At 38.7% G+C, this 54017-nt stretch carries 50 protein-coding genes; 26 read left to right on the top strand and 24 right to left on the bottom strand.

Features of this window, described 5'->3' with window-relative positions:
* Together ACKPEB_RS18930 and ACKPEB_RS18925 are read left to right on the top strand one after the other, a co-directional pair.
* A partial coding sequence (locus ACKPEB_RS18930) for a hypothetical protein (protein WP_408966528.1) occupies positions 1–567 on the top strand: 567 nt, incomplete at its 5' end.
* Between the two features lie 398 nt (positions 568–965).
* On the top strand, positions 966–1391 hold the full coding sequence (locus ACKPEB_RS18925) for a DUF4359 domain-containing protein (RefSeq protein ID WP_408966527.1): 426 nt from the start codon (positions 966–968) through the stop codon (positions 1389–1391).
* On the opposite strand, the gene ACKPEB_RS18920 is transcribed toward ACKPEB_RS18925, so the two are convergent.
* Complete coding sequence (locus tag ACKPEB_RS18920) at positions 1373–2800, bottom strand: GTP-binding protein (RefSeq protein WP_408966526.1); 1428 nt, start codon at positions 2798–2800, stop codon at positions 1373–1375. The two genes, ACKPEB_RS18925 and ACKPEB_RS18920, sit on opposite strands and share 19 nt — an antisense overlap.
* Positions 2801–2962: 162 nt before the next feature.
* Positions 2963–3889, bottom strand: coding sequence for a TIGR01777 family oxidoreductase (locus ACKPEB_RS18915; protein ID WP_408966525.1), 927 nt, complete (start codon positions 3887–3889; stop codon positions 2963–2965).
* 227 nt (positions 3890–4116) lie between these two features.
* Between ACKPEB_RS18915 and ACKPEB_RS18910 the strand changes: the two genes are divergently transcribed.
* From ACKPEB_RS18910 to rsfS, 3 genes are all read left to right on the top strand, one after another.
* On the top strand, positions 4117–5760 hold the full coding sequence (locus ACKPEB_RS18910) for a DUF3352 domain-containing protein (RefSeq protein ID WP_408966524.1): 1644 nt from the start codon (positions 4117–4119) through the stop codon (positions 5758–5760).
* 159 nt (positions 5761–5919) lie between these two features.
* Positions 5920–7182 (top strand): WcaI family glycosyltransferase, encoded by a 1263-nt coding sequence (locus tag ACKPEB_RS18905; RefSeq protein WP_408966523.1) that lies wholly within the window; start codon positions 5920–5922, stop codon positions 7180–7182.
* A gap of 206 nt (positions 7183–7388) precedes the next feature.
* On the top strand, positions 7389–7826 hold the full coding sequence (gene rsfS / locus ACKPEB_RS18900) for a ribosome silencing factor (RefSeq protein ID WP_408966522.1): 438 nt from the start codon (positions 7389–7391) through the stop codon (positions 7824–7826).
* 148 nt (positions 7827–7974) lie between these two features.
* On the opposite strand, the gene ACKPEB_RS18895 is transcribed toward rsfS, so the two are convergent.
* The gene (locus ACKPEB_RS18895; RefSeq protein WP_408966521.1) at positions 7975–10782 is read right to left on the bottom strand and encodes a PAS domain-containing protein; all 2808 of its coding nucleotides are present in this window, start codon (positions 10780–10782) and stop codon (positions 7975–7977) included.
* Between the two features lie 105 nt (positions 10783–10887).
* Positions 10888–11295, bottom strand: coding sequence for a PleD family two-component system response regulator (locus ACKPEB_RS18890; protein WP_408966520.1), 408 nt, complete (start codon positions 11293–11295; stop codon positions 10888–10890).
* A 273-nt stretch (positions 11296–11568) separates the two neighbouring features.
* On the opposite strand from ACKPEB_RS18890, the gene ACKPEB_RS18885 reads away from it, so the two are divergent.
* On the top strand, positions 11569–13113 hold the full coding sequence (locus ACKPEB_RS18885; protein WP_408966519.1) for an efflux RND transporter periplasmic adaptor subunit: 1545 nt from the start codon (positions 11569–11571) through the stop codon (positions 13111–13113).
* A 16-nt stretch (positions 13114–13129) separates the two neighbouring features.
* Here the strand turns inward: ACKPEB_RS18885 and tatC are convergent, their stop codons facing one another.
* The gene (gene tatC, locus ACKPEB_RS18880) at positions 13130–13924 is read right to left on the bottom strand and encodes a twin-arginine translocase subunit TatC (protein ID WP_408966530.1); all 795 of its coding nucleotides are present in this window, start codon (positions 13922–13924) and stop codon (positions 13130–13132) included.
* A gap of 525 nt (positions 13925–14449) precedes the next feature.
* Between tatC and ACKPEB_RS18875 the strand changes: the two genes are divergently transcribed.
* Positions 14450–15934, top strand: coding sequence for a CHAT domain-containing protein (locus ACKPEB_RS18875; protein ID WP_408966518.1), 1485 nt, complete (start codon positions 14450–14452; stop codon positions 15932–15934).
* Between the two features lie 34 nt (positions 15935–15968).
* Entirely contained in the window at positions 15969–16610 is a 642-nt protein-coding gene (locus tag ACKPEB_RS18870; protein WP_408966517.1) for a histidine phosphatase family protein, read from the top strand.
* Between the two features lie 140 nt (positions 16611–16750).
* Here the strand turns inward: ACKPEB_RS18870 and ACKPEB_RS18865 are convergent, their stop codons facing one another.
* Entirely contained in the window at positions 16751–17638 is an 888-nt protein-coding gene (locus tag ACKPEB_RS18865; RefSeq protein ID WP_408966516.1) for an SDR family oxidoreductase, read from the bottom strand.
* A 208-nt stretch (positions 17639–17846) separates the two neighbouring features.
* On the opposite strand from ACKPEB_RS18865, the gene ACKPEB_RS18860 reads away from it, so the two are divergent.
* From ACKPEB_RS18860 to ACKPEB_RS18845, 4 genes are all read left to right on the top strand, one after another.
* Complete coding sequence (locus tag ACKPEB_RS18860; RefSeq protein ID WP_408966515.1) at positions 17847–18383, top strand: FHA domain-containing protein; 537 nt, start codon at positions 17847–17849, stop codon at positions 18381–18383.
* Between the two features lie 32 nt (positions 18384–18415).
* Positions 18416–20401 (top strand): FHA domain-containing protein, encoded by a 1986-nt coding sequence (locus ACKPEB_RS18855; RefSeq protein WP_408966514.1) that lies wholly within the window; start codon positions 18416–18418, stop codon positions 20399–20401.
* 249 nt (positions 20402–20650) lie between these two features.
* Entirely contained in the window at positions 20651–20869 is a 219-nt protein-coding gene (locus ACKPEB_RS18850) for a hypothetical protein (protein ID WP_408966513.1), read from the top strand.
* Positions 20870–21009: 140 nt separating this feature from the next.
* The gene (locus tag ACKPEB_RS18845; RefSeq protein WP_408966512.1) at positions 21010–21894 is read left to right on the top strand and encodes an alpha/beta fold hydrolase; all 885 of its coding nucleotides are present in this window, start codon (positions 21010–21012) and stop codon (positions 21892–21894) included.
* 129 nt (positions 21895–22023) lie between these two features.
* Here the strand turns inward: ACKPEB_RS18845 and ACKPEB_RS18840 are convergent, their stop codons facing one another.
* The 3 genes from ACKPEB_RS18840 to ACKPEB_RS18830 all read right to left on the bottom strand — a co-directional run bounded on the left by ACKPEB_RS18840 (position 22024) and on the right by ACKPEB_RS18830 (position 25412).
* On the bottom strand, positions 22024–23208 hold the full coding sequence (locus tag ACKPEB_RS18840; protein WP_408966511.1) for a photosynthetic/respiratory NAD(P)H-quinone oxidoreductase subunit H: 1185 nt from the start codon (positions 23206–23208) through the stop codon (positions 22024–22026).
* A 193-nt stretch (positions 23209–23401) separates the two neighbouring features.
* Positions 23402–24454: a Fe(3+) ABC transporter substrate-binding protein gene (locus ACKPEB_RS18835; protein ID WP_408966510.1), complete on the bottom strand. Its 1053-nt coding sequence runs from the start codon at positions 24452–24454 to the stop codon at positions 23402–23404.
* A gap of 454 nt (positions 24455–24908) precedes the next feature.
* Positions 24909–25412 (bottom strand): pentapeptide repeat-containing protein, encoded by a 504-nt coding sequence (locus tag ACKPEB_RS18830; RefSeq protein ID WP_408966509.1) that lies wholly within the window; start codon positions 25410–25412, stop codon positions 24909–24911.
* A 92-nt stretch (positions 25413–25504) separates the two neighbouring features.
* On the opposite strand from ACKPEB_RS18830, the gene ACKPEB_RS18825 reads away from it, so the two are divergent.
* A complete protein-coding gene (locus tag ACKPEB_RS18825; RefSeq protein ID WP_408966508.1) occupies positions 25505–25969 on the top strand; it encodes a YraN family protein in 465 nt (154 codons plus the stop codon).
* A gap of 10 nt (positions 25970–25979) precedes the next feature.
* Here ACKPEB_RS18825 and ACKPEB_RS18820 read toward each other — a convergent pair whose 3' ends face one another.
* Positions 25980–26369 (bottom strand): hypothetical protein, encoded by a 390-nt coding sequence (locus ACKPEB_RS18820; protein ID WP_408966507.1) that lies wholly within the window; start codon positions 26367–26369, stop codon positions 25980–25982.
* 392 nt (positions 26370–26761) lie between these two features.
* Between ACKPEB_RS18820 and queA the strand changes: the two genes are divergently transcribed.
* Positions 26762–27910 (top strand): tRNA preQ1(34) S-adenosylmethionine ribosyltransferase-isomerase QueA, encoded by a 1149-nt coding sequence (gene queA / locus ACKPEB_RS18815; RefSeq protein WP_408966506.1) that lies wholly within the window; start codon positions 26762–26764, stop codon positions 27908–27910.
* A 217-nt stretch (positions 27911–28127) separates the two neighbouring features.
* Here the strand turns inward: queA and ACKPEB_RS18810 are convergent, their stop codons facing one another.
* Positions 28128–28886, bottom strand: coding sequence for a response regulator transcription factor (locus ACKPEB_RS18810; RefSeq protein WP_408966505.1), 759 nt, complete (start codon positions 28884–28886; stop codon positions 28128–28130).
* A gap of 317 nt (positions 28887–29203) precedes the next feature.
* Here ACKPEB_RS18810 and ACKPEB_RS18805 point away from each other — a divergent pair, with 317 nt between their 5' ends.
* Positions 29204–29452: a DUF6761 family protein gene (locus ACKPEB_RS18805; RefSeq protein ID WP_408966504.1), complete on the top strand. Its 249-nt coding sequence runs from the start codon at positions 29204–29206 to the stop codon at positions 29450–29452.
* 144 nt (positions 29453–29596) lie between these two features.
* Here ACKPEB_RS18805 and grxD read toward each other — a convergent pair whose 3' ends face one another.
* From grxD to ACKPEB_RS18790, 3 genes are all read right to left on the bottom strand, one after another.
* On the bottom strand, positions 29597–29929 hold the full coding sequence (gene grxD / locus ACKPEB_RS18800) for a Grx4 family monothiol glutaredoxin (protein WP_408966503.1): 333 nt from the start codon (positions 29927–29929) through the stop codon (positions 29597–29599).
* Positions 29930–30071: 142 nt separating this feature from the next.
* Positions 30072–30329: a BolA family protein gene (locus ACKPEB_RS18795; protein ID WP_408966502.1), complete on the bottom strand. Its 258-nt coding sequence runs from the start codon at positions 30327–30329 to the stop codon at positions 30072–30074.
* An 88-nt stretch (positions 30330–30417) separates the two neighbouring features.
* On the bottom strand, positions 30418–31086 hold the full coding sequence (locus ACKPEB_RS18790) for a hypothetical protein (RefSeq protein ID WP_408966501.1): 669 nt from the start codon (positions 31084–31086) through the stop codon (positions 30418–30420).
* 145 nt (positions 31087–31231) lie between these two features.
* On the opposite strand from ACKPEB_RS18790, the gene tnpB reads away from it, so the two are divergent.
* On the top strand, positions 31232–32416 hold the full coding sequence (tnpB, locus tag ACKPEB_RS18785; protein WP_408966529.1) for an IS200/IS605 family element RNA-guided endonuclease TnpB: 1185 nt from the start codon (positions 31232–31234) through the stop codon (positions 32414–32416).
* Between the two features lie 198 nt (positions 32417–32614).
* The gene (locus tag ACKPEB_RS18780; RefSeq protein WP_408966500.1) at positions 32615–34735 is read left to right on the top strand and encodes a S8 family serine peptidase; all 2121 of its coding nucleotides are present in this window, start codon (positions 32615–32617) and stop codon (positions 34733–34735) included.
* 490 nt (positions 34736–35225) lie between these two features.
* Here the strand turns inward: ACKPEB_RS18780 and ACKPEB_RS18775 are convergent, their stop codons facing one another.
* Complete coding sequence (locus ACKPEB_RS18775; RefSeq protein WP_408966499.1) at positions 35226–36101, bottom strand: NAD(P)-dependent oxidoreductase; 876 nt, start codon at positions 36099–36101, stop codon at positions 35226–35228.
* 265 nt (positions 36102–36366) lie between these two features.
* On the opposite strand from ACKPEB_RS18775, the gene ACKPEB_RS18770 reads away from it, so the two are divergent.
* The 3 genes from ACKPEB_RS18770 (at position 36367) to ACKPEB_RS18760 (ending at position 38163) form a co-directional block, all read left to right on the top strand.
* Positions 36367–37275 (top strand): pentapeptide repeat-containing protein, encoded by a 909-nt coding sequence (locus ACKPEB_RS18770; RefSeq protein WP_408966498.1) that lies wholly within the window; start codon positions 36367–36369, stop codon positions 37273–37275.
* A 28-nt stretch (positions 37276–37303) separates the two neighbouring features.
* Entirely contained in the window at positions 37304–37627 is a 324-nt protein-coding gene (gene cutA, locus ACKPEB_RS18765; RefSeq protein WP_408966497.1) for a divalent-cation tolerance protein CutA, read from the top strand.
* A gap of 179 nt (positions 37628–37806) precedes the next feature.
* On the top strand, positions 37807–38163 hold the full coding sequence (locus tag ACKPEB_RS18760; protein WP_408966496.1) for a hypothetical protein: 357 nt from the start codon (positions 37807–37809) through the stop codon (positions 38161–38163).
* A gap of 351 nt (positions 38164–38514) precedes the next feature.
* Here the strand turns inward: ACKPEB_RS18760 and ACKPEB_RS18755 are convergent, their stop codons facing one another.
* The 4 genes from ACKPEB_RS18755 to ACKPEB_RS18740 all read right to left on the bottom strand — a co-directional run bounded on the left by ACKPEB_RS18755 (position 38515) and on the right by ACKPEB_RS18740 (position 42576).
* Positions 38515–39714 carry a hypothetical protein gene (locus ACKPEB_RS18755; protein WP_408966495.1) on the bottom strand — a complete coding sequence of 400 codons (1200 nt, stop codon included), beginning with the start codon at positions 39712–39714 and terminating at the stop codon, positions 38515–38517.
* 3 nt (positions 39715–39717) lie between these two features.
* Complete coding sequence (locus ACKPEB_RS18750; protein ID WP_408966494.1) at positions 39718–41070, bottom strand: APC family permease; 1353 nt, start codon at positions 41068–41070, stop codon at positions 39718–39720.
* A gap of 74 nt (positions 41071–41144) precedes the next feature.
* Positions 41145–42077, bottom strand: coding sequence for a cysteine synthase A (gene cysK, locus ACKPEB_RS18745; RefSeq protein WP_408966493.1), 933 nt, complete (start codon positions 42075–42077; stop codon positions 41145–41147).
* A 61-nt stretch (positions 42078–42138) separates the two neighbouring features.
* Positions 42139–42576 (bottom strand): RrF2 family transcriptional regulator, encoded by a 438-nt coding sequence (locus tag ACKPEB_RS18740; protein ID WP_408966492.1) that lies wholly within the window; start codon positions 42574–42576, stop codon positions 42139–42141.
* Between the two features lie 632 nt (positions 42577–43208).
* Between ACKPEB_RS18740 and ACKPEB_RS18735 the strand changes: the two genes are divergently transcribed.
* The 3 genes from ACKPEB_RS18735 to ACKPEB_RS18725 all read left to right on the top strand — a co-directional run bounded on the left by ACKPEB_RS18735 (position 43209) and on the right by ACKPEB_RS18725 (position 46396).
* Positions 43209–45239: a SpoIIE family protein phosphatase gene (locus tag ACKPEB_RS18735; RefSeq protein WP_408966491.1), complete on the top strand. Its 2031-nt coding sequence runs from the start codon at positions 43209–43211 to the stop codon at positions 45237–45239.
* Positions 45240–45410: 171 nt separating this feature from the next.
* Positions 45411–46004, top strand: a complete 594-nt coding sequence (locus ACKPEB_RS18730; RefSeq protein WP_408966490.1) for a DUF6272 family protein — start codon at positions 45411–45413, stop codon at positions 46002–46004.
* Between the two features lie 38 nt (positions 46005–46042).
* Positions 46043–46396 carry a slr1659 superfamily regulator gene (locus tag ACKPEB_RS18725; protein ID WP_408966489.1) on the top strand — a complete coding sequence of 118 codons (354 nt, stop codon included), beginning with the start codon at positions 46043–46045 and terminating at the stop codon, positions 46394–46396.
* A gap of 3 nt (positions 46397–46399) precedes the next feature.
* Here ACKPEB_RS18725 and ACKPEB_RS18720 read toward each other — a convergent pair whose 3' ends face one another.
* Positions 46400–47014: a LysE family translocator gene (locus tag ACKPEB_RS18720; RefSeq protein WP_408966488.1), complete on the bottom strand. Its 615-nt coding sequence runs from the start codon at positions 47012–47014 to the stop codon at positions 46400–46402.
* 223 nt (positions 47015–47237) lie between these two features.
* Here ACKPEB_RS18720 and ACKPEB_RS18715 point away from each other — a divergent pair, with 223 nt between their 5' ends.
* Both ACKPEB_RS18715 and ACKPEB_RS18710 read left to right on the top strand, forming a co-directional pair.
* Positions 47238–47975 carry an HAD-IIB family hydrolase gene (locus tag ACKPEB_RS18715; RefSeq protein WP_408966487.1) on the top strand — a complete coding sequence of 246 codons (738 nt, stop codon included), beginning with the start codon at positions 47238–47240 and terminating at the stop codon, positions 47973–47975.
* 580 nt (positions 47976–48555) lie between these two features.
* Entirely contained in the window at positions 48556–49317 is a 762-nt protein-coding gene (locus ACKPEB_RS18710) for a phycobilisome rod-core linker polypeptide (RefSeq protein ID WP_408966486.1), read from the top strand.
* Positions 49318–49593: 276 nt separating this feature from the next.
* On the opposite strand, the gene ACKPEB_RS18705 is transcribed toward ACKPEB_RS18710, so the two are convergent.
* The 3 genes from ACKPEB_RS18705 to ACKPEB_RS18695 all read right to left on the bottom strand — a co-directional run bounded on the left by ACKPEB_RS18705 (position 49594) and on the right by ACKPEB_RS18695 (position 51958).
* A complete protein-coding gene (locus tag ACKPEB_RS18705) occupies positions 49594–50499 on the bottom strand; it encodes a DnaJ domain-containing protein (RefSeq protein ID WP_408966485.1) in 906 nt (301 codons plus the stop codon).
* A gap of 453 nt (positions 50500–50952) precedes the next feature.
* Positions 50953–51096: a hypothetical protein gene (locus ACKPEB_RS18700; protein WP_408966484.1), complete on the bottom strand. Its 144-nt coding sequence runs from the start codon at positions 51094–51096 to the stop codon at positions 50953–50955.
* 70 nt (positions 51097–51166) lie between these two features.
* Positions 51167–51958 (bottom strand): mechanosensitive ion channel family protein, encoded by a 792-nt coding sequence (locus ACKPEB_RS18695; RefSeq protein ID WP_408966483.1) that lies wholly within the window; start codon positions 51956–51958, stop codon positions 51167–51169.
* 114 nt (positions 51959–52072) lie between these two features.
* On the opposite strand from ACKPEB_RS18695, the gene ACKPEB_RS18690 reads away from it, so the two are divergent.
* Entirely contained in the window at positions 52073–52636 is a 564-nt protein-coding gene (locus ACKPEB_RS18690; RefSeq protein WP_408966482.1) for a GAF domain-containing protein, read from the top strand.
* Positions 52637–52675: 39 nt separating this feature from the next.
* Here ACKPEB_RS18690 and ACKPEB_RS18685 read toward each other — a convergent pair.
* On the bottom strand, positions 52676–54017 hold a 1342-nt coding region (locus ACKPEB_RS18685), incomplete at its 5' end, for a metallophosphoesterase family protein (protein WP_408966481.1).

The following is a 54017-nucleotide window of genomic DNA, read 5'->3' as shown; positions in this document are numbered from 1 at the left end:
GAAGTTTGGCGCAGTTTGAAGGGTTATGTTCCCGATGACGATATCTATGATTGTTTCATGGGATTAGCGTATGTAGGAGATTTAATGGATCAACCTACTCAAAAAACTAGGAGCCCGATGTCTGACATTAATGTGGCAACTGTACCACCGGGTCGAGATGTCGAATTTTTGGATAATTGTTTGTATTCCAAAGAAGACAAGTTGGAGAACAAGTTATTATCCGACTTTGTTCCAGAGCTTCTGGTTCAGCCAGCCCAAAAAATTGGTTGTCAAACTAATGTGACCGATTTTAACAGACAGGAAGGAGTTTCCATCAAAGAAATTATCAAAACACTGTGTTCCTATGATCTCGAAAAAACTGCTGAAATTAATAGCAAAGTTATTGCTCGAATCCACAATGTGGATCAAGAGGAGAATTATTTGTGGGGTGGGCTGACGATATATTATGATCCAGGTGTAAACTGGGCGACAAATAAATATATGTGTTATCTACTAGAAGAATTACAAGAGAATTATCCTGACCTATTCGGACAGTTAATCTCTCAGTTTCCCAAGTTAGAAAACTAACCTAAATGTTAGGATTAACTGTTTGATGTAATAGTTTCCGTAGGGTGTGTAAGCACAGCGCACGCACCCTATTTATTTTAATCAATAAAAAGTTGGTGCGTGTGGTTTAACCTTACACACCTTACGAATTTGTTTGAGCAATAGCTGAAAGTAAAGAACGTAAAGCATGATTAACCGCTTCAGATGTTTTAAAAACTTCAGCAACATCAGGATCTAAGGTGAGATCTTGCAAAAATTTAAGAAACCGGGTTTCTCCTTCAGAGTTAATGATATCAAATCAAGGTTAATTCAGAAACCCGGTTTCTGGTTGGGTTCAGAAATCCTGAATCGACACAGGAACCCTTGAAAGATACAATAAAGATATTCTAGTATGGGTTATAACTCAATCAGTAACTAACATGATGAAACTGGATCACGTTCAAGCTAAACCATCTTCGGGTTATATCGGAAAAGGGGTAATCCTACTGAGCATTTTAGCGGGAACCATGATATTTACAAATCCTAAGCGGGAAGAATATCTCAATTATGCTTCCGATGAATTATCCACAGAAATTAAAAAATCTATTTGTCAAGAATCTCAAGTCCCTGAATTTTTAAAAGGACTTTCTAATACATTAGTCAATACTTGTAATACCTTAGTTGCGACTCAACGAGACTTAATTAAAGATACGATTAATAAATCCACAACCCAACAAAATGCTATTTTATTTAGTGTTTATACAACCGAAATATTAGGATATAAATATCAAACATTAGGAGGATTTGGTAACTTTGTAACCTTTCCCACAAAAGATGCAAAAACTTCTCAATCTGCTTCTAAATAATGGGATTGAGAACTGCCTTCAATGTCTTGTTTTAATCGAGTAATAAAACTATCTCGATTGACTTGATTTAAAATCTCTTGAATAGCGGTATCAATTCCATTTTCACCCCAAGTACAACCCTTTTCTAAATACACTTGCGCCGCCTGACCAACGGTATAAGTTAAATAGGCAGAAATTGACGCTTGAGTAATGGCAATACCCGCATAATTAGCGAGATCCGTTGCTAACCCAGCGGCACTTTTACCAAATCCTAAGATCCAACCGCTTCCCATTTCTGCTAACAGTAATCCTCCTGAACTTAATAGAATTTTTTTCCATAATTTTCCCGCTTCATAACTGGTCATCGGTAAACCATATAAACGAGCTAAAGAACGAATTAAAATTAAATCACTGATTGTTGCACCCAATACATCTAAAATAGCAATAGGATTTAACGCCACAGCTAAAGCTTTATAACGGGTAAATTTCCAAATTAATTCTTCGGCTTCTGACGCTTGTAATTCAACACTTTGACGGGCAATAATTCGTTCTGCTTCTCTGGCTTGAACTAACGCATTTAACGCTAAAAGCGATCGCCCTTCTCGATTTAATAATTTTACAATAATTTGTTTTAACTCATCAATTTGAGGCGGTGGAGACTCCCATTCATGGGTAATTTTACCATCTAGCCATTCAATTCTTAATTGGATGGGGGCGGGTTCAGCCGATACCTTAACAATTTCAAACGGGGCTGATTTTTGCGAAATGTCAACGAAATCAGCAGCATAAAAATTATCTCCTTCTAAGGTTTTAGTCTTGATTAATTGTTGTAAATTATGATAGATTTTATCTTGTTCTGATTCTGTATATAAATCAATTTTATTAAAAACAATAATTAAAGGTTTATGGGCATTTTGTAATTCTGCAAGTGCATCATATTCTGTTCGAGTTAAATCCCCCGATACCACAAATAAAATTAAATCCGCTTGGCGAGTTACATCCTTTGCCATTTCTCCCCGCACTTGTCCCGCTACTTCATCTAATCCAGGGGTATCAATTAATTCAACTTGAATCGAATTTTGTTCCTCAATATTATCAATGCGGTTAGGTTCTTCAATTTGGGGTAAAGATACGCTCCAACGCACAGAACGAGGCCATTGAGTCACCCCATTTAACGGCCCGGTTTGCAGAATTTTTTCTCCTAATAACGCATTTAAAACCGCCGATTTGCCGCGACTGACTAACCCAAATACTGCAATTCTAATCACTCCTTGTTCAAGCTTTTCTAAATTAGTTGATAGAACTTCTAACTGTTTTTGTAATGTCGCTTGTAATTCAGGATGAGAGATTCGCCGTTGACGTCTTAAATGGTGATAACGAGTTAAGGTTTGTTTTAAGCTAGAACGAGCTTGATTAAAATGATTGTTCATTATATAAGGAGTTGTTGGGAATTAAGAATTAAGAATTAAGAATTAAGAATTACCAATGGGGAATAGGCAATAGACAATAATTGATGATCAGCGATCCTTGAAATGTAGGGGCGAGGTCTTCTCGCCCTTACAAAAGTTTGGTTTATGACAAAATCACCCGATTTATGAAGAAGACAAAATTTCTTCTAGGGCAGGTTTAACCGTAGGATATTGATAATTAAAATTGTAGGATAATGTCCGTTTAGGAAGGACTTGTTGACCTTGGAGAATCACCTGCGCCGCATCTCCTAATAATATTTCCAAGGCAAATTCAGGAACCGGAAGCCAAGAGGGACGATGGAGAACTTCACCCAACGCATGACATAATTCTCCCATGCGGACGGGGTTCGGTGCGGTGGCATTTAGAACTCCTTCAACGGAAGAATTCGTTAAACTAAATAGAATTAAATTGACTAAATCTTCTCGATGAATCCAAGAAAACCATTGATGTCCTGAACCCAACGGCCCCCCCGCAAACAGTTTAAAAGGAGTTAACATTTTTCCTAATGCTCCTCCCATGCCTAAAACAATTCCTAATCTTAAAATCACTAACCGAGTGTCCGCTTGCTGTACTGGTTGAGCCGCTGCTTCCCACGCCAGACAGACATTTGCTAAAAAATCCCGTCCACAGGGACTATTTTCATCAAATACCGAGGTTTCGCTGGTTCCGTAATATCCAACCGCAGAAGCACTGACGAGAACACTCGGTTTAGAATTTGCGTTTTGGATCGCTTCGACTAACTTTTGAGTCGCCGTTGACCGACTTTCTAAAATTTCCTGTTTGCGTTGCGGTGTCCAGCGTTCATCTGCAATTGCAGCCCCCGCCAAATTCACCACGCCATCACATCCAGAAATCGCCTGTTGCCAAGAACCCGATTTCGTCGGCGTATAAGCCACAATTTCTAATGGGGAAGAGCCCGAACTAGAAAACATTCGTTGTGCCCGTTCTGGGTGGCGGGTTAAAACTAACACCGAATGACCTTCCTGTTGTAGTCGTTCTACTAAACGACTTCCGACAAATCCTGTTGCTCCTGTAACTGCTACTTTCATTAAAATTACGGTTAATAGCTTAATGATCACACCTTTGTCTTTAAGAGTATCAAATCTTTGCCACTTCCCAGGTGTGGGTCACACGCTAACATGGATAGAGTTGACAATCGGCCAAATCGGGTAATTAACAAAAATTGCTCCACCCAGTCAATTGCTGTTCTCAACTCACGATCACCGAACACATTCGGATCAGAAACAATTCTCAAAATTCCCGCCTAAAGATCATCATGCTGATCCAGAAAAAATCAAAACTTCTCTTGGCGGTTGTGGCGATCGCCTGTGTGGGAAGCGTTACCACCTTCATCTATTTAACAACTCAACGGTACAAAGCGTATAGTCCCTTAGAAAGTGGCAAACTCGTACCGGGTGAAGCGATGATGGCAACCTTCGTGTCTCCCACTCCTGGTGCCTTATCAGAATTACAAAATTTTGGCACACCTGAAACCCAAGCCTTAATTGTTCAAGGAATTCAAGCTTTTCAACAGCAAAGTTTAGCAGGCACAACGATTAATTTTAATCGAGATATTCAACCTTGGATCGGAGGGGTAATGGTGGCTTTACTTCCCCCGGAACCCCTAAAACCGGCTTCAGAGTCGCAACTGTTAATGGTGGTGGGGATTAAAAATCAATGGAAAGCTTGGCATTTTGCCCAAAAAATCAAAGCTTCACGGGATATTCAATCTCAACAAACGTCCTATCGCGGAATCACCCTATCCCATTACACCGAAAAAACTGGGAAACAATACCATGTTGCCGTTGTTAACGATCAATTGGTGATGGCGGCTCGTCCTGAACCTGTAAAACGAGCGATTGATACCTTGAGGGGTGCACCGTCCCTGGCGAGTTTATCGGGAAACGCTGACCTATTCTTTAAAAGTTTGAATTTCTCCCATCCCTTAGTCACCGTTTTGATTGCTGACTCTGATCGGTTTACAAAAGAAATGATGGCAACTTGGCCCGATGCTTCCCGTTTATCCCTGAGTTCCTCATCAAGCTTAAAATCAATTCAATCAGTGGTTTTGGGGGTGGGGGTAGAACCGGAAGGACTACGGTTAAAAGCAAAGGCTCAGTTGCTTCCTGATGCCCAAATCTCTCAAAATCAACCGGAATTTGGCGAAATGCTGAATCGCTTTCCCGCCGATACCCTCGCCTTGGTGAATAGTCATGACCTGCATCAACTGTGGTTACAACTTTTAGCGTTAGGAGATAACAATCCTAATGTCCAAAACCTGATCCGTCAAATTCGCTTAGGGTTACAAGCCATTGATTTAGATGCCGATACAGATGTTTTTGGCTGGATGGATGGTGAATTTGCTTTGGGTGCGATCGCATCGGAAAAAGGCGTGTTAGCGTCCTTGGGACTGGGAGGCGTGTTGTTAATTGAAACGAGCGATCGCCCCGCCGCCGAACGATTGTTAAATCAATTGGATACTATTATTGCTAATAGTAATCCCCCCATTAATATTGAACAAAATCTCCGAGCGGGAATTGCAGTCACCGAATGGAATGATCCCAAACAAGGAACCTTATTTGGACATGGATGGTTAAGTCCGAATTTAATGTTTGTTGCGTTTGGCGGGCCTGTGGTGGAATCCATGACTCAGAAACCCCAACATCCCCTCAATCAAAGTCAACAATTTCAATCGATTAGCAAATTTTTACCCCCTCCCCACCATAGCTATATTTATTTAGATATGGAAAAATTTACCGCTTGGGCGATGGGATATTTATTAGCGTCCCCTGCTATTGCTCTACAGCCTAATCGCATCACCCTTCTTAATTCAATTCGAGGCGTCGGTCTGAGTGCTGCTTTTCCCGATGTTTCGGAGGTTGAAGTAGAAATGGTATTGATTCTGAAGCCAAAAACTTAACACAGGAGATTGACTCTTGTAGTATTTGGGTGGCGACTGTGAGTCCGATGACAATAGAAAACTCTCGATGTTCAGATAATATTGGCTTAACGATGCTTCAGAACTTCCAGCTTGAGTCAGGAATCATGTTAAAACCGTTTTTAGGTCTATCCCAAACGTATGCGTATATTAATTTACTCGTATAACTATTATCCTGAACCGATTGGTATTGCTCCTCTGATGACAGAACTAGCTGAAGGGTTAGTTCAACGTGGCCATCAAGTGCGGGTGATTACCGGAATGCCGAACTATCCAGAACGCCGAATTTATCAAGGATATCAGAATAAATTTTATCTGACGGAAGAACGAAATGGAGTTGTGATTCAGCGCAGCTATATTTGGGTACGTGGCCCTAAACCCCGGTTATTCGATCGTCTCCTCCTTGATGGTAGTTTCATGATGACGAGTCTGGTTCAGGCGTTTAACGGGTGGCGACCTGATCTGATTTTTGCAACGGTTCCGCCTTTATTAGTGAGTCTTCCGGTGGGTTTGTATGCTGGGGTTCGTCGTTGTCCGGTGATTCTCAATATTCAGGATATTGTTTCAGAAGCCGCCCTACGGGTCAAATTAGTGAATCCTCATGGAGTTGTGGTTAAAACAGCCCAAGCTGTTGAACAATTGACCTATGAAAAGGTGGATCGAATTTCTGTCATTGCGACGGGTTTTATTGATCAGTTAGTTGAACACGGAATTCCTAAAGAAAAAATTGTTTATATTCCCAATTGGGTGGATACGAAGTTTATTCGTCCCTTACCAAAAACGGATAATTATTTCCGTAATAAGTATCAACTTCAAGATCAATTTGTGGTTTTGTATTCAGGAAATATTGCCTTAACTCAGGGTTTAGAAACCGTGATTAAAGCTGCGACGTTATTAGAATATATTCCTGAAATTGTTTTTGTGATTGCGGGTGAAACTCAAGCTTTACAAGCTTTAGAAAACTTACGCCAGGATTATCAAGCTAAGAATGTTTTATTGGTTCCCTTAGAACCTCGTGAAAAATTACCCGAAATGTTAGCGGCGGTTGATGTGGGATTAGTGGTACAAAAACGAGAAGTAACTGCCTTTAATTTACCGTCAAAAATTCCCGTTTTATTAGCCAGTGGTTGTGCTATTGTGGGTTCTGTTCCTGATACGGGAACCGCAAAAGAAGCCATTCTCAACAGTGGAGGCGGAATTGTTGTTCCCCCTGAAGATGCAGAAAGTTTAGCCAATGCCATTGTCGATCTTTACAAAAATCCACAGCAGGTGGAAACGTTAGGTCAACAAGGTCGAAAATATGCAGAAGATTATTTTAGTATTGAACAAGCCTTGAACAAGTATGAGCAATTATTTACAGAAGTGGCGATCAAATCCACATCTACCCCAGAAGCCCAAGCCTGAGCAATAAAATCATCATCCCCTCGCCTGAAATTTCAGTGTCCATTCTCACCCCAAGTGGCGATCGCAAAACCCAAACCATCCAAAATCCGAAAGAAGGATTAAGATAATCAGTAGATCTCTATGGGATTGTTTCTCCTTGCTACAATCTTAGCCATTCAGGATTAACCGACTTTAACTGATTATTATACGAGGAATACAAGAGCTTAATGTTTGATAACGCCAAAACCAAATACGCCTCTGATCACCCGATGGGCTCCGCCCAGCCGAAGGCCATCATCTCTGTCCCTGTGGATGAGGATACCAGCCGAGAAACTGCACTCGCCGCCGCACGAGCAGCCGATGATCGGAAAGCGGATAATATTCTGGTGCTGCGCGTATCAGAAGTATCTTACTTAGCAGATTATTTCGTCATTGTCACTGGCTATTCTCAAGCTCAACTTCGAGCTATTTATCAAGCGATTTCAGATCAAGTTGAATTAGAATTACAACGGCTTCCCCTCAGAATTGAAGGGCAAAGTGATGGCAACTGGGTTTTAATGGATTATGGGGATGTAATTATCCATATTTTGTTACCCGAAGAACGAGATTTCTATAAGTTAGAAGCGTTTTGGGGTCACGCTGAACGCGTCCATTGGCAATCCTAAATTGATAATAAACCGGGTTTTTGTAGATAGTTTTTTCGGATTAAAAAATCAGAAAAAAACCCGGTTTCTAAGTCCCTACGGGGATTAAATTTTCTAATATTCTATCCTTTAATGTTGCCTACCCATCACAGATCGGATGCCTCATCACCTATTCCCTATTCCTGATTTTCCCTTCTGTTCCCTCTTCCCTAATTGCTTGTTGTTTGGGAATTTCTACGACAAATTCTGTTCCTAACCCAACTTCTGAAATGCAGGTTAATTGACCTTGATGTTTTTCTACAATAATTTTGTAACTGGTTGAAAGTCCTAAACCTGTTCCTGAACCGACATCTTTGGTTGTAAAAAAAGGATCGAAAATTTTAGATAAAATTTCCGATGTCATACCAATTCCATTATCAGCAATCCGAATTTGCACTTGTTGAGAATCGGTGAATAAAGTTCTGATCCAAATTATACCGGGATCGGCGATAATATCTTCTAATGAGCGTCCTTTATTTCGTTGTTCAACAGCATCAATGGCATTCGTCAGTAAATTCATTAAAACTTGATTGAGTTCTCCCGCATAACATTCAACACGGGGTAAAATTCCATATTGTTTGATGACTTGAATGGCGGGATGATGAGGTTGTTCTTTCAATCGACTTTCTAATAACATTAAGGTACTATCTAAGGTTTCATGTAAATCAATATCTTTTAATTCGGCTTCATCTAAACGAGAGAAAATTCTTAAGGATTTGACAATATCTCGGATGCGTTCAGCCCCGGTTTTCATTGAATTCAATAACCGAGGTAAATCTTCTGTGATAAAATCGAGCTCAACCTCTTCTAATTTATTGACAATTTCCGGGTGAGGATGGGGAGAGTGTTGTTGATACAGTTCAATCAATGATAATAATTCATCGAAATATTTTTGAGCATAGGTGAGATTGCCAAAAATAAAGCTCACGGGATTATTAATTTCGTGGGCAATTCCAGCTACTATTTGCCCTAAACTAGACATTTTCTCAGATTGAACCAATTGAATTTGAGCTTGTTGTAATTGGGCAAGGGTTTGTTCTAATTCTTGAGTTTTAGCAGTAGCAACCCAGGCAGATTCTTGAGATTCTTTATAAAGTTTTGCTTGATTAATGGCAATTTCTAATTGATTAATAACGGCTTTTAAAAGTTCTACTTCTTGGGATGTCCACGGACGGGTTTCTTGACAATGGGCTAAAACTAATGCTCCAATCTCCCCCGATTGAATTTGCAGGGGAAAGATTAAAATGGATTCTATTTCTAAAATTGTTAAAAAGTTACGAATTTCTGGAATATCACAGGTAATAACTTGATCAATTTGGATCAGGTTTCCCTGTAAAACAATCTCACTAATGGGGTGTAAGGCATTCCCTGGATACAGTTCGGAAATACGGTTTAAATTTGAGGCTTTAGATTCTTTGATAATTTCCCATTCAGGGGGGGTTAATTCACTATTATACCTAACAAAGTAACAGCGATCAATTTTGAAAAGTTGGCGAATTTCTTCTACTGTTGTCTCTAAAATTTGATTCCAGTCTAGGGAATTCCGAATTAAATTGGCAATACAGTTTTGAATTTTTTCTCGTTCGGCTAATTCCCGTAATTGCTGTTCTGAATTTTGCCAAGCTGCTTCTGTCAGTTTGCGATCGCTAATATCTAACAGTAAACCATCCCAAACAATTGATCCATCCGGTTGTTTCCCTAAACTCCCTCCGGCTTGAATCCATTTTATTTTTCCAGAGGGTGTAATTAAACGATATTGATGTTGCCAAGGTTTTCCCGTATCTACGGCTTCCGCCATTGAATCAACAAAGCCATTGAGGTCATCAGGATGAATTAATTTCCAGAGGAAATTTGCATTTTTTAAAATTAATTCGGGTTCAATCTCGGTTAACTCTAAACATTTGGGACTTAAATAGGTAAAACATCCTTCTCCTGAATAATTATATTGATGATATTGATAGGTGACACCCGGTACATTTTCGGCAAGTCGTTTAAATCGAATTTGTGATTCTTTTAAGGCTATTTCTGCTTGTTTGCGAGCAGTAATCTCGACAGAAGTGCCAATAATTCGGTAGACTTTTCCTTGGATATCTAAAATGGGGTTGAGTGTGGTTAAGGAAAAGGTTTGCTTTCCCTCAAAGTAAATTTCTTCTTCATATTGAAGGGTGGTTTTAGCTTGCACACACTCTCGATAACGAGTTAATACTTTTTCCCCTTCCACTGAACCTAAAATGTCAGGAAAGGTTTTTCCATAAACTTCAGTTGATTTGAGCCCGGTGATTTTTTCGGTTTTTGGGTTCCAACCTAAACATCGAAATTCTGTTTCATCAATGACGGCGACAACAAAGATGACTTGTTCTACGCCATTGTAAATATTCCATAAAAATTCTTCTTTCTCTTCTAAAAAAGTTTCGGGTTTTTGAGATTCTATTTGATGATTTAAAAGTTCGTTTTTTGGGGTAGATTGCTGATCATGAAATCGATTAACAGATTCAATATCAAAATCTTTTGAAGAAAAACGGTAAAAATCTTGATGGGATGGTGGGCCCGGATTTTCTATAATTAATCCATCCCAAATGATATCGCCATTCCCTTGAAGGCGGGGGTGAGCGATCGCAGATAGAAATTTAATTTTTCCTGATGGCGTTTGATATTGCCATTGTCGTTGCCAAGAAGTTAAATTTTGGGCTGAACTCAACAAAGATTGAATCAAACTCTGTTGTTGCTGATGATCATTCAGTGTCCACATTAAGGTAGAATTACGCTGAATTTCATCAGGTTCTCGCTCATAAATTTGTTGGCAACTGGGACTAATGTATAAATACTCATGAGAACCATCAGGATGCAGTAGGAATTGATAAATCACTGCTGGTAAATAATTGCTAATCTGTTGCAGATCAGCTTGGTTCTGTTCACCCTGCCGAATTATACTAGTCATGGTTAAGGTGTGTCCGAAAACCTAAAGAAATTATAACGTTTGTTGGGGTGATCGGACTCTTAAATGTTACGTTTCCTAAATTTTGCGTTCATGACACTTCAGGTATTAAACTTTAGATTGGACTAGCCTACCCTTGAAAATTTGTTCAATAATAGCAATGAGTTGCTCCCCGCAAAAGGGCTTGGTTATATATTCCGTTGCTCCTGATAATCGTCCTGTGACCTGATCCTGAATTTGATCACGGGCTGTTAACATAATGATGGGTAATTGACTAAAACTGGGTATTCCCCGGAGAATACGACAGAGCTCTAAACCATCCATTCCGGGTAGAGAAACATCTAAAAGCATTAAATCAATGGCTTCTTCATGAAGTACGATTAAAGCTTCTATGGTATTATTGACCAGAATTAACTGATAGTGTTTTTCTAAAAGCTGTTTAATCAGCGTTTGCATGGGAATACTATCATCAACCGCGAGAATTGTATTCCGAGATTTTACAGATGTATCATCCATCTTGAGTTCTCCAGTAGATTCTCGAATTTTGAACAGTAGCCAATCTATAAAAGAGGTGATTCTTGTGAGACATATTTATCCATATACTTTAATTATACCCGGTTTAAAACTGTCTTTTAACTGGGTTATAATCAATTCATGAAGTGATAAAAATCTTTATAATACAAAACATAAATTAATATATTTTTTTGATTTAATAAAAAATTAAGCGATCGCCGTCAAATTGAAATCAAAATTCCATTATGTTGAGTTTCAGGAGGATATTAATAATCCGTGTCAACCGTAGATTACCGAGCAAAAGCTGCCTATCAACGAGGTATTAAATGGCTGATTGTTGCTACCCTATTCACAGGAGCGAGTTTCGCGGCTGCTAATTTGTATTATAAACTACAAAATCCTTCGGAGGAAGCAATCGCAGCCGGATTACAGAAGGTTGAATTGGGAAATGTTGAAAATAAAATCAATGAAGGAGGAACGGTTGAATTAGGAGGACAACGCACGATTAAATCTCCCTCTGAAAGTGCGGTTGCTCAAGTATTGGTTAAGGCGGGCGATCGCATTGTTGCTGGTCAACCTTTAATTCGTTTAAGGTTCACAGAAGGGGAAAATCTCTTACAGAAAAAACAGTTAGAAATTCAAAAACAAGAACTTTTGATTGAGCGCGATCGTCAAAAAGTAGAAGAAGCCCAAGATCAATTAAAACAAGCTGAACTTGAGTATCAATATGATTTAGAAAAGTATCAGCAGGAAGTTAAATCTCAAAAAATCACTCAACAAATTGAGATTCAGCAAGCTCAAGCTAGGGTGGAGCGTGAACAACAAAAAGTGATGGAAGCTCAACAAGAGTTGGCGGCTTCTGAAGCCGAATTAAACAAATCAAATCTGCTTTTAGAACGAGGATTTATTGCTGAACAGGAAGTTGATGGTCAAAAAGCTGAGATTCGCCGTCAACAAGCGAATATACGCGATAATGAATTAGCATTAAAAGATGCAATAGCCGAATTAAATAGAAAACACAATCAGTTAATTGATATTGAAAATAAACCCTCAAAAACTCATATAATTGAAGCTCAATCTAACCTCAAAGATGCTCAATCTCAATTACAACAAAATTTAAGCAATCTTAATTTATTAAAAGTTGAATATCAAGAACAAACCTTAAAATTACAGGATAATCTTGTTATTTCTCCCTTGGATGGAATTGTGCTAAATATTCATGTTAAACCTGGAGATGGGGTAAAGCTGGGAGATGATTTAATTACCTTGGGAGATCCGAGTCAAGAATTAGTTCAGCTTCAGTTATCAACTTTAAACGCCAGTCAAATTAAACCGAATCAAGTCGCACGAATTACGATGATTGGCCCTAATTCTCAACCCTTTGAAGGACGAGTTAAACAAATCGATTTACAAGCGAAAACCGCCAATGATAGTAATAATCAATCCAGCAATTCATCCGGTCAAGCAATGGTTCCAGCCACCGTTCAATTAGCTCAACCCACCGGAGTCTTAATCCCCGGAAGTCCGGTGAGTGTTGAAATTATTTTAGAGGAAGAAACAAACGTCATTGTGCTGAATACAGAATTAATTCAATCCCCTGAAGATTCACCCTTTGTCTGGAAATTAGATTCAAATCATCAAGCTCAAAAACAATCTGTCACCCTCGGAATAAAAGGATTAACTCAAGTTGAAATTAAATCGGGTTTAAAAGTCGGTGATACCCTTGTGATTCCTCCTCCTGATAGTTCGATTCAACCCGGAACCCCAATTATTGAGGAAGAAGCAGAAAATAATTCTGATTCGCTGGAATCCAAAAACTAAAAAATTCAAAATGTTCCTATGATTGATTGACCATTCCCGACGACGTATTTTCAATCAATTTAACAATCCCAATTCCCCCAAAATAAAGCCCCAAAATAGCCCCAGCTAATAAACTTTGGGTTAAGGGGTCTGTGGAGGGCGTTAACACCGCGCCTAAGACTGCTCCTGCTAAAATCACATATCGCCAACCGGATAACATTTGTTCAGAAGAGACAATTTTTAAGCCGCCTAATATGGCTTGAATTACAGGAATTTGAAAAGCAATTCCAGTACAGAATAATAAAACCAAAACGAATTCAAAGTATTTTTCAATGGAAAAAAACTGTTCAACTACATCTCCTCCATAATTAATAAAAAAGTTCAAGGCTGCTGGAATTAATGCCACATAAGCAAAGGCTAAACCCAATAAAAATAAAACACTAGAACCTAATAATGTGGGAACCAACAAACGGCGTTCTTTTCTCGTTAAACCCGGTAAAATAAACATGGTAACTTGATATAATATAAAGGGGGTTGCTATTACTAATCCACTGTAACCCGCTACTTTTAAAGAAACAAAGAAATATTCTCCAGGGGCTAATTGTACAAATTTAATCGCTCCAGCCGGACGTTCTAAAAGTTGTACAATAGGATTAACTTGGGTAAAACAACCAATAATCGCAATAAATACCGCAATCAAAGAATAAAAAATCCGTTGTCTTAATTCTTCTAAATGGTCAAAGATTGACATCTCCACTTCATCAGGAATTTCATCTAAATAATCTTTTTCTGCTTCTAAGACTTCATCCTGATTATTTTTTGATGAAATCACGGTTGTTGAATTCGACTTCAATTTTTGAGGATTATAATATTCAATTTGTGATAAATCCTGCTGCGGAACCTCAACTGAAGTATCCAGAATAGATGGATTTTCGTCTGCTAAGATTGAATTGGTTGGAATAGCATCTACGCCAGACTCATCTAATACAGGTTCTAAATTCGATAATTCCCCATCCTGGGAACCTTCATCAAGAGTAATATTCTGTTCCTCCTCAAAAGATGAAACAGCGTTAACATTTTCATCAGTTTGAGATAAAAATAGCTGATTTGAGTTAGATTCTGGTGTCTCAAAATTTGAGGAAGACGTCATAATAATCAGTAAGCGTTTAGACTACAGTGTGAACGACCCACTTTCAACAAATGGGGAAATTTGAGGACAAATCATCAATTTTTAGCAACCGTTTATTCTGCTTCAGAATTGAGACGTAAGATGAGATTAAACAACCACCAGGCGGAAACAAAGATCAAAAAAAGAATTGATATTAAATCCCCTGAAATTCCTTGATCATCTTCAATCATGAAAAGAATACAACGTTATCCTCTGCTATTTTTAGACATTTTAAAGCATCTGGGTAATTCTTGGGCAAGAAACAAGGTTTATAAACGAATGCGGCGAACCCGTCCGGTCGTTCGATTCATTCTCGTGGTCATGGGACTATTTACCTTAGAGATGGGTGTCTGGGGGTTGTCTGTCGGTCGTCCCAGTTTAGCAGAATCTACCCGTCCTGTTCACTCATTGATGACTCATTCTGTCAATTGGAATACCCAAGTTAACGAGGTTGAAAAAAAATGGGAGGAAGATTATGAAACTTATTTTGGTAAAAATTTAACCGATAGCAAACTCACGCCCCCAGATATTGCTAAAATTTTAACTCAAATTAGCGAAAAAACCGCAACAAAACCTGCTGTTTTGTGGGTGGTTCCTGAACCCGAAGGATTAGTTTTAGTCTTAATTACCCCTGGAAAAGAACCGTTAGGTGAAATTCAATCAGATATTAAACAAGAACAATTAAAAGCCGATGTAATTAGTTTATATCAAGAAATTACTAATCCTCGAAAATTGTACAGCCGTTCTTATTTAGAACCTGCTCACAAATTGTATAATAGCATTATTAAACCCTTTGAAACCCCGTTAGAAACGAAAAAAATTGATAGCCTATTATTTTGTATGGGCGCAGGTTTACGAACCCTTCCCTTGGGAGTTTTACATGATGGAGAACATTTTTTAATTGAAAAATATGCTTTAACTCGAATTCCCGCCTTTAATTTGATGAATTCCAATTATCAAACCGTCAAAAATGCTAAAGTTTTAGCGATGGGAGCCTCTGAATTTAAAAGTCAAAATCCCTTACCTGCGGTTCCCTTTGAGTTATCAACAATTGTACAATCTCAGCCTATTTCCTCAACAGCAACCCAGAACAATTTAGGACAGTGGTTAGGACAAACGTTTCTCAATCAAGGATTTACTATAGACAATTTAAAACGTCAGTTAGCTTCCCAGTTTTATTCCATTGTTCATTTAGCAACCCATGCAGAATTTAAACCTGGAAAACCTGAAAATTCTTATATTCAATTTTGGGATAGCCAACTAAAACTAAATCAAATGGATCAGTTAAATTGGAAGAATCCTCCGATTGAATTATTAGTTTTAAGTGCTTGTAAAACCGCCGTAGGAGACAAAGATGTTGAATTAGGGTTTGCAGGATTAGCGTTTCAATCAGGGGTAAAAACCGCTTTAGCTAGTTTATGGTATGTCAGCGACACCGGAACATTAGGCTTAATGAGTGAATTTTATCAACAGTTAAAAACAACTTCTACTAAAGCAAAAGCTTTACAACAAACTCAAATTCGGATGTTAAAAGGAGATGTGCGTTTACAACAGGGAGAATTATTATTATCGCGGGGTGAAATTCCATTACCCCCTGGAATAGCACCGGAAGGATATGATCTTTCCCATCCTTATTATTGGGCTGCATTTACATTAATTGGCAGTCCTTGGTAAAGTAATTTTACCGCTTAAAATTAAAACTCAACTTATGACTCAAACAATTTGGATTGCACGACATGGAAATCGCATTGATTTTGTTAATCCAGCTTGGTTTAATACCGCAGAAAGACGTTATGATCCCCATCTATCCGATGATGGTCAAATTCAAGCCCAACAATTAGCACATCGTTTAATGGGAGAAGGAATTACTCAAATTATTACTTCTCCGTTTTTAAGAACCGTACAAACAGCGAATGCTGTGGCTGAATGTTTAGATTTATCGATTAAATTAGATTGGGGATTAGGAGAATGGTTAAATCCTGACTGGATGAGTTTTCCTGAAACCTTACCTCCAGAAATTTTAGCACAAGAATTCCCTCGTATTGATTTATCTCATCCGATTGGTATTCCCCGTTATCCTGAAACTTGGAACGATTGTTTAGAACGAACTTCCAACACCGCCAAACGTTTAGTTAATACCTTTCCCCAAGATCATTTATTATTGGTTGGACATAGTGCTTCAGTATTAGGAACTACCCTAGGATTAATACCTAGTTTAAAAGAAACCGAGATTAAACCCTCGTTATGTTCTTTGATGAAATTGGTTCAAGAAGGAGAAAATTGGGTACTACAACTCAACGGTGATACCTCCCATCTCACTCAAGCTCAAACAGTGATTCGGTTTAATTGATCTAACTTTCCCCTTAACTCCTCTGTTCTTAGGGGATAGGTGACAATTCTGACTCTAACCCTAACGGGTGCTCCTAAACTTTTCTATAGTTCTCAGTTTCACATTCTTTAATGGAATTCAGCTATTAAAATTTCAGGGATTTACCTCTTGTTATTCTGTTTCTCTATCCTCTGTAATGCTTCTCGAACCAATAAGGGTTGATATCCTAAATTAAACGCTTTAGAACTATCTAAAGAAACATCAGGAGGACGAGGAGCAGACATTTTTATATCTCCTTGAGAACAAGATTTAATTAAATGGGAAGGAAGATTTAAAACCTCTGCCATAATTTTGCCGAATTCATAACGGGAAAGGCGTTCTCTCCCGCCTAAATGGAGAATTCCTTGAGTTGTTTCTAAAGCTAATAATAATCCCTTAGCTGCACTATTTCCACTAACAGGGGTTCTAAATTCATCGATAAATAAACTTAGCTCTTTTCCTTGTTTTAAAGTTTCAATAAACGGTTGAATAAAACTGGTTGCATGATCGGGAACACTGCCAAACATTAAAGGCATTCTACAAATGATAGTTTGAGGATAACGTTCTAACATTCCCTGTTCTGCTAATACTTTTTGTTCCCCATAATAACTTATCGGACAGACAGGATCAGTCTCGCTGTAGGGTGCATTTAACCCATTAAAAACTAAGTCGGTTGACGTAAAAACACAAGGAATATTCAACTCAGCACAAAGATTAGCAATTTCTAGGGAAACTCCTACATTAATTTGATAGGATATTTCAGGATATTGTTGACAAAAATTCGGTTGAGATTGCGCCGCAGCATGAATCAAAGCATCGGGTTTAATGTCTTTAAATAAAGTTTTTAGTGCCTTAAAATCCGTTAAATTTAATTGAATAATATTAATATTTTTAATGTCATTTTTTTTAGAATTGCTAATTCCATAAACTTGCCATTGAGTTTGAGCAACCTGACAAAGATGCCATCCTAGAAAACCACTTGCGCCTGTAATTAATAGTTTATTCATCATCAATAAGATAATCTCAAATTTAGGAAAGTCTGCTGTTTACCTTTTGTTAACCCAAAAATTAAAATGCTGACTCTTTCTAATTTTATATTATTTTTTGTGAACAAAATCAGTAAATCTTGAAAAATCGGATAAAATCGAACATCAAGGATCACCTGAAATGGCATTTAGTCAACTGAAATAGAAATTGTTATTTTAATCATTAATCTCCATGAACGAACTGACACTCGCGTGGACAGAAGCAGGTCAGTCCCGCACTCAAACTCTCAATGATCAATACCCCACAAAACATTCGGGAACCATCCGTATCGGACGAGATCCAATGCGCTGTGATCTTGTATTATCTCATCCAACGGTATCGGGACTACATATTGAAATTTTCTTTCATCAAGCTGAACATAAATTCTATGTCAGAAACTTACGAGAAACGAATCCTCCCCTAATTAATCATCAACGGTTAATTAAGGGTGAAATTTCATTAAGGGTTGGAAGTCATCTACAATTAGGAGAACAAAAACTTGAAGTGATCGCGATTGATTTAACATCTTTATTAATAGCACCAACTCTGTTATTTTTACCTAATGAACTTTCCCAAAAACCCATCGTTAATCCAAATCCTGTACAATATGGTTTACAGTGTCCTAAATGCAAGCACGTTTCCTCTTATCAACAATTAAATTCAGGGTGTCCTTGGTGCGGAACGTCATTAGCAGCAGCAGTTAGTGTGATTTTATCCACCGAATCTTAACTTATAACCTCGAAATTAAAACTAACAAAAAAATGCAAATTCGACTGAGTTGGCAAAACTTAGAAACCGGAGAATGGCGAACCCCTATTTTAACACCTCCCATTGCATTAGGACGAGTTTTTGAACGAATGCCTTCTACAGTTAATGGAGAACGGGTTTCTCGGCTCGTTTTAGAAGGAGAAAGAGTCTCCCGTTTTCATGGGTTAATGACTTGGGAAAACGGACAGTTAATATTAACTGATACGGAAAGCAAAAATGGAATTTTAGTGAATGGAATCGCTCAAACTCGATGCTTTCTTGAAGAAGGAGATTGTTTACAAATTGCTCATTATAATATTACCATTTCTTTCGTTACTAATACCTTAACAAATCCCTCACAAAACCTTCCGCCAACGGCTGTTAATCCACCAACACAATTACCGACTGCTTCTGTCTCACCTTCGAGCAATTTCCCAACAACTCCAGCTATTTTTCCGCCTCAATTTTTCTTAGAATCTGGGCAAGTTTCTCTGCAACAATTACAAGCCACAGGATTACCCATTGATCAAATTACTTATCTAACCATTGGGGCAGGATTAGGCAGTTTTATTTGGGTTGATGTGTTAAGAATTTCTGGGGTTAAAGCTGATCAAATTATCGCATTAGGAATGGAAAATAAACCCTATACTCGTTATCAACAATTGTGTTTAAATTCCCAAATTCCTCCCCATGAACGCTTACGTTCTAACTCAGATTCCTGTCCTGATAATATCTGGGGATGGCCGAGTTATGCTCTCAGAGAAGCTTATACAGAAGCAAAACAAGGGCAATTTTTAACAGGATTAAAACTTTTGTGGCAAGTGTTTGCAGAACCCACCTTTGCTGAAACTTATACTCCCCGTTCCGGTAATGTATTTAATTCCATTGATCGAGAAATGAATCGCATTCAATGGTCAAAAATTTATCGATATGGACGAGTTAAAAGTATTCGTAAAACCACTGATGGACGCTATGCGATCGCCTATTCTCGCTCGACAGAAAACCGCCGAGATCATGGCTTTATTATTGCCCAATATGTTCAAATTGCTACCGGATATCCGGCGATTCAATTTCTCCCCGATTTACAACAGTATCGAGAACAAACAAAAGATTTTAAAACCGTTGTGAATGCCTATGAAAATCATCAACATATTTATGATAAATTAGAACAATCAGGAGGAACGATTATTATCCGAGGTCGAGGAATTGTCGCTTCCCGAATTTTACAACGATTGTATGAAGCGAGACAGAAACATTCTCAAATCCAAATTTTACATTTAATGCGATCGCCAAAAGCGCAAGGAAATCAATTTAAAAAAGCAAGAAGAACCGTTGAAAATCATTTTGAATTTCAACCCTTTAACTGGCCAAAAGCTTGTTGGGGTGGGGATTTACGCCAACAATTAGAAGCCGCTAACCCTCAAGAACGGTTAAAACTATTAGACCAATGGGGAGGAACGACTACAGCTAACCGTAAAGACTGGCGAAATATTGTTAATCAAGGACTTAGCCAAGGCTGGTATCGCATTATGTTTGGAACCGTTGAACGAGTCGAACCTACCCCGAACAATCGCACTTTAACAACGATTCGAGAACAGGAATTAAAGGCTAATCTTCAGTTAGAAGCCGATTTTATTATTGATGCAACCGGATTAGATGCAAAAGTTAATACGAATCCCCTATTAAATGATTTAGTCACCCATTATAATTTAACTTTAAATGCCTTGGGACGTTTGAGTGTAGCGAATGATTTTGAATTAGTTGAAATGCGGAATTCTAACGTTCCTGGGGATATTTTTGGCGGTCGAATGTATGCTTCCGGTACGATCACGTTAGGAGGGCCCTATGCAGCCGTTGATAGTTTTTTAGGATTACAATATGCGGCATTAGTTTCCGTTGAAAATTTAACTTCGATTTCCGCCCCAGGGTTACGCAAATTAACTGGATGGCGATCATTTTGGCAATGGATTAAATGGGTTAATAATCAACCGCCAAACTAAAAAAATAGGACTAATGTTGTTAGTTTAGATTAATAAGGGGTATAACCCCCTAGTCTTATTAATAAAACTTAATAAATCAGCGAAAAACCCAATATAATCTCTATCTCCAGATAGAGGACAGTCCCAATGGCTCAATATGACAGAGATCACAATATAGTTTCGGAAATATCACCGATCTTAATATCTATCAATCACTACTCCAACTTGACAAACAAGAGATGATAAAGATGTCGAGTTCAATTCCTAACCATGATACCTAACCTTAATCTTTTACCCGGCGCAATTCTCGAAATGGTCGCAGCCACCTCTCACACCCATTGCTTAACCCAAGCTGACCGCTACGGCTTGATGGCCGCCATTTTAGATGAATCTTTATCAGAAGAAGACCGCAGATGTATTGATCGGATGTTGCGAGCACTGCTTCGGGGAAAAATCGAAATCGTCAATGAATTTTCTACAGTTGCGTAAATTACCTCACATCTCAAATAGCAGCCTGTTTTGTGAACTCGACACCCTCAAAACAGGCTTCTGATTTTTCACAGGCAACCCAAAGCAAAGGACTGCTAACAACCTGGGTAAAATTAAAGAGATCATCATTGCGGCTGAATATGTTTCCGAGTTTTCTACCTGCATCTGTACAGCAGTTAACAGAATCGACATCCATCGCCTTTGCTCAAAATCTCCAATATCAAGCCATTTCAACCCCCCTACGAGATGAACCCATTCAAACCGTTTATATTCGTCAAGGAACAGGAGGAACACCGATTTTATTAATTCATGGCTTTGATAGTTCTTCCTTTGAATATCGACGATTATTACCCTTATTAGCCACAGAAAATGAAACCTGGGCGATGGATCTTTTAGGATTTGGATTTACAGAACGTGGCGGAGAATTGATGTTTAATCGCTCGGAAATTGCCACCCATTTATATTCATTTTGGAAAACTTTAATTGATCAACCTGTAATATTAGTCGGCGCATCAATGGGGGGTGCAGTTGCTTTAGATTTTACCCTCCGCTATCCTAATGCGGTGAAATCGATTGTTTTATTAGATAGTGCTGGTATGAAACCGGGGCCAGTGATGGGTAAATTTTTATTACCTCCTTTTGATTATTTAGCAACAGAATTTTTACGGAATCCTAAAGTTCGTCAAGCCATTAGTGAAAGTGCTTATTTTGATAAAACCTTTGCCTCTTTAGATGCTCAACGTTGTGCCGCCTTACATTTAGAAGCCATCGGCTGGAATCAAGCGTTAATTCGGTTTAGTAAAACGGGAGGATATGGAAAATTTGGCAATCAACTTGATCAAATTCAACAAAAAACCTTGATTTTATGGGGAGATCATGATAAAATATTAGGAACTCAAGATGCTTACAAATTTGAAAAAGCCATTTTTAATTCCAAACTAATTTGGATTAAAAATTCCGGTCATGTTCCCCATTTAGAACAACCGCAAATCACAGCCCAACATATTTTAGAATTTGTCAAATAATAGGAAACAGGGAACAGGGAACAGCTTAACTGCAATGCGTAGCGCTATATATCAACTGCAATTCAGGGTAATAAAACGGCAATCTAAAAACCCGGTTTCTTCAAGAAACCAGGTTTTTAAATGACTATTCTAACGGTCAACAGAACCCATAATAATATCGATACTGCCGAGAATCGCTACCACATCCGCCACTTTTTCTCCTCGAACTAATTCTGAGAGAATTTGTAAGTTACAGAAGTCCGCCGCCCGAATTTTGAAGCGCCAAGGAAACACATTATCATCCCCAATGATATAAATGCCTAATTCCCCTTTACCGCTTTCAATCCGCACATAATGTTCCCCTTTAGGAATTTTGAAGGTGGGGGCAATTTTCTTACCAATAAATTGATAATCAAAGGCATTCCATTCAGATTTCGGCCCCTCCATCATCCGTTTTGCTTCTAAATTCTCGTAGGGGCCACCGGGTAAAGCATCTAAGGCTTGATACAGGATTTTAACCGATTCCCGCATTTCCCGAATCCGTACTAAATAACGCGCTAAACAGTCTCCGGCCGTTTCCCAGTGAACATCCCAGTCTAACTCGTCATAACATTCATAGTGGTCAACTTTGCGTAAATCCCACTTCACCCCAGAAGCGCGTAACATCGGGCCAGATAACCCCCAGTTAATCGCCTGTTCACGGGTAATTACCCCTAACCCTTCAATTCGACGTCGGAAAATCGGGTTATTCGTAATTAACCGTTCATATTCATCAATTTTGGGGCCAAAATAATCACAGAAATCTCGACATTTATCTACCCAACCATAAGGTAAATCGGCAGCTACACCCCCAATGCGGAAATAGTTATTATTCACCATCCGGTATCCCGTCGCGGCTTCCCAGAGGTCATAAATTAATTCTCGTTCGCGGAAAATATAGAAGAATGGGGTTTGAGCACCGACGTCAGCCAAGAACGGGCCAAGCCATAATAGGTGATTAGCGATGCGGTTGAGTTCCAGCATAATCACGCGAATATATTGGGCGCGTTTGGGAACCTTCACTCCCGCTAATTGTTCGGGCGCATTCACCGTCACCGCTTCATTGAACATTCCCGCCGCATAGTCCCAACGACTAACATAGGGAACGTACATGACAACGGTACGATTTTCGGCGATTTTTTCCATACCGCGATGCAGATAGCCAATGACGGGTTCACAGTCCACCACATCTTCCCCATCCAGGGTCACAATTAACCGCAAGACCCCGTGCATGGAGGGATGGTGTGGCCCCATGTTCAAGACCATCGGTTCTGTGCGGGTTTCTATTCTGCTCATAATCTTATCTGTGTTCCCTAACGCGGATTTATTGCTTTCTTGGGATTTTTTTGAATTGTTTAATATTATAGGAACACTTGGATGGTCTGAGATCGCAGCTTTGACAGAAAATCCTCAATATCTCTTGGCACTTGGGTTGGGAGACCCAACCCCTACGATAAAATATTACAACTTTGGGGCGAATTGCTATATCTTATTTCCAACCCGCCCGATCCATAATTTGAATCGCATTAGCATTAAATTTCCCATAAGCTGAAACATTCATGGGATTACTTTTAAAAGTGCCATAACTTGCCAAAACTGGGGAGACCGGAACATTAGCAACGACTGGATATTCAAAAGCACTTTGAGCAAAAATCTTTTGTACTTCTGGACTAGCTAAATATTCTAAAAATTTAATCGCTCCAGCTTTATTAGGAGCATTCTTAACGACTCCTGCACCACTAATATTGGTGTGGGTTCCCTGGGCTCGTTGGTTAGGAAAAAATAACCCCACTTTACTTGCGATCGCTTGATCTTCCGGTTTTTTAGACCCCGCTAAACGTGCTAAATAATAAGTATTAGCTAAAGTTAAATGCCCAACACCAGCCGCCACCGCTTTAATTTGAGACACATCATTTCCTTCCGGGGGTCTAGCAAAATTAGCCACCAATCCTTTAACCCATTTTTCAGCATTAGCTGTTCCACTTTCTCCAATCATGGAAGCAACTAAGGATTGATTATAGATGTTATTAGAAGAACGAACAATAATTTTTCCTTTCCATTTAGGATTGCTTAAATCTTCATAGGTAGAAAGTTGAGCCGGATTGACTTTTGCTTTATTGTAAATAATCACTCTGGCTCGTTTAGAAAAACCGAACCAATGACCATTGGGTTCTCTGAAATTAGCTGGAATTGCTTGATTTAAAACACCGGAAGAAATCGGTTGAAAAATTCCCTGTTGTTGCGATCTCCAAAGGTTTCCGGCATCAACAGTAATTAAAACATCTGCGGGACTATTAGCACCTTCACTTTTAATTCGTTCGACTAATTCCTCCGCTTTTCCTTCAACAATATTGACTTTAATTCCTGTTTTTTTGGTGAAGTTTTGATAGATTTGATTATCGCTATCGTAATGTCGGGCGGAGTAAACGTTAACCACTTGGGGGTTGGCTTGACTGCGTGGCATCGGACTAATCCCACCAACAGCGACTACGGCTAAGGCTGTTCCAATGGTCAGAAATGCACGTCTAGTGATGTTTTTCATGGATCGAGACAACGTTTCCTTTAATGCAAGTTATTTTCAAGAAGTTAGGATAGCACTAATGCTAGTTATTCTCAATAATTGTTTTTGCACAGCAACTATGGTAAGATATGCAATTTTTGAAAATTCCCTAAGCAATCCTATTTGGTTTGTGGTAGGGGCAATTCATGAATTGCCCCTACGGTAAGGGTTTGAGTCATAGAGGTGATGACAACCGATTTAGACTTGCTATAGAGAAATTGCAGTTTCTATTGCCTATAGCAAGATTGCCTATTCCCTTTTCCCTGTTTCCTCTTCCCTACTAATGAAGTAATTTCTTGATATTTTGTCTTTCAACACGAATTTTATTGAAAATAATCATCAAATATACCCAAACAAAAAATATCCCTAGTGTCCAAAAACAACCAGGGATCATGAACTGGGACATCAGCCCCAGGAAATATGAGGAAAATCTAAGTTAATCACAATCAAGTGTATCGCGGGTATTGCGTCCTGTAACCGGGTTAGTTCCCGTTGCAACTTTACACAGGGTCAGTTGAGCATCCCGGCGTAACATCACATCGGTAAAATCGGCCCCTTCAATGATGGCCCCTTCAAATTCAGCGTTATAGGCATAAGCTCCTTCAAGGATAGCATTCTTGAGGTTGGTTCGCCGAAAACGGGCCATATCCAAGGTCGAATTACTTAGATCCGCACCTTCGAGATTGACATCTTGGAGTTTAGCTCCAAATAAACTAACTCCATGTAAATCAGTATGGCTAAAGTTACTTCCCCGTAAATTGGCAAAGTCAAATTCGGAGTCCGTCAATACTTGGCCAGAAAAATCGGCATTTAATAAGGTGCGCTTCTCATAATTTTCAGCTAAGGCGGATGGCGTTTTCAGCCAAGTTAGAACTATCCAAGCACTCAGGATCACTAAAACTCCAAGGGTTTTTAAGGGTGAGGTACTCCTCCAATTCATATTCTCTCCGGGGTCAAAAATAAACTTAATATAACTTAATATTCTAAGGGAAACAGGATAAAATGTTGACGGACAACCGATAACCCCCATCTATGTCGAAAGCAATTGGTTCTTTAGGGGAACAATTAGTCAGCCATTGGTTAGAAAATCAAGGTTGGCAAATTTTGCATCATCAATGGTATTGTCGATATGGAGAAATTGATTTAATTGCTTTGCAGAGGGAATCAAAAGATCTTCCTATCTTAAGTTTTGTTGAAGTTAAAACTCGCAGTCAAAGAAATTGGGATCAGGGCGGACGATTAGCCATAACCCTAAGTAAACAAGCAAAATTAATTCAATCGGCGGAATTATTTTTAAGCGACCACCCGAATTTTATTCAATATTCTTGTCGGTTTGATGTAGCTTTAGTTCGTTGCGATCGCTATCCTCATTCCGCCTCAACTACCCTGTTTGAAGATATTCCCACGTTTCCTAATGTTATAAAAGTCGGTCAACCTTTCTCCCTAAACGGCTACCGACTTCTATTACAAGATTATATTGAATCCGCCTTTAGCTAAAAGCTGAATCTCAAGCTAAGGCTTCAGGACAATAGCCTAATCCTCGGACAAATTGAGTTTTAAAAGATTCAACGTCCTCCCGATTGGGAATCCCATGAGACACAACAGCCACTTGGTAACGACGCATCACACTGAGGGGGGATTGACCTGTTTCTAAGCCCCAAAGGGCCATTAAAATTCGCATATCGGGTTCGTAGGGAATACCCAACTCGTGCATAAATGCTCTAAAATCCCCGTGTTCTTGAGGTGTCAGATATTGACGCATTTTGATCTTAATAATCCAGCCATCAATTTGATGAATCACTGTAATAAACTGAACGGGGAGGGATTGATGTGAACGCAAAAAGTCGATCACCCGAAGTGTGAGGCTTGTATTGGCTAGGTAGTAGAGGTATTCCATCAGTCATCTCCTGCATGATTGTCCCGCCTGTTTGTTGCTCAACTCCAGCCCGGAACCCTGCAACAAAGAGTAATAAGAGCGGTCTTTTTGATTCTTTTCTCAAGCCCGTTGATCCCAGTTGGAGGTCAAAGCGAGGCCAAAAATAATGCAACCTTTTTGTTGGTAGGCAGCATAACCCTATATTTATATATTGCCTAGATTAACAATGATAAGATAGGGGAAAAGCACCCGATTTCCTATGGGGGATTCTACCCAAATTCAATGCCAAGAATTACTAGGGAATAGCAGAGAGCGTATTAAGATCTAAGTGGGGATCTCCGAAGATCAGTTCGTTCTTCCTAGAACAGTTACTTAATTAAAATCATTCATTGGTAAAGGATAATTAACAGAGAATGGATCAGTTAGATTATTGGTTAGAAAGCTATAACTATGAACTTCCAGAGGAACGCATTGCTCAAAATCCAGTGATACCGAGGGATCATTCTCGTTTGTTAGTGATAGATTCCCCAAGGTCTCATCATCATTGTCTGTTTAAAAATTTACCTGAATTTTTACAACCGGGAGATTTATTAGTTCTCAATAATACCCGTGTGCTTCCCGCCCGCCTTTATGGGCGCAAAAGTAGCGGGGCGGTGGTCGAAGTTCTATTATTAGAGGAAAAACAGCATCATTGTTGGTTAGCATTAGTCAAACCCGGTAAACGATTTAAACCGGGGTCTGTCATTGAGTTTGAACTTAATTCTATATCAAAAGCGGATTTTCAGGAGCACAAATTACGCGCTACCGTATTAGATACAGATCCTGAAACTGGAGGACGGTTATTAAAATTTGAACTTCCTGAAGGACAGTCTTTAATTCCGCTTTTAGAACAGTTTGGTAATATTCCGTTTCCGCCCTATGTCACAGAAACAGAAGCGTTACCCGAACAATACCAAACGATCTATGCAGAACGTTCAGGGGCTGTGGCTGCACCAACTGCGGGTTTACATTTTACAGAAGAATTGTTTCAATGTTTAGAACAAAAAGGAATTGATAAAACCTTTTTAACTCTGCACGTGGGAGTGGGAACCTTTCGACCCGTTGAAGTGGATAATATTACCCAACATCAAATGCACGGAGAATGGATTGAAGTTCCAGAAGAAACCGTTGACAAAATTGAAAAAACCAAAGCTTCTGGAGGCAGAATTATTGCGGTGGGGACAACAGCAGTTCGAGCCTTAGAAGGAGCCGCTAACGAAAGGTTTTGTCAACCTGAACTTTCCCCAGAGAACTCCCCAAAATCTACCTTAAAAAGCTATTGTGGGAAAACGAATCTTTATATTTATCCCGGCTATAAATGGCAGGTAATTGATGGATTAATCACCAATTTCCACTTACCCAAATCAAGTTTATTAATGTTAGTTTCGGCATTAATTGGACGAGAGAGACTCTTGAGTTTATATCAAGTCGCGTTAGAAGAATCTGCCAATGAGTTCGGACGACAATATCGATTTTATTCCTTTGGAGATGCCATGTTAATTTTACCTGAAGCCGTATTATAGCCAGAGCTAGGAGTCAGGAGAACAAGGAATCAAATTCAGAACAGAACAGGGGGAACTCATAATAAATCCTCCCGTTCCCCAAACGAACTGAAACAATGAACATAACAAATAATAGCCCTGACCCTGCAATAATTCCTAAATAATTGGGAATCATTAAAAGTAAAGATTAGACCGCCAATCATCAACGATCTAACGGTGAGGAGTTGTGAGTTAAAGATTAGCCACTTCCTGTTTTAACGCGTATTGGTGGATATTTCCCATTGAGTCGAGTCGTGTGAACGGTTTCCGCTTTCAGAATTTCTAAATTGAGACGATAGCCAACATTCCGAACGGTTTGAATTAAATTCGGTTGGCGAGGGTCAGTTTCTACTTTTTTCCGTAACGATAGAACATGAGTGTCAATCGTGCGAGGATTATCAATAGAATCAGGCCATGCTCGTCGCAATAATTCTGAACGACTCAAAGGTTCGCCACAAGCTTGTGCGAGCACATAAAGCAGACTGTATTCTTGGGGCGTGAGTTCAATTAATTGACTGTGTAAACGAACTCGACGTTGTACCAAGTCAATTTTGAGTGCTCCATAATCCAAAGTTGTTGGCGGAACAATGGTGCGACTACGGCGCATCAAAGATTCGGTTCTGGCCAAAAACTCCTGCATTCCAAAAGGTTTTGCTAAATAGTCGTCAGCACCCGCTCTCAAGCCTCGGACAATATCCGATTCCGTTGTGCGAGCCGACAACATCAGAATTAACGATTGTCGTTGCTGCTGAAGCCATTGGCAAAATTCCAAACTATTCCCCTCTGGCAGTTCAGCATCCAAAATCACTAAATTGGGTTGATGAGCATAGAAGATATCCCTTCCATGATGCAAATCAGCCGCCTGATAAACCGAGTAACCAACGTGCTGTAAATGCCAACCCAAGAGTGATCGTAAATGCGGGTTTCCTTCAATAATTGAAATACAAGCAGATCCCACGGATACGAGCTTCCTTCTTCAATATTGAATTCAAGGGTAACAGGGTAATCTTTCTGATTTTGTAGCTCCTGTTACTCTGTCAACAGCTTATTTCCTCAAAACTATTAAGACTCTCAAAAGAAGCTCAGTTCCCTGGCAGAAGAAGTTAAGATAAAGCGAGTTAACATAGAGATAGACCAGTCATTGTCCCCTTAGTCCGTTCTAAGCTTGCTAGTCAGTTCGGGAATAGCCCGGTGATTTAATGCTTAATCAAATGACCGGATGGCGAACCCATCCCGCTTGAATCTAGTAATCACTACTCAAACCCCATTAAAACTATGCTTCAGGACACATTAACCATTCGCCATTACCAAAAACTCACCGACGCCCTTGTCGAGATGTGGAATCGAGGTTATCGCTATGATGATCTCAGATTATATTTGGACGGTTATTTGGCGGCACTCAGACATACGAACACCTTAGAACCCTATCTCATTAGTCGTTTGGAGGAAGAAACCACGCGATACATTTACGATCCCTCGAATTTTGAAATGCCGATGCCTCAACCGCAAGTAGACTATTATTAAGGCAGCTATTCCGAAAGGGTTGGGGAAAGGAGTGACAGGCGGAGTCTAGGAGCCTTGCAGATGAGGAGAAATCAGCTAATCATCGAGACTTCCCACTCTGTCCTCCGCACTCTACACTCCCATACCCCACACCCAATATTCTTTTTAGGAAGCTAAAGCAACTTCTACCATTTCCTGTAATTGACCCGTTTGATACAGTTCAATCAACACATCAGAACCGCCAACAAATTCACCGTTAATAAAAACTTGGGGAATCGTCGGCCAGTTTGAATACTCTTTAATGGCTTGACGAACTTCATAATCATCTAAAACATTATAGGTTTCAAAAGGAACCCCTAAACGGTTTAAAATCTGTACAACATTATTAGAAAAACCGCACATCGGCATTAACTTTGTCCCTTTCATAAAGACAAAGACTTTGTTGGTTTTGATGAGATTTTCAATTTTTTTTGTTACGTCTTGTACGTCTTGAGTCATAGTTCTGTGTTGAATCAGTAGAATTAAATTATCGGGATTGGAATTAACAAATAGATTGGCAAGATTATTGCACAATCATAGATTCGAGTTTAGCCTATTTTACTGAATTTGAGTGTTAACCTCTGTCACGATTAAATCACAATTAGGCGACTTGATGATTTTTTTCCCATTCTTGAGGGGTATAGGTCTTTAATGCTAAAGCATGAATCGCTTCGGTTGCCATCGCTTCTTTAACGGCTTTATAAACCATTTGGTGTTGTTTGACCAAGGTTTTCCCTTCAAATTCAGCCGACACCACAATCGCTTGTAAATGGTCGCCACCGCCTAAATCTTGGACTTGAACCACCGCATCCGGCAATTCCGCTTGAATCATCGCTTCAACTTGTTTGAGTGTAATCATGGCTATTCCTAATGGTGTTTAAAAAATATATTTTAGAGCTTCATCGTTAACGAGAAGGACATTTGTACTTTCCCCGCTTCGGTGACTTTTAAGGTGCGGTGGAGGTGGGTTGAGTGTTTCCGCTTCCAGTCCGGGGGAAGGGGTCACTCACAAATCCTAATTCAAGAAGTTGTTGATATGCTTTTTTACCTAAATCGCGGGTTGGAGCTTGGGATCGGATAATCTGAATTAATAGAGGAACAGCAAGTTCAGGTTGATTTTTAGCTCGGTGTAATAATGCTAACTGATAGGTAGCAGTATCCCGCATTTGAGCCGTATCACGAGCTAAATTCCGTTGGCTGTCTGCAATGCGGTTATCAACACCGGAAAAACTGGTCGCTAACTGTTGATAGAAATTGGATAATTGGTTAAAAACTTGACGAGCTTCCTGAAGTTTTTTTTCTGCCTCAGCATAATTTTCACTCTGAACTGCACTATCAGCTTCTTGCATTAACCGTTTTCCGCCCTCAACACTTAAAAAACTACTATTCAAAGATAAAGGACGAATATCATTCGGGTTCAGAGGTACGGGGTCAGCCGATGGAGGTGTCATCTCAGTTTCTGTTCCATCCCTCAACTGTACATCTTCTGGTGAAAGAGTTGGAGAAGATTCTTGAGCATTAACGTGAAGCGGTGATAAGACACCCCAAGCCATCATCAAAGGGATAGATAGATAGGCTGTACGTTGAAGGAAACTGACAGTTCCAGAGGATAGCATGACTCAATGGCGCGAACGCGATAAGAAAAAACATCAAACTTGATGGATCTTATCAGAAAAATGGGTTTAAAAGCTCCCCCTTCTATGGGGACTTTACATGAGTCGGACTTTAGCTTACCATAGTCAATTTAGTTTGGTAAGCAAAATGTTAAAAGCCTACAAGTACACAATCTATCCAACCCGTGAGCAAGCGATATTGCTTGCCAAGTCGTTTGGATGTGTACGCTGGTTTTACAACTATGCGCTTAACTTAACTAGCGAAACATATAAAGCAACAGGTAAGGGGTTAAGTCGTAATGACATCATTAATCTGTTGCCGTCATTAAAAAAAGAAGATGAATGGTTAACAGAACCCCCCTCTCAATGTTTACAACAAGTTGCTTTGGACTTGTCTAGTGCGTTTTTGAATTTCTTTGAAAAACGGGCTAAGTACCCCAATTTCAAAAAGAAAGGACAAAAACAATCTATTCGTATTCCACAAGGAATAAAGCTAAATGGTGACGAATTAACACTGCCAAAATTAGGTAAAGTTTACTGTAAAGTATCGCGCCTACCTGAAGGTAAGTTAAAGTCTGTTACTGTTTCATTAACTCCATCGGGTGAATATTATGCTGCTTGCCTTTACGATGATGGTTATGATCAACCTGCTTCAACATCAGAAGGCAAAGCTATTAGTGTGGACATGGGAATTAACCATTACGCTATTACCTCCGATGGGACTAAACATAGCAATCTTAAGTATTACCGGAAATATGAAGTCAAACTAGCCAAGAAACAAAAACAACTTAGCCGCAAGCAGAAAGGGTCTAGTAATCGCAACAAAGCGCGGATTAAAGTTGCTAAAGTTCACAGCAAAATTACTAGATGTCGTGAAGATTTTCTACATAAACTAAGTCGTAAATTAGTTGACGAGAACCAAGTCATAGTTATAGAAAATTTGGCAGTTAAGAACATGGTCAAAAACCACAAACTAGCTAAATCTATTAGTGATGCTGGATGGGGTCAATTCTGTACTATGTTGAAATACAAGGCAGAATGGGAGGGAAAAGTCTACATCGAAGTAGACAGATTTTTCCCGAGTTCCAAAACCTGTAGTCACTGCTTACATCAAGTAGATCATCTCAGTTTAGATATTCGCAGTTGGCAATGTCCTAAATGTCACACAATACATGACAGGGACATTAACGCAGCCCTGAATATTAGAGATGAAGGTTTACGAATTCTGGCGGGAGGGCATCTCGCTACCGCTTCTGGAGAAAGAGTAAGACCCAGTAAAGGCACTGCTTTTACAAGGCGTTTTTCTGTGAAGGAAGAATCCTCACGCCTTTAGGCTGGGGAGTTGTCAACATTAATCTTCACTGATCCCATACCGTGCCAATAACCTCATCCCCGGTTAACCCAGACAGGTTATATTTTTTCTGGGGGGTGGGGATCATACGTGATTGATTTTCTGCCAAACCATCCAGAATCAATAGATCTACATGATGAATGTGAGTTTAAACCGTCGAGGAAAAAGGATAGATTAAATATGACATCACCCATTAACTCATCTACTGCTTTATCCCAAAACTATGAAGGAATTGGTGTTCCTGACGATAGTATCGGATATGTTTTGCAACGAGGTGGAGAAGAATTAATCCTACATAAAGTTCCTGACCGCTTCACGGTGCGATTGTCTCCGAGTGCGTCGGAAGTTAAAGATCTACCACAGCCTTCAATTCCGATGCAACACGCGAATAGCGTTGCTCCTTCCCTAGAGGTGGTTCAAGTGGCATCGAATCAACTCGATGAGGCGATGGAATTAGCTCGAAATTCTGAATATGTTGACTTTGCAAGTCATGTTTACCAACTCGATAGTGATCCAGCCTCCACGGTTTATTTAACCAATCAACTAACAATTCAATTTCAAGAAGAAGTTGATGCCTCAACACGAAATGCTGTTGTTTCAAACTTGGGATTAAAAGAGTTAAAACCTATCGAGGGTGTACCCAATGGGTTTGTTTATGAAACCACCCCCCAAGCTCAAGAAAACCCGCTAAAAATTGCTAATCGTTTAACCCGAAATCCAGAAGTTTTATTAGCTGAACCTAATATTGTTATTAAAAGTCAGGCCCATTATGTTCCTCGTGATTCTCTTTATAGTAAACAATGGTATTTAAACTGTAATGACGGGAACCAAATGACCGCCGCGAGTCATATTTGTGCCGAGCAAGCTTGGGATATTACGAAAGGTGTTCGTTCCGTTGTGGTGGCCATTACCGATGATTCTGTCGATATTAATCACCCCGATTTTCAAGGAGTGGGTAAAATTGTTGCGCCTTTAGATTTAAAAGGTCGAGATAATATCCCTCTTCCTGAAGCCCCAACGGATAATCATGGAACTGCTTGTGCCGGGATAGCGGTAGCAGAAGAAAACGGGAAAGGAATTGTTGGGGTAGCACCAGGTTGTGCTTTAATGCCAATTCGGACAACCGGATTTTTAGACGATGAATCTGTGGAACAGATTTTTAACTGGGCTATTGATAAAGGCGCTTCTGTGATTTCTTGTAGTTGGGGCGCCAGTGCGATTTACTTTCCTTTATCTGTCCGTCAAAAAGCGGTGATTCATAAAGCGGCAACTCAAGGTCGTAAAGGGAAAGGTTGTGTGGTTGTTTTTGCCGCTGGAAATGCCAATCGACCGATTAATGGGATTCTGGATGAATCGGGCTGGCCGAATGATATTATTAAAGGCCGGGTTAAATGGTTATCAGGATTTGCGGTTCATCCCGATGTAATTACGGTTTCTGCATCGAATAGTTTAGCGAAAAAATCCGCTTATAGTAACTGGGGAACGGGGGTTTGTGTCTGTGCTCCGAGTAATAATGCACCCCCTGGAATGTGGTTACAAGAAACCGGATATATCGGCACACCTCCGGTTTTGAAAGGAACGTTACCGGGGTTAGGAGTATTTACAACTGACCGCATGGGTGCGGCGGGTTATAATCAATCGGATTTTGCACCGGATTTCGGGGGAACTTCTAGCGCCACTCCCGTTGTTGCTGGGGTTGCGGCTTTAATTTTATCTGCTAATCCGAATTTAACGGCACAAGAAGTTAGACGAATTCTCGAACAAAGTACAGATAAAATTGTGGATTCTGATCCTGATCCTCAGTTGGGAATTCGCATGGGTACTTATGATAAAAACGGCTATTCTCAATGGTTCGGATATGGCAAAGTTAATGCGTTTAAAGCGGTGCAAATGGCACAATATAAACCTATGGCTCAACAACAAATCACTCGGAATATTTCTCAGGAAAACCGTCAAACTATGGCGATTCCTGACAATAATTCCAAGGGTTTAAGCAGTTCACTTTCTATTACAGAAACCAGTCCGATTCAAGATATTCAAGTGACTGTTGAAATTGAACATAGCTTTTTAGGAGATATTGAAGTTTGGTTAGTTGCACCGAATAACGATCAAGTATTACTGCAAAATCGAACTTTGGGAATTAATACCCAATTGAAAACAACTTACACCTTACAAAATACACTGTATTTAAGACAATTCCTGAATCTTCCAGCCCAAGGAACTTGGCAATTAAAAGTAATTGATGGGGTTCCTGAAAATACCGGAACTCTCAAATATTGGAAATTGGAGTTAGGATTGTAAGGTTTGGAAACCCAGTTTTTGTGGCTCCTTGGAGGTGTTTCTCAATCATTTTGTATAAAAACTCGGTTTTTGTACTTATAGATAGATGGTAGGGTGGACAAGTTAGGAATAACGACCCACCCTACAGCTATTTTAGCTGAGGGTATTGTCATGGCGATCGCATTTTTTAGGAATTTTCTATTCTGTTTTCGTTAAAGAATTGTTATCTAAAATCAACTGTATCATGGGATAATTAAAATCAACAATTTGTTCCTAAAATCGAACCATGCTCCAGCCGCCTAAGATTTCTATTCCTTATTTTGCTACGTTTTTTTAACAAATTGGACAACAGGATGCTGCTAATATTACAGCAATTATAGAGTGAGTCAGTCGGTTAGGTTGATTACGTTATTGGGTTTTAGGTTTTGAGAAGATTTAAGTGGGGACTGTATATTTTAGGGAGCGGGGATGCTCCCACTACCAGGATAAACTTCTAACTCCTGTTTGAATTTTATCCTTCTTTATAGGCTCGAATCATGGCTTGTGTTCCTTGATTTTCTCCTAATCCTGGGTCTAAGTGTTGAACCCTTTTAAATAAATGATTAGCCAGTTCTGTACCGGGGAGAGACGGATCAGAATCAAGGGTTTCTTGAACAATTCTTAAATCTTTTAAGATATGTTTAATCATAAAACCCGGTTCAAAATCTCCGTGAGCCACTTTTAATCCTAAATTGGATAACGCCCAAGATCCGGCGGCTCCGGTACTACAAATTTCAACCATTAAATTCGGATCAATGCCTTGTTTTTCTGCTAATAAAATAGCTTCACAAATGCCTACCATATTTAAAGAAGCCAAAATTTGATTACATAATTTAACAGCTTGACCACTACCAACGGTTCCACAATATCGGATATTTTTTCCCAGGGTTTGTAAGATCGGTTGAGCCATTTTAAATATATTTTCATCTCCTCCCACCATAATCGTTAATGTGCCATTTTTAGCTCCAATATCACCGCCCGAAACAGGAGCATCTAAAAAGTGAAGATTAGCCGGTTTCAGTTGTTCTGAAATCAGGCGAGCCGCTGCTGAACCAATGGTACTAAAATCAATCACAATTGCACCGGGTTTGGCAAAATGAATGACACCATTTTTCCCTAATATAACAGCCTCAACATCAGGAATATCACCCACACAGGTACAAATAATATCAACATCCGTAACGGCTTCTTGAATTGAAGAAACAAGATTAGCACCAGCTTCTAATGCGATTTTAACACCAGGGCGATTTGGAGTTCGATTCCAAGCATTAACAGAATATCCTGCTGTAGCAAGGTTGGCACTCATATAGCCACCCATGACACCTAAACCTAAAAATGCTGTTTTCATTGTGCTTATTTTTGTACTAGGGAACAGGGAACAAAAAGTTCTTTAACTAATAATTAAGTATTTTTACGGATTAAACTTTAACAAATAAATTTAATAATAACATAAAAATGGTTATATACACGCAGAACTTCAGACCATACAAGAGAAATAACCAGATTGCCGTTTGACAATTATTAAAAAATGTTAAACACAAAAATATAAAAACTTTCTTAAGATTTATGGGTATATTAGAGATACAAACCAAGGGAAGTGGAGTGATAGAACGATGCAAGTCAAGCAACTTTTGAGACGATACGAGGAAGGAGAAACCAACTTTACAGAGGTAGACCTTCAAGGTGCCGACTTATCCGGTGTTATTTTAATTGGCGTTAACTTGTCAAGAGCCAACCTCACCGGAGTCAATTTAAGTCGAGCCTTCCTGAGTCGGGTTAAGTTAAATGGAGCCTGTTTACATCGTGCCAATTTAAGTTATGCCAAAATGAATGAAGCTAAATTTGGGGATGCAAACCTGAGTAAAGCGAATCTGAGTGGTGCTTTTTTGGTCAAAGCTAAATTTCCCAATGCAAATTTAACTGGGGCTATTCTAACAGGAGCTAATTTAAGATCTGCGACCTTAGCCAACGCCAATTTATGCTCGGCTAATTTACAAATGGCGAATTTAAGAGAAACAAATTTAACCGGAGTGAATTTTAAATGGGCCAATTTAATCGGTGCAAAACTCAGTGGAGCTAACCTATTTGGAGCAGAATTAACGGGTGTAAATTTTCAAAAAGCTTATATGAATGGTCTAAAATTAAATCGAGTTAATCTTGAGGGTGTAAATTTAAGTGAAGCGAAGCTCAATGGTGCAGATTTAGAAGATGCAAGATTAATGAATGCTAACTTAAGTGCAGCCCAAATGCGAGGTATTCGGTTAATAAAAGCAGATTTAACCGGAGCTAATTTACAACGAGCGAGCCTAACGTGGGCCAATTTAAACTGGGCAAAATTACCTCAAGCTGACTTAAGCCATGCAGATTTAAGAGATGCGTCTTTATTAGGAGCAATGCTTGAAGAGACTCAGTTTCATGGAGCAAAATTACCTCAATCTTTAAAACTTTATCTGGATTTAGCAATCACCTGTTCTAGTTTATATCAATCTCAGACTCAAACGTGTGCCATTGAGTTAAGATGATTAATAGGAAGAATTAAAAAAAGTATCCATGAGAACAGGTTATGTGATCGTGCTTGTTACAGCAAGTTCTAGGTTAGAAGCTGAAAAAATTGCCCAAGTCTTAGTTGAAAAAAAACTTGCAGCTTGTGTGAGTTTAACCCCTATTCATTCGATTTATAGCTGGAAATCACAACTCTGTCAGGAGGATGAATGGCAATTAATGATCAAAACCGATCTCAGACAATTTGAACAATTAGAAGCTAAAATTAAACAACTTCACTCTTACGAAGTTCCTGAAATTATTGCCTTACCCATTATTCAAGGTTCGGCGGATTATTTAAACTGGATTTCTGAACAAACTCAGAACAATTAAGTGCTTGTGCAAAATAAATTACCGAGTTGAGAAAGGAACTGCGATTTCCTGGGAATTAGAAATGTGTAAATAATTATGTTCGGGTACTTAAAAATTTTGTTTTCTTTTATTGATTTTAACCAACTTGATCTGGTATGATTAAACCTCGAAAAATCATGCACCCTCAAGGAATTTAAACCATGACTAACAATGTCGTGAATCGCATTGCTATTTCTACTTGCCTATCTTTACCCGTCATTGCTTTAACCGCTTTCAGTGCTTTAGCGGATACGATGAATATTTCAGTGATTAATAATAGTGGTAAAACCATGACGGCTGTATATTTTTCACCTCCTGAAGAAGATAATTGGGGTGAGAATGCACTAGAAGGAAGTATCGATGATCGGCAAAAACAAGATTTTGAGTGGGAAGCGATTAACTATGGTGGCCCAGAAAATGATTGTGTTTTCGATGTTCGTGCTGAATATGAAGATGGAAAATACACGGACTTAATGGGGGTGGATCTTTGTAAGGAATCGTCCTTAAATTTCAACTAAATCAATAGAAATTCTCCTGAAAAATTGAATATATTTTTAATTGATTATCAATTAATTTGTAGGCTGGTTTAACAATAAAAAAACAACCTACATTTTTTTTATGAGCGCAATAAAATGAACCAAAAATTGTGATTGATCAATGAGTTAATATATAGCACTACCCATGACGGTTAGGACATTTTTAAACTCTAAAACCCTTTCAATTCTTACTGTTCCCTGTTCCCTTGCGCGTAGCACTATAGGACTACACATTACAGTTAGGACATTTTTGAATTCTAAAACTCTTTCACTTCTTACTGCGAAGCACTGAGCTTGTCGAAGTGTTCCCTGTTCCCTGCTATAAAATCCGCCTTAAGGTTTTTCCTTTTTTGTTGCTAACATCATATTGGATTGATTGACCCCAAATTTATAACCGACTCCAAAATTAAGGGGTTTTAGCGATGAATTGCTTTGATAAACTTTCCTTAAATCTGGTTGATAACGAACACTAAACAAGGAAATAGGAGCGGTATAGGTTCCATAAAAGTCTAAATTCCATTGTTGAGGAACAAAGGATTTAAGAGGAATTCCAGAATCATCTTGTAAAATCGCTTGACTTTGATCTAAAATTAACCCTCGAATCGTTGAAAAAGTCGGTCTGTGCATTAAATAGGATGCCGCTTTCAAATATGTTACAGGTTGATTCATTTGTTTAACAAATTGGCTAAATTGGGGTGTTTTTTTCAAGCCGTCATCAGAAATATCCCCGGAAAAATAATATAAAGTTCGGGGTTGTTTTTCTCCCTGATGAACAAAATCAATTTTAACCCCTGGAATCATCCCTTTTTCAAATTTTTGAATTTTAGCATCTTGATCTAACCCAATATATTGCAGATCTAAAATTCGATTATTAGTTCTCGCCATAAATAATAAAATCAGGGGTAAAACGCCTTGATTCGATAAATCAGACTTCATTTCTTTAGTTTGGAAGAAACTAAACTGAAGTAAAGAATAAAGAGAATCTCTAACATCAGCTAACTTTTTATTGCGTTGACTTTCAGATAATTCTTGAAAGTTAGGAACGGTTCCAACGGGTTCTAAAGCAGCGAGAACATATTCTTGAGCCGTTGGGAAAAATAAATAAGCATACAAGAAATCGGGGCCACTAAAGGGATAAAAAATCCGAGGATTAGATTGATTAATCTTAGCTAATTCTTCCTGCGACCATTGACTAACTTTGGTGAGTTGTTGTTTTTCTAGTTTTGACCAAGCTGGATCAATAAAATTACGATAATTAACCCAGAATTGAGATTTTTGTAACGGATAAAATTGACTCTTTTGATCAACGTTCATTCCCGCAATAAATTTAGCCGTGTCGGTTAAATCATCTCCTTGTTTTTGATCATATTGAGCTAAAGGATCAATAGGTTTCGCTGGAGTTAGGGATGAAGTTTTTGCGGTTTCCCCAACTTCAACTTGGGGTGTTTCAAGGTTGGGTTGTGGTTCAGTTTTAGAACAAGATTGCAACCCGAAAATACTGAAAATGACGAACAATAAAGCTTGAATTTTCATAGATTACACTAATTTATAACGAATTCCGATAAAATACCAAGGTAAACCCAAGGCAATTGTTCCTAATCCGGCTAAGGATTCTAATGGTTTATCCTGAAAAATAAATATTAGCATCCAAAGGCTAATTCCCAAAAAAATAATTGGGGTAATCGGATATCCCCAAGTTTGATAGGGACGGGGCGCATCAGGACAACGAAAGCGATAGACAAACACTCCTAAAACGGTGATAAAGGAACAAAAAGTTAGGGTAAATCCTAAATAGGTAATGACGGCTTCAAAGCTGGAAGTAATGATTAAAGTAATGACAATTGCCAATTGTAAACACATCGCATAATAGGGAATTCCCTGTTTATTTTTTTTAGATAAAATTTTAAATAAAGGAATATCTTCTCCAATGACTTGGGTAACTCTTGGCCCCGCTAATACCATTGAACTAATTGAAGAAATTAAGCCGAATGCGATTAATAAACCCATGATTTTTGCCCCAACATTACCAAAGATTTGTTGCGCTGCAATATAACCAATTTCTAATTGTCCGGCTAATTGATTGATAGGGGTGGTGTAAAGAAAAATAAAATTAAGTAATAAATATAAAATTGTAACGATTAATGTACCGATGAGGAGCGATCGCGGTAAATTTTTTTCAGGTTCTTTAATCTCACTGGCTAAATAAACGGCTGCGTTCCAACCGGAATAGGAATAAGTTACATAAACTAAAGAAATCGCAAAGGAAGAACTAAAAATTTTTGGAATATCATTAACATTAGGTAAAAAACCGATAGGTTGTGGATGAGCTACGGTTAATCCAGCTAAAATTAAAACTAAAATTAGGATAACTTTTAAAACCGTAAATGCTTGTTGAAATAAACTACCAAGTTTTAGAGTTTGACTGTGAATCAAAGAAACGAATACAACAGCAATCAAGGCGATCGCCATCGAAGAATTTAAACTTGGAAAGACACTGGATAGATATTGAGCAAACGCCATTGCTGCTGCTGCAATCGGAGCCGCAAAACCCACGGTGACAGAAACCCATCCTGAGAGAAACCCCAACAGAGGATGATAAATTTTAGATAGATAATGATATTCCCCCCCGGAACGGGGCATAGCGGCTCCTAATTCTCCATAACAAAGGGCACCCGAAAGGGCAAAAATTCCGCCGATTAACCACAATAATAAAATCCCAAAACCCGATTGAATATCGATGACTTGGAACCCTAAACTGGTAAAGATACCCGTTCCAATCATATTAGCAACCACCAGACAAATTGCGGTTAATAAACTAATATGACCTGAAGATAAATTCGGCTTTTCAGAAAAATTAGAAGGCGGAGTTGTCTGGTTCAATGAAGTCATGAATATTTGGAGTTACTGTTTGTTGCCCTACTGATCAATGATTCGGGGCGGGAGAACCCCGCCCCTATGGATCATCACTCTTGGAATAAAGCGGTGCTGAGGTAACGTTCGCCAAAACTCGGTTGAATCATAACAATCAGTTTGCCTTTATTTTCAGGACGTTTGCCCACTTGAATCGCCGCATATAACGCCGCCCCGGTGGAAATTCCTGATAAAATTCCTTCTTCACGGGCAATTCGACGGCCAAAGGTCATGGCATCTTCATCTTGAACTTGAATGACTTCATCGATGAGATCCACATTTAAGACAGGAGGAACAAACCCCGCCCCAATCCCTTGAATTTTATGGGGCCCTGGTTTGCCCCCGGATAAAATCGGACTATTAGCAGGTTCTACCGCAATCGCTTGAAAATTGGGTTTGCGTTGTTTCAGGACTTCTGCCACCCCTGTTAAGGTACCTCCAGTTCCCACCCCAGCAATCAGAATATCAATGCCACCATCGGTATCCGTCCAAATTTCCTCCGCCGTAGTTTTGCGATGAATTTGCGGGTTAGCTGGATTACGAAATTGTTGCAACATATAGGCATTGGGTAGAGTATCGACAATTTCCTGAGCACGTCGAATACAGCCACTCATGCCTTCAATTCCTGGGGTGAGTTCCAGTTGAGCCCCATAAGCTTTCAGCATCGCCCGACGTTCTGAACTCATGGTTTCTGGCATTGTTAAAATTAAATGATAGCCTCTAGCAGCAGCGACCATTGCCAAGGCAATTCCGGTATTTCCTGATGTGGGTTCCACTAATACAGTTTTACCGGGGGTGATCAGTCCTTCTTTTTCGGCAACATCAATCATATTTACCCCGATCCGATCTTTGACGGAGGAGGCGGGATTCATCCCTTCTAATTTCACGACAATTTGAGCCACACATCCTTCCGCCTGCGGAATGCGATTGAGTTGGACTAAGGGAGTGTGACCGACTAATTCAGTAATGTTATGAGCAATACGCATATTGAAACTCAAAAATAAAGAACAGTGATACAAGGAATCTTAGGAACTCCAACCTAACCGTTTAGATGTAATACATAATATCCTTCTGTTGTCGAGCATCTCTTTGTTCGCACAAGTCTTTTAAGGAGTATTTCTGTAACACCGAGTTAGCCATTTGTTCAGCTTCTTGCCAAAATTCCCAAATAATTGAACTTTCAACGGTATTGGGGCAAGAATTTTGAGTGACTGCTTCGGGATCTGTGCCTTCTAAGCAGTTGACCACATCAAACAAAGTAATTTTCCCAGGTTCCTTCGCTAGATAATATCCACCTTTGGAACCTCGTTGACTGCGAACAATACCACAGCGCCGCAAGATTGCCAGTAATTGTTCCAGATAGCGATCAGGAATGTTATGCTGGGCTGCAATTTGGCGAACCTGCCTGGGTTCAGGATCATGATAGTGGGTCGCCAATTCGATCAGGGCGAGCAAGGCATACTGACTTTTACAGGAGAGTTCCACGCAGAAATTATTGACAACGGTTTCACTAGAAATGATTATACCCCAGTTTTCCTCTCGGAATAATCGGGGTTAAATCAATGGCAGTTTTACGGGAAAAAATCCTAGAAAAAATCGGACTTTAGGGGTAAGGGGTTGGAAGTTGAACGTCTGTTTTTAGGTACGGCTTGCTGAAAAAGTAATAGAAAAAGAAAAGAATGATTAACTAGCGAATGAAGTTAGAAGGGTAAATAAGTTTTTTTTGAGGGAAGGAGTTAACAGATAAGTTGTAATCATCAATCTTTTTTTACCGCAATTTGCCTCCATTCCCTCTACTAGCTCAGGTTTTTGACGGGGTTGTCACTCCGTGAGATCTAATTCTTTAAATTACAGGAATTCAAGCATTAGAAACCTTGGCAAATTCTTTTAATTCGATGGCGGAACAATTGAAACAATCCTTTGATCCCTTATTAGTGATCAAGAAAAAATAACCCTCTTTTTGTGCTGGAGTTTCAAAATTCTGCTAAAGCACTACAATGGATTACTTATCTTCCTCTTTCAGCATAAAGTCTATGTCGAATCGATTTCTTCATCCGTGGGTTTCTTCCCAGTTTAAAAATATTTCTCTGAGAAATCTGCTAATTTTTCCCTTTGTTTTGCAAATTTTTCTTGCGGTTGGGTTAGTAGGGTGGTTATCATTTGAAAATGGACAAAGCTCTGTCAATAATTTAGCTAATAAACTACAAAATGAAGTTAGCAAAAGGATTATTCAAAAATTAAACTATTATTTAAAAACTCCGATTCAGGTTAATGAAGTGAATTTAAATCTGATTCAATCAGGAGTGTTTAATTTTCAAGATTTAAATGACATTCGTCAGTTGTTTTGGAAGCAAATGAAAGTCTATCCCTATCTCAGTTATTTTAATTTAGGGACTGTGGATGGATTGTTTTTAGGAGTGGGTCGAGAAGATGATGGGACACTTTATTTAGAACTCATGAAACCAAAGGATAACGGTTATTATAAACGGTATGCTTTAGATCATCAAGGTGATCCGACAACCCTACTCACAACTGAAAAATACCCTTATCGGGAAGATGAATGGTATAGTAACGCTGTCCAAGTCGGTAAACCGATTTGGACGGATATTTATGAATGGGATGATCGTCCTGAAGTCATTTCTATTGCTTCTAGTTATCCAATTTATAATCAGCAAAATCAATTAGTCGGAGTCTTGGGAATTGATCTAATTTTGACTCAGATTAGTAATTTTTTAAAAAAATTATATATTAGTCCTTCGAGTAAAATTTTTATTATAGAACGGGATGGTTTGATTGTGGCAAGTTCCAGTTCTGAAAAGCCTTATTTAGAATTGAATGGAGAATCCAAACGATTAAGTGCTTTTCAAAGCCGTGATCCGTTAATTCGAGCCTCTAGTCAATATCTGATTCAACGGTTTAATCATCTCAGCAAAATTCATAAAAAACAAGCCTTAAATTTTAAATTAGACGGTGAAAAAACTTTTCTATGGGTCACTCCTTGGCAAGAACAATTAGGTCTGAATTGGCTGATTGTGATTGCGATTCCTGAGTCAGATTTTATGGGAGAAATTAATGCTAATACTCAGAGAACAATTTTATTATGTTTAATTGCATTAGTTGTGGCAACAACAATGGGAATTTTAATGGCTCGTTGGATTACTGAACCTATTTTAAGATTAAATCGAGCTTCTCAGAAAATCACGACAGGAGATTTAGATCAAAATGTTCAAGCTACCCGAATTATTGAACTCGCAGAACTAAGCCAGTCTTTTAATCAAATGGCGAATCAAATCCAAGGTTATTTTGAAACCTTAGAACAAAAAGTGCTAGAAAGAACCGCAGAATTAGTGGCAGCAAATGCTAAAATTGTAGCGTTAAATCAACGATTAAAAGCCGATAATTGTCGCATGAGTGGAGAGTTATATTTATTCGGGCAAATGCAGCAATTAATTTTACCCAAAGCCCAAGAATTAGCCTTAATTCAAGGATTAGAAATTGCTGTTTATATGGAGCCTGCCTATGAAGTTGGTGGGGATTATTATGATATTCTATATACTAATGGGGTTGTCACCATTGGCATCGGAGATGTGACAGGTCATGGTTTAGAAAGTGGTATTTTAATGGTCATGACTCAAGCAGCCGTTCGGACTCTCAAAGAAATTCCAGAGTCTGATCCAGTTAAGTTTTTAAATATTTTAAACCGAGCAATTTATCGAAATGTTGAACGGATGAATTCTGATAAAAATATGACTTTAGCGATTTTAAATTATCAAAATGGTCATCTCAGTATCACAGGTCAACATGAGGAAATTTTAGTGGTTCGTCAAGAAGGTAAAGTTGAACGAATTAATACCATTAATTTAGGTTTACCGATTGGTTTAGATGAAGATATTTCGGAATTTATTCATCCAACTTGGGTTGAGTTAAAGACGGGAGATATTATTGTGCTTTATACGGATGGAATTACCGAAGCTAGAAATCTGGAAAAATCCCAATATGGACTAGAAAGACTGTGTAAAGTTGTGAGTAAAAATTGGCACAAACAAGCGGAGGAAATTAAAGAAACTGTGATTTCCGATGTCAGAACATTTATGGGGAATCAAAAACAATTTGATGATATTACCCTATTGATTTTAAAACAACGCTAGAAAAAGGATATTCTAACTGACATCGCCAGGGTTAAACAGAATATTGTCAAACAATTGATGATTTTGTAGAGTTGAGTTAAGATAATGTAAAACCTGATGTTTTGAGTGGCATCTGCTAGATTAAGTGTCCTTATTAAATTATCCCTTGATTGACCATAAGGTCTAATAATTATGGTACAAATTTTTGGAGAGTTTTTACATCAATTTCCTCCTGATCATGATTCTTTAGAGTTGACATTCACACCCACCTCTCGACCGATTAAACAACGATGGAAGAATAATCTTTTATCGGCTCATTTTGTAGCAGATTACTTTTCAACCTTTTTACCCTTGGATGCTGATCACCCTAGCCGCGAAAAACGAATTAGACAAGGGAAAGGAGCCGTTAGTTATGTTGCTAATGAATTATTAGAAAATGCCATGAAATTTAATAATGAAATGGTAAAATCCAGAATTAAATTTGGTATTCACTTTATCGAAGAAAGCAACGCGATAACGGCTGCTATTTTTGCGACCAATTCTATTACCATAGAAGGCATGGAAAAGTTTCAATTTTTCATTCATGAATTACTCACTGAAGATTCCAATGAGTTGTATATTCGTCAAGTTGAACAAAGTGCAGAAGATGAAAATAATAATGCTTCAGGTTTAGGCTTATTAACGATGATCAATGATTATCAAGCTCTGCTGGGGTGGAAATTTGAACAAATCTCCGAAGAACCGAAAATTATTGTCGTTACAACAATGGCTCAAGTGACCGTGTAAAATTAAGTTGTTTTCACAACTCGATAGAGGTATAACAAATGGCAATACAAGAAATTAAAGGTGAAGACCATATTGTTCAATATGATCCTGAATCCGTTACAATTTGTTTTCAAGGAGAATTAAGTTTAGGAGGGCCTGTTGAATATGAACCGATTAAAAGCTTATTAGACCAAGTGACAGCAACAAAACCACCTCTCATGACTTTGGATTTAAGAAATCTATCTTTTTTAAATAGTTCGGGAATTAGTTTATTATCAAAATTTGTGATGAGCTTGCGAAAGAAACCTCAAATTCAATTAATTATTTTAGGAACTAAAGAAGTGGCCTGGCAAGATAAATCTTTACAAAATCTTAAAAAATTTTTACCCAGTTTGCAGCTTAATATTGAATAATGTTTAATTAATTTTAATCAAACTGAATAATGCAGCTAATCCAAACCCAAAAATCAAAATTCCAGAAATTCGGTTCACCCCTTGTAGAGTACGAGTGCTGATTTTATCACGGAATACACTCACTCCGCTAACCAAGAGAAACCACCACAATGCTGATCCCAAAAAAACGCCTAAAACCAGGATAGCTGCATCCCTATAATGATTTTTATTCCCTAAGCCTAAACCTGAAAAAATAGCAACAAAGGATAAAATTGTCATCGGATTTGTTAAGGTGAGAAAGAAGGTAGAAGTATAGGCACTCACCCCTTGTTTTGAGGATAAAATTTCAACTTGTTTTACAGGTTGAGTGAAGATTGTTTTTAAACCTAAATAACATAAGAATAAGCCTCCAATTAGCTTTAATTCGATTTGTTGACTAACTAAAAAGTTAGAGATTATCGTTAATCCAAATCCAGCAATAAGACCATAGAAGGCATCCGCACTAGCAGCACCTAACCCCGTCAAAAATCCCAGCCAATACCCATCACATAAGGAACGACGAATACACAAAATCCCAATTGGCCCCACAGGGGCAGCAATGGAAAAACCAATGATGAAACCTTGAGCAAAAAAACTCATAAGTCCTTGTTAAAAATAAATTATCTAGTTGAGAAAGGGAACAGGAACTGCGATTGAATGGGAACAGGGATCAGGGAATCACTCCATGTGCAAATAATTATATTTGGGTACTGAGCATCAATCAAAAAATATCGTTTCTTCTCTCTCAAGAGCTTACTCCATTTTTAGCATCTGATAGACTAATAATGGAATTCCTCAATTAAACGCAATATCAAAGGGAACTATGATTCAGAATCATCCTTTAGTTTTAGCAACAGATTTAGATGGTACATTTTTAGGAGGTTCTCCAGAACAACGACAGGAATTTTATGACTATTTAGAGGAAAATCGCGATCGCTTACAATTAATCTTTGTTACAGGTCGAAGTTTAGAACTGATCCTGCGTTTATATGAACAAAAAGACATTAAGATTCCCCAACCGGATTATATTATTGGAGATGTGGGAACCACAATTTATGACGGAAAAACCTTAACCCCCGTTGCAGAAGTTCAGAATTGGGTTGCCGAAATTTGGGGAAATGCCAGTGAATTTGCTCAACAACTATTAGTCGATGAACCCGGATTAACCTTACAACCGATTTTTGCTGAATATCGTGTTTCCTATTATTATAAACCCGATAAAAACCCAGACCAAATTGTAAAAAAAATTGAAGAAGCTGGATTTCAGTGTATTACCTCGGCAGATAAATATTTAGATATTTTGCCCAAAGGTGTTGCTAAAGGTTCAACATTGCTTAAATTAATTGAATTTTTAAACCTACATCCCCAAGCCGTCATTACATCGGGAGATTCCTTAAATGATTTACCCTTATTTGAAACCGGATTAAACAGTATTGCAGTGGGAAATTCCGAATTAAAATTAGTCGAAAAAATTAAAACTTTAAAGAATGTTTATTACAGTGAGTTACCCGGAGTCGCTGGAATTTGGGACGGAATCAAATATTATGGAAAAACATTCTAACTTTTGATCCGGTTAACACAAAATGTATGAACCCTCGCCAGATCGTACGCGGCCCCAAAAACCTTGCACTGAGCATCGTCAAAGTGGCAAATGGCGTGTGGGCGAGAACCCAGAGTACAAGCAATTGTCTAGTCGGGATATTTAGGGTGAAATTCCTAAATATCCCATCCCCTTCAGGGGTGGAAGTGTCAAAATCTCTGCAACTCAGGTATAACTTCCCTAGAAAATGTTACATATTATTGCGTTGATTCCTAAAAGTTGAGATGGAGTTGCCTTAATCCCCTAATCTTGATTGATAGCCAACCATGTCGCTCTCAAGCTCTGAGTGTTCGTGGTAGAGTCATTCAAACTAAAGGCAAAACTAAAAAACCCAAGATTTTTTTAGGGAGTCGCCGGATGGCATTCGGAGACTTGAAACGGGCGTGGAGAGAATGCAAGACCTAGCTTTTAGGCGATTCTTGATGAAACGTCAACCCACCGAGAGGCTTTGCCTGGTAGGAATCCACTGCTGTTGAGGGAGTGGAGGATGTCAATAGAAGATAACAAACGACGTTGAGTTCGAGATTAAGGAGATATTAAGGTGGCGCTTCCTTTATTAAGCTATGGCCCGACCAGCCGCAATGTTCGTGTCGCGGGCTTTGAAGTAGCGGGTGATGAACAACCCAGAATTTTTACGGCTGAAAATATGCCTTCTGGTTCTGAGTGGGATGACATCATTTGGGCTGCTTATCGCCAAATTTACAGCGAACATCAAATCCTGAAAAGCAACCGTCAAACCAACTTAGAGTCTCAGCTTAAGTTTGGTCAAATTAATGTACGGGATTTCATTCGGGGTTTAGCAACTTCCGATCCCTTCCTGCGTCGCAACTATCAAACCAATAGCAACTACCGTTTTGTCGAGATGTGTGTCCAACGTATCTTAGGACGGGATGTTTACAGCGAACGTGAAAAAATTGCATGGTCGATTGTGGTTGCTAACAAAGGCCCTAAAGGTTTTATTGATGAGTTACTCGATAGCGATGAATACCTGGATAACTTCGGGTATGATACGGTTCCTTACCAACGCCGTCGGGTGCTGCTTCAGCGCAATCAAGGGGAAGTTCCTTTTAATCTCAGAACACCTCGCTATAACGAATACCATCGGAACCAACTTGGATTCCCTCAAATCGTCTGGCAAAACGAGGTTCGTCGGTTTACTCCCCAAGAAAAACAACTCAAAGCAGGCGATCCTGCGAATTTCTTGGGTTTAGCACGGGCTGTGACTCCGACCATCACTCCCGTGACTCGTGTTGCGTTAGGTGATATCAGTATTGAAACCATGGTTCCCTACCGCAAAAATTAATATTAGCGATGGCAAAGTCAGCTAATTTTCCATAAAAACGTTATTAAAATAGCGTTGAAAACCCATCTACAGTTCTAGGGGCGGAAAATTCGGATAAAGATTGGTGAAAATACTCATCAATCAATAGCCGAATATTTCGCCCCTACCTGTTTATTAGTAGGGAACAGGGGGAGAGAGGAGAAGAGGAGCAGGGGGGGCAGGGGGAGAGAGGAGAAGAGGAGAAATTGCTGTTCCCTATTGGCCGTTGCCCATTGCCTATTGCCTATTGCCCATTGCCTATTTTTTCTTTCCACCAAATAATCCTCCAAACAAACCTCCTTCTTTTTTAGGCGGTTGTTGGGCTGTTTGTGCTTTTGTTGCGGCTTGGGGCGTTGTTTTTTCCAGTTGTTTTTTAGCATCTAAAGCTTGGGGTTGTTTTGGGTTCAATTGTAATGCTCGATTAATATGAGGCGTGGCAAGTTTGGGTTGATTTTGTTTTAAATAAACTAACCCTAATAAAGCATGACAAAGGCTATTATCGGGTTCTCTTTTAATAGCATCTTTAAGTTCTAAAATTGCCTCGGCATAGTTTTGAGTCGCCATTAACTGTTCCGCACGCCGACAAGCTTGTTCAACGAATGAATCTTTCTTCGTTATCACAGGGGTTGGAGTAGGAGTCGAAGTTGAGTCAGAACCTTGAGGAGATGAAGAGACAGCCCCCCCGTTTTTTTGAGTTTTACGCAATAAATAAACTAAGTTTAATTCGCTAATTTGACCGATTAAATCTAAGGCTTTTTGGGGAGATTCATATTGATTTTTAGCTAATTCTTGAAGCTCGGCTTCATAAGCCGTTTGATAATCAGAAGCTTGCATCAGTTTTTGGGCGACTTCCGTTTGCAAGTTCAGGTTATGCTGTTCTTTGACGGTACGATCACCTATTGTTTTTAACAGTAGAATATATTCTTTGCGTTCCGTTTCTTTAGAAAACTGATTATAAGCCGGACTGACTAACTTTGCTAATAATTGCTGGGCTAACTCCTGATCCTTCGGGTTGTCAAAGGGACAAGTATCAGGATGCAAACGGCGAGCGATCCGCATATAGCGTTTGCGAATCTCCTCAAAGTCTGCCGCTAGAGAAACCCCTAAAATCGCATGATGATCCGTAAACTCAAACTGAAATAACCCTTGTTTAAATTCAAACATACTTTTCTGCCTTCCTTAGCGAAACTTACAATTGAAACCATCGCACCCCTTTGCTCTTAATATAGCCTGTTCCCAACCCTAAGCCCTGAAAAAACCAGATTTCTGCGAAAAACCTTGGTTCTAAACTGTTGTTTAAAATTTTTTAATTAAACGAGTAATTCTCCGGTTTCTTGCAATATGCGTAAGCATCGACGAGTTTTTAAGGAAATCAACCTGTGAGACCAAGAGCCCAACCAAGGCTGTATCGGGGCTTTAACCACCGTAACACAGAAAATTAACCTCCATAATACCCCTAAAGAAAGTTGAGAACATGGAGTAATTCTAATTAAATTTGATATTCCTTGCATGACATTTTGGGCTAGTATAAGACAGATAAATTACAACTATAATCAAAAAAAGGATGCTAACTAGCATCCACAGAATGATTCATTGGTTTTATCTCTATTTTTCAGGTTATGAGAGGGAATAGGCTGTTTGTAACGCCCACCAAACTAAAACGCCAATTCCTCCCAAAACCAGCACGGAAGAGAGAATAATAGCAGTGGGACTGTCCGCCCCTTTAAATTTCATAATCCCACGATCTAAGTCGGATGCCATAATTTACCTCGCCTAACTCTAGGAGAAATTTTAGCATTTATGACTTCCTCTGTGGCAATAGAAAATCAAATCAAACTAATTGAATTCCCTGAGCATCTAAGCTGTGTTTCAGACGTTCATTGAGATCAGAACGTACCCTAGAATAGTCAGGAGTTCTGACCCAAACCGTTAGTAAAATTTTAATCCCACTGGCGGCTATTTCTTGAATCTCAATATCGGGTATCGGTTCCGATATAATGCGTTGATCCCCCTGAACAACAGAGGTAAATATATCTCGTAATTGGTCTAAATTTGTATGATAATTAAAGGTTAACTTTAAATCGACGCGACGGATAGGTTGAATGGAGTGATTAACAATTTTATCGCCATAAAGTTTACTATTGGGGATAATAATTATTTTGTTATCGGGTGTCGTTAAAAGAGTTGTAAAAATTGAAATTTCCTCAACGGTTCCTTCTACTCCCCCTCCTTCAATATAATCTTGAACTTTAAACGGACGGAAAATAATCATAAATACCCCGGAAGCGAAATTGGATAAAGACCCTTGTAGTGCTAAACCAATGGCTAACCCAGCCGCGCCTAAAACCGCTATAAAAGATGTGGTTTGAATTCCGAGTTTTCCCAGGGCTGCTAAAACTACAAACGTAACCGTTGCAATATAAATTAAATTAACTAAAAATCGAATCAAGGTTGGCTCTAATTGAGCTTTAATCATTAACCGTTTGCTTAAACGTTGTATCAATTTTGCTAACCATAACCCTAATAATAAAATTAAACTCGCAATCAAAATACGAGTTGCAAAATAATTGATTAATTGAATTAATAAATTCAATAATTCCTGTTGTTGTTCCCTTGTAAGCATAGGCTATAAATCCTCATCAAAGTTGAAATTGAATTCATGATTGCTCATTCATCAGCTTAATATTATAATTTTATGATAGAATGAACCCGTGAAATATAATTGTATTGACTTTGCATGAATTCTTCTCCAACCCCTAACGAATTTAACAATATTCCAAACTTGGGAAAGCAACCTGCTTCAGCCGATCCCGGTTTACAACGGTTTGCACTACGGTTAAAAACCAACCTGGGACGAGATACCTTAATTCAAAAAGAACTAGATCAACTCAGAATTAAACTTCAATCTGATCGAGTCGTTTTATATTATTTTTATTATCAATGGAAAGGACAAGTTACTTTTGAATCATTAAGTAACATAACCTTATCCATTTATGGTTCTACAGGGGCAGATGAATGCTTTAATCAAAACTATGCTCAGTCTTATCAACACGGAAGAATTAAAGCGATCGCGGATATAGAAACAGAACCCATACATCCTTGTCATCAAGGGTTTTTACGCAGTCTCAAAATTCGGGCTAATTTAGTCGTTCCTGTGATTGTTGTTAACGAACTTTGGGGGTTATTAATTGCTCATCATTGTCAACGTCCTCATGTTTGGAATCCTTCAGAAGTTGACCTGATGAAAGCTACCGCAGAAACCCTATCAACCGCACCAGAAATTATTAATTTTAATGTTTAGATGTAATCTAAACTAGAGATTATTTCTCTATTATTCTGTCTATTGTTTATTCTCTTCTAACTTAAATTCATCAAATTTGATCACGTCTGATTCAGGATATCGCGTATCAAAATAGTAGCTTGTAACGGTTCCGATTTCTGTGTCTAAAATACTAAATACGGTGATATCATTACTAGCAATATAAGGTAACGGTTGACCATCTTCTGCTAATAAGGGCTTTAAGCTGGGGATGATGGGTTCTAAACCATTCGGATCACCGGTAGCCGCATATTGTTCTGTAAAGTCTACTGGAATTGAACGTTTTTTATCCCCTAAAAATGCTCCATAACTATTCCCCACATTAGAAGATTCTAAAAAGTGCATTCCACTGGGACTCATAAAACGATTCCATAAATGGGAATGTCCATAATAAACTAATTGTACCCCTGCTTTTTCTAATAACGGAATCACATCTTTAATAAGATAATCTTGATTTAAGGGATATTCATAACGAATCATCTTAATATTTCCATGATTATCCTTTTCAATAATTTGTTGCGGATCAGTATAAGCAGGAACAATATTTTCTCCTAAACTGTGAGGCGGATGATGAAACATGACAATTTTATATTCGGCTTGTTGAAATTCAGGACGATTTAATTCTGCTTCTAACCATTGATATTGTTCACTTCCCGGTTGAATAGATTCAAAAATATGTTGTCCATACCCCCAGTTTTCAGGAGAATTAAAATCAGCTTGTTTTTCTCGATAGCGTCCTTTTATATTCGGTTCTAAGCTAGGCGATCGCCAAATATTAGTTAAATATAATACCACTAATCGAATATTTCCAAAGCTTAAAGCATAATAATTTTTATCCCCATTTGGTAAGGTAAAAATTTCTTGATAAGTCTCGGCATTAAAAGTTCGATTTCTGATCCAACGTTCTTTGATTTTTGCATCCTTTTGAGGATTAATTTTTTCTTCTTCCTTTTGATATAAAATTTCCGCTAAAAATCGAGGGTAAGGATGATTAAACTGTTGATTTAAACTTAATTCTTCAGAAAAAACGCCCATCACTTCATGATTGCCAATAGCTGTAAATAAAGGCATATTCTGAATTAAACTAGCCCCTTGATAAACCGTTTCAACTTGATTTTTTTCTAATGTATAGTTGGCTTTTCCTTGTAAACAAGGAAAAAAACTATTCCCGCGAAGATCATCAAACCATTCCGAGGCTCGATCAGGAACATTAACTAAATCTCCTGCAAAAAAGATCCCATCTAACTGTGGAATTGTTTCTGCAACCTTTTGTAAATTAGCTGCCGTCATTGGCATCAATTGATGATCAGAAGTTAATAGAATTTTAACACCTGTTTCCGGTTTAGGTTGAGGAGATAATATA

This window comes from Planktothrix sp., from assembly GCF_046067725.1.
In the GTDB taxonomy this organism is placed as follows: domain Bacteria; phylum Cyanobacteriota; class Cyanobacteriia; order Cyanobacteriales; family Microcoleaceae; genus Planktothrix.
This window is presented reverse-complemented; position numbering and strand designations above follow the sequence as displayed.

Bases quoted from the DNA above. Each gene is read 5' to 3' on its own strand.
- ACKPEB_RS18925 (WP_408966527.1), top strand. From the start codon at position 966: ATGATGAAACTGGATCACGTTCAAGCTAAACCATCTTCGGGTTATATC.
- ACKPEB_RS18920 (WP_408966526.1), bottom strand. From the start codon at position 2,800: ATGAACAATCATTTTAATCAAGCTCGTTCTAGCTTAAAACAAACCTTA.
- ACKPEB_RS18915 (WP_408966525.1), bottom strand. From the start codon at position 3,889: ATGAAAGTAGCAGTTACAGGAGCAACAGGATTTGTCGGAAGTCGTTTA.
- ACKPEB_RS18910 (WP_408966524.1), top strand. From the start codon at position 4,117: ATGCTGATCCAGAAAAAATCAAAACTTCTCTTGGCGGTTGTGGCGATC.
- ACKPEB_RS18905 (WP_408966523.1), top strand. From the start codon at position 5,920: ATGCGTATATTAATTTACTCGTATAACTATTATCCTGAACCGATTGGT.
- rsfS (WP_408966522.1), top strand. From the start codon at position 7,389: ATGTTTGATAACGCCAAAACCAAATACGCCTCTGATCACCCGATGGGC.
- ACKPEB_RS18895 (WP_408966521.1), bottom strand. From the start codon at position 10,782: ATGACTAGTATAATTCGGCAGGGTGAACAGAACCAAGCTGATCTGCAA.
- ACKPEB_RS18890 (WP_408966520.1), bottom strand. From the start codon at position 11,295: ATGGATGATACATCTGTAAAATCTCGGAATACAATTCTCGCGGTTGAT.
- ACKPEB_RS18875 (WP_408966518.1), top strand. From the start codon at position 14,450: ATGAAAAGAATACAACGTTATCCTCTGCTATTTTTAGACATTTTAAAG.
- ACKPEB_RS18870 (WP_408966517.1), top strand. From the start codon at position 15,969: ATGACTCAAACAATTTGGATTGCACGACATGGAAATCGCATTGATTTT.
- ACKPEB_RS18865 (WP_408966516.1), bottom strand. From the start codon at position 17,638: ATGATGAATAAACTATTAATTACAGGCGCAAGTGGTTTTCTAGGATGG.
- ACKPEB_RS18860 (WP_408966515.1), top strand. From the start codon at position 17,847: ATGAACGAACTGACACTCGCGTGGACAGAAGCAGGTCAGTCCCGCACT.
- ACKPEB_RS18855 (WP_408966514.1), top strand. From the start codon at position 18,416: ATGCAAATTCGACTGAGTTGGCAAAACTTAGAAACCGGAGAATGGCGA.
- ACKPEB_RS18850 (WP_408966513.1), top strand. From the start codon at position 20,651: ATGATACCTAACCTTAATCTTTTACCCGGCGCAATTCTCGAAATGGTC.
- ACKPEB_RS18845 (WP_408966512.1), top strand. From the start codon at position 21,010: ATGTTTCCGAGTTTTCTACCTGCATCTGTACAGCAGTTAACAGAATCG.
- ACKPEB_RS18840 (WP_408966511.1), bottom strand. From the start codon at position 23,208: ATGAGCAGAATAGAAACCCGCACAGAACCGATGGTCTTGAACATGGGG.
- ACKPEB_RS18835 (WP_408966510.1), bottom strand. From the start codon at position 24,454: ATGAAAAACATCACTAGACGTGCATTTCTGACCATTGGAACAGCCTTA.
- ACKPEB_RS18830 (WP_408966509.1), bottom strand. From the start codon at position 25,412: ATGAATTGGAGGAGTACCTCACCCTTAAAAACCCTTGGAGTTTTAGTG.
- ACKPEB_RS18825 (WP_408966508.1), top strand. From the start codon at position 25,505: ATGTCGAAAGCAATTGGTTCTTTAGGGGAACAATTAGTCAGCCATTGG.
- ACKPEB_RS18820 (WP_408966507.1), bottom strand. From the start codon at position 26,369: ATGGAATACCTCTACTACCTAGCCAATACAAGCCTCACACTTCGGGTG.
- queA (WP_408966506.1), top strand. From the start codon at position 26,762: ATGGATCAGTTAGATTATTGGTTAGAAAGCTATAACTATGAACTTCCA.
- ACKPEB_RS18805 (WP_408966504.1), top strand. From the start codon at position 29,204: ATGCTTCAGGACACATTAACCATTCGCCATTACCAAAAACTCACCGAC.
- grxD (WP_408966503.1), bottom strand. From the start codon at position 29,929: ATGACTCAAGACGTACAAGACGTAACAAAAAAAATTGAAAATCTCATC.
- ACKPEB_RS18795 (WP_408966502.1), bottom strand. From the start codon at position 30,329: ATGATTACACTCAAACAAGTTGAAGCGATGATTCAAGCGGAATTGCCG.
- ACKPEB_RS18790 (WP_408966501.1), bottom strand. From the start codon at position 31,086: ATGCTATCCTCTGGAACTGTCAGTTTCCTTCAACGTACAGCCTATCTA.
- tnpB (WP_408966529.1), top strand. From the start codon at position 31,232: ATGTTAAAAGCCTACAAGTACACAATCTATCCAACCCGTGAGCAAGCG.
- ACKPEB_RS18780 (WP_408966500.1), top strand. From the start codon at position 32,615: ATGACATCACCCATTAACTCATCTACTGCTTTATCCCAAAACTATGAA.
- ACKPEB_RS18775 (WP_408966499.1), bottom strand. From the start codon at position 36,101: ATGAAAACAGCATTTTTAGGTTTAGGTGTCATGGGTGGCTATATGAGT.
- ACKPEB_RS18770 (WP_408966498.1), top strand. From the start codon at position 36,367: ATGCAAGTCAAGCAACTTTTGAGACGATACGAGGAAGGAGAAACCAAC.
- cutA (WP_408966497.1), top strand. From the start codon at position 37,304: ATGAGAACAGGTTATGTGATCGTGCTTGTTACAGCAAGTTCTAGGTTA.
- ACKPEB_RS18760 (WP_408966496.1), top strand. From the start codon at position 37,807: ATGACTAACAATGTCGTGAATCGCATTGCTATTTCTACTTGCCTATCT.
- ACKPEB_RS18755 (WP_408966495.1), bottom strand. From the start codon at position 39,714: ATGAAAATTCAAGCTTTATTGTTCGTCATTTTCAGTATTTTCGGGTTG.
- ACKPEB_RS18750 (WP_408966494.1), bottom strand. From the start codon at position 41,070: ATGACTTCATTGAACCAGACAACTCCGCCTTCTAATTTTTCTGAAAAG.
- cysK (WP_408966493.1), bottom strand. From the start codon at position 42,077: ATGCGTATTGCTCATAACATTACTGAATTAGTCGGTCACACTCCCTTA.
- ACKPEB_RS18730 (WP_408966490.1), top strand. From the start codon at position 45,411: ATGGTACAAATTTTTGGAGAGTTTTTACATCAATTTCCTCCTGATCAT.
- ACKPEB_RS18725 (WP_408966489.1), top strand. From the start codon at position 46,043: ATGGCAATACAAGAAATTAAAGGTGAAGACCATATTGTTCAATATGAT.
- ACKPEB_RS18720 (WP_408966488.1), bottom strand. From the start codon at position 47,014: ATGAGTTTTTTTGCTCAAGGTTTCATCATTGGTTTTTCCATTGCTGCC.
- ACKPEB_RS18715 (WP_408966487.1), top strand. From the start codon at position 47,238: ATGATTCAGAATCATCCTTTAGTTTTAGCAACAGATTTAGATGGTACA.
- ACKPEB_RS18705 (WP_408966485.1), bottom strand. From the start codon at position 50,499: ATGTTTGAATTTAAACAAGGGTTATTTCAGTTTGAGTTTACGGATCAT.
- ACKPEB_RS18700 (WP_408966484.1), bottom strand. From the start codon at position 51,096: ATGGCATCCGACTTAGATCGTGGGATTATGAAATTTAAAGGGGCGGAC.
- ACKPEB_RS18695 (WP_408966483.1), bottom strand. From the start codon at position 51,958: ATGCTTACAAGGGAACAACAACAGGAATTATTGAATTTATTAATTCAA.
- ACKPEB_RS18690 (WP_408966482.1), top strand. From the start codon at position 52,073: ATGAATTCTTCTCCAACCCCTAACGAATTTAACAATATTCCAAACTTG.